Origin of the sequence: Pseudomonas iranensis, from assembly GCF_014268585.2 — a bacterium.
In the GTDB taxonomy this organism is placed as follows: Bacteria; Pseudomonadota; Gammaproteobacteria; order Pseudomonadales; family Pseudomonadaceae; genus Aquipseudomonas; species Aquipseudomonas iranensis.
The window spans coordinates 799005-856675 of record NZ_CP077092.1; the positions used below are offsets into that span (position 1 = coordinate 799005).

Consider the following 57671-nt stretch of genomic DNA (forward strand, 5'->3'; position numbering starts at 1 on the left):
CAGCAAAAGCGTGTGGAAACCACCGTTACCGAGTTTGATCAGGAAGGCAACTTGCTTAAGCAGGTTGAGCCAAGTGGGGTCACGACTTCGACGGAATTTTATCCGGCCAGTGGTGGAGATAATTGCCCGGAAGATCCGTTGGGTTTCTCCAGGTTCCCGAAAAAAAGGACGGTATCTGCTGCCGCGTCGGAGGGTACTTCGACTGTCACGTACTATGACTATGCGCTGCATACTGCGCTGGAAGGAGCGGAACTGGCCTCCGTGTTACCGGTCGAGGAGCGATTCTTCGAAGTTGTGGAAGGTGTTGAGGTATTGCGTTCGATAACCGCACGCAGTTATCTGAACTTGCCCAAGGACCCACTCAAACACGGGGCCACGAAAGAGCAAAGTGTCATCCTGAATGATAAAAAGACCGTTACTGAATTCTCCTATGAACTTGAGGATGACAGGCTGCGGGTCAAGTCGAGTACACGCGGATTTGACGGCGCATTGCAGACCAGTGAAAAAGTGCTTTCGACGCTTACCGGTTTACTGGTGTCGGAAACAGGTGTCGATGGCGAGCGCATCGAACATCAATATGACGCCATCGGCCGCGCACTGAGCAAAACGGTCGCTTCCGGCACCCCGTATGCGGCCGCTACCCAGTGGGCGTATCTGGCCGCCAGTGAGCAGCAGCCGGCGACGGTGGTGACCACGGATCCCGCCGGCGGCGAGCAAAGAGTGGCCTACGATGGCCTGGAGCGGGTGATCACCGTTCAGGAAAAGGATTGCGACCATCCCGACAAGGACGGGTTCATCCTGACTCGCGCGCTTTATTCTGCCCTGCATGATTCAGTCGGTCACAAGGTGGAAGTGATCCTGACCGATTGGCATGATGGCAAGCCTTGTCCGGTCAGTACCCGCTACGAATTCGATTCCTGGGGCCAGGTCAGCAAGACGCTGCATGCCGATGGGCGTATCGAACACAGCGAGGCGGATCCGGTTCTTCGCCAGCAAACCAACTGGCTCCAGGGGATGGGCAAGACACTTGCCCTCGTCAATGACTTCGGCAAGCCGCTGAGTGTCGAGAGCTTCAATCTGAAGAACAAGAGCCTCGGCAAAACCGTTTACACCTATGACGGTTACGGGCGCACAACCAGCCAGACAGATCCTGTCGGCAATATCACGCGATATGAGTACGACGTGTTTGACCGGCTGATCCGCAGTGTCCTGCCCGACGGCAGTGAGGTTGTGACCGACTACGCCGAGCATAGTGATGAAGGGCTGCCGGTGGCCATTCAGGTCGGTGACAAACTGTTGGGGCAGCAAACTTACGACGGTTTGGGCCGTTTGATCCAGAGCACCGTGGGCGGACGTCAGTCCGAGGCTGCTTATGAAGCGGGCTTCACTCAGCCACAGTGGTACAAGAGTGCTGATGGCAAAAAGACCGAATTCACTTATTTGCGGGAACTGGGCGGTTTGCTGACTGAGCGCAAGGCAGAGGACCTGGTCACAACCATGACCTATGACCCCGTCATTGGCAAACCCTTGACCTGTACCGAAAGCGGCAGGAGCCGCAGCTTTGCCTATCACCCTTCCGGGCGCCTGAAATCCGAAACGACGACCTTCGGCGCTGTCACGAAAGCAACGTCCAGTACCTGGTCCCTGCAGGGGCGACCGATCAGCCACGTTGATGTGCTCGGTACCGACAACAGATCTGAATACGATGAGTTCGGCCGCCTTCTATCCGCCTCGCAAGGCTTGCTGACAACCGAGTTCCACTACAACGCCCGGACGGGGATGCTGGAGTGGACGAAAACCGAAGACACCTCGATCAAGCGTCAGATGATTACCCGGTTCGCCTGTGACGATATCGGCCGTGAAACCCGGCGTACATTCGAGATTCAGGGTCAGCCTGACCAGACCCTCGAATCGACTTACACGCTGGCTGGCAAACTGGCGCAGAAAGTGTCCAGACGTGGCGCTCAACTCTTACGTGATGAACAGTTCACCTACGACGTGCGCGGGCGCTTGATTCAGTACGACTGCGCTGGCACCCAAAAGCCCCGTGACCCGTATGGCAAGGAAATTATCCAGCAGACGTTCACCTTCGATGCGCTGGACAACATTCTTACCGTGCAGACGAAGTTCCCGCTGGGCGTGAATCTGACCACCTTCAGTTATGACAATCCCGATCCGGTACAGCTCAGCGCAGTCAAACATTCCCATGTCGACTATCCACCGGCAGTGACGCTGGAATACGACGCCAACGGCAGGATGATCAAGGACGACCAGGCGCGAACGCTGGCCTATGACGCGTTCGGACGTCTCGAACAACTGTCCGGCGCAGGCGGTTCAGTCATTCGTGGCTACCATTACGACGGTTTCGACGATCTGGTTGAGCTGTCGCAACTCGACGAGGTTACTACGCAGCGTTACTACTACGCAGGCCGGGTCGCCAATGAGGTGAGTGGTGAAAACTCATCCAGTATCGTGCGTCACGGTGGCGCGCTTGTGGGGCAACAGCAACTCGGTTTGAACGCCGGCGCGCAACTGTTTGGCACCGATCAACAGCAAAGCGTGCTGGCAACACTGGGCAAGGAACAGCTCGCCGATTGCGCCTACAGCCCTTATGGGCATCGTTCTGCCGAAGGCGGATTGTTCAGCCTGGCGGGGTTCAACGGCGAGCAACTGGATCCGGTTACCGGGTTGTATCTGCTGGGCAATGGTTATAGGGCCTATAGCCCGACACTGATGCGTTTTCTTGCCCCTGATAGCATGAGTCCGTTCGGCGCGGGCGGAGTCAATGCCTACAGTTATTGCCTGGGCGACCCGGTCAATCGGGTTGACCCTACCGGGCATGTCTCCTGGCAATCGATCCTCGGCGTCGGTCTCAGTATTCTCGGGATTGTTGCCAGCGTGGTGACGATGGGCGCGGCGACTCCATGGGCAGTGGCGGCGTTGGGGCTGGCGGTTGCTTCAGGCTTGGCGGGTATTGCCAGCGAGGTGGTCAATGAGCTGTCACCGGGTTCTCAAACAGGCGAGATATTGGGCTGGATCAGTTTTGGTCTCGGGCTGGCTTCGCTCGGTGCAGGTATGGCAGCGGGTGCAAAAGCTGCTGTGAATGCTGGCAGGAAGATGGCTTCAGCGTTTAGCAAGGGGCTCAGTGGCAGGGGGGTGGGCAAAGCGGGAAAACACTTCAAGAAGGGCGGAAAAGGCGCCAAGGCTGATGCCAAAAAAGCCAACGCGCCAGTGGAAGAAGTGGCAGATCATCCTTGGCAATTAATCAGGCCCGATGCAGAAGACTACCTCTATCCCACCCACAAGACGATGGCCGACGAATTCTTCGGGCTCGTCGAAAGCGATATGTCCCCCCTCCAGGCAGCCAGGAGGTCCAGGATGTATTACGAGGAGTTCGGCCCAGCCGGTGATGGAAGAAAAGTAACGCATGTTTTTTTCGCGGCCTCGAAAGGACGTGGGGAGCGTATTTATCTTCTGGAGGACAGTAAACAGAGAGTTTGCAAAGTCCTGCAGGCGGGTGGCCATTGGTCCGACGGGGAGACCAACGCAATAATGAAATCGGCCAAAAATATTGTTACAACGCGCATATGAGCACTCTGAATACTTTGCTTGCCCTTTTATCGGTGTGAAAGTCTGGAGTGCTGTTCAAGCGCCCACTCCACATGTTCTTTAACCAACTCCGACGGATAATCCCGTCGCGCCTTCAACGCTTCCAGCACCGGAATCGTTGAAGGCGCATTGCCCAGGCCCACCGCCAGATTACGTAACCAGCGCTCATACCCGGCACGTCGCAACGGCGAGCCTTCGGTGCTGCTCAAGAACTTTTCCTCATCCCACATGAACAGCTCTGCCAATTCAGCATTGTCGAGGTTGTGCCGGGGCGTGAAATCACTTTCTCCGGTCGGTCGGGCGAAACGGTTCCACGGGCAAACGATCTGGCAGTCATCGCAGCCGAATACCCGATTGCCAATCAACGGTCGCAACTCTTCCGGGATCGCGGTTTTCAGTTCGATGGTCAGGTAGGAAATGCAGCGTCGGGCGTCCAGCACGTACGGGCCGACAAAAGCGTTGGTCGGGCAGATATCCAGACACGCGGTGCAGCGCCCGCAATGTTCGGTGCTGTGCGGCTCGTCCACCGGCAGCGGCAGATCGACGAATAGCTCGCTGAGGAAGAAATAACTGCCGGCCTTGCGATTCAGTACAAGGGTGTTTTTGCCGATCCAGCCCAGCCCGGCTTGCTCGGCGATGGCTTTTTCCAGCACTGGCGCACTGTCGACAAAGGCACGAAAACCGAACGGGCCGATCTCTGCCTGGATCCTGTCGGCCAATTGTTGAACACGTTTACGGATCAATTTGTGGTAATCGCGGCCCAAGGCATAACGCGACACGTAAGCTTTCTCCGGCTCAGCCAGGCGTTTGGCCATTTCGGTATCGCCCGGCAAGTAGTCCATGCGCAGGGAAACCACGCGCAACGTGCCCGGCACCAGCTCGTCGGGGTGCGAGCGTTTGCTGCCATGGGCGCCCATGTAGTCCATTTCGCCGTGATAGCCGGCGTCGAGCCAGCGTTGCAGATGCTGCTCGTGTTCGGCCAGGTCCAGACCGCTGATGCCGACTTGCTGGAAGCCCAGCTCGCGGCCCCAATCCTTGATCGATTGGGCGAGGGCGGGCAGGTCTGTGGTGATGGCGGACATGAGGCGAGAGAAACCGGAGCTGAGGTGCGTATAATTCTGCCAGACATCGGAGCCCGAAGACGCATGCCGCAGACGAAAGATGAATTACCCGACGCGCTGTACCGCGCCGCGCAGGTGCGCGAACTCGACGCGCGGCTGATCGCCGCCGGCACGCCGGGCTTCGAATTGATGCAGCGCGCCGCCCGCGCGACGTGGCGCGCACTGGTGCGCAAGTGGCCGGCAGCGAACGAACTGACGGTGCTCGCCGGGCACGGCAACAACGCCGGCGACGGTTATCTGGTGGCCGGGTTGGCGCTGCGGGCCGGTTGGACGGTGCGCGTTCTCGCCGTCGGCGATCCGCAACGTTTGCAGGGCGACGCCGCACTGGCCCATGCCGAATCGGTGGCTGCTGGTGTTGTGGTGCAAGGCTGGCAGGCGCAGAGCGAGCTGCGCGGTTTCGTCCTCGATGCCTTGCTCGGCACAGGCCTGAGCGGCGAAGTGCGTGAGCCCTATGCATCGGCGATCAAGGCGATCAACGCCTGCGGCTTGCCGGTAGCGGCGGTCGATATTCCGTCAGGGCTATGTGCCGATACCGGGCGTGAACTGGGCGTCGCGGTCCGCGCCGATCTAACGGTGACATTCATTGCTATGAAGATCGGGTTGTTGACCGGCGACGCGGCGGATCATATCGGCGAACTGGTGTTCAACGACTTGCAAGCCACCGACGAAATTTTCAGTGACATTCCCGTCTGCGCTCAGCGCCTGAGCGCCGCTAATCTCCCAGCACTTGCGCCGCGAGCGCCGACCTCGCACAAGGGGCGCTTTGGTCATGTGTTGCTGATCGGCGGCGATCACGGGTTCGGTGGAGCGATTCTGCTCAGCACGGAAATGGCCTTGCGCGGCGGCGCGGGCATGGTTTCGCTGGCGACTCGCCCAGAGCATGTGCCGGCGGCGCTGACTCGGGTGCCGGAGGCGATGGCGCTCGGCACCTCGTCAGCCAATCAACTGATGGGGCTGCTGGAAAAGGTTTCGGTATTGGTGGTCGGGCCGGGCCTCGGTCAGGCCAGTTGGGGCCGTGCCCTGTTGTCGGCTGCCGCCAATGCTGCATTGCCGCAAGTGTGGGACGCTGACGCGTTGAACCTGCTGGCCAGCGATTTTGTCCAGTTGCCCAAGGATTGCGTGATCACCCCGCATCCGGGTGAAGCGGCGCGCTTGCTTGGCATCAGTACCGCCGAAGTGCAGGCCGATCGCCCGGCCGCTGCTCTGGCGTTGAGCAAGAAGTATTCAGCGGTTGTGGTTCTGAAAGGTGCCGGCAGTCTGATCGCCCATCCAGACGGGCGTCTGGCCCTCTGTCATCAGGGCCATCCGGCGATGGCCACGGGCGGGCTCGGCGATGTGCTGGCCGGTCTGACCGGCGCCTTGCTGGCCCAAGGCATGGGCGCGATCGATGCGGCATGCCTGGCCGTCTGGCTGCACGCCAACGCCGGCATGCTACAAGGCAAATTCGGCCGTGGGCTGGCGGCCAGTGATCTGATTCCAGCCATTCGTCAGTTGTTGGAGGAGCAAGCACCGTGTCTGAAGTAACCCTGTACCTGGCCGATGAACAGGCGATGAGCGACTTTGGCGCACGAATCGCTCGCGTCACCCAGGGCCACGGCCTGATTTTTCTCGAAGGCAACCTGGGCATGGGCAAAACCACTCTGTCGCGGGGCATCATTCGCGGTTTGGGGCATGTTGGCGCGGTAAAAAGTCCGACCTTCACTTTGGTCGAGCCCTACGAGATCGGTGACATTCGTGCCTTCCACTTCGACCTGTATCGCCTGGTCGATCCCGAGGAGCTGGAGTTTCTCGGCATCCGTGACTACTTCGAAGACGATGCCCTGTGCCTGATCGAGTGGCCCGATAAAGGTGCAGGCTTTTTGCCAAAGCCCGACCTGACCATTACCATTGGCCCGCAAGACAGCGGGCGTTCGCTGAAAATTTTAGCCCAGGGCTCGCGTGGCGAGGCCTGGTGTGCCGCTTTGGCATTGGAATCCAATTAAATGATGGGGTTTGGTATGCGCTTTCGCGCGTTGGTGGCTGCCGCTGGACTGATGTTGATGGCAGTAACCGTCAACGCTGTGGCCGATTCAAAGGTCAACAGCGTGCGCCTGTGGCGGGCGCCGGACAACACGCGACTGGTCTTTGACCTCAGCGGCCCGGTGCAGCACAGCGTTTTCACCCTGACGGCCCCGGACCGGCTGGTGATCGACATCAACGGCGCCACCCTCGGCGCGCCGTTGAACGTGCAGACCGCGAACACGCCGATCACTGCGATGCGCTCGGCCCAGCGCACACCGACCGACCTGCGCGTGGTCATCGACCTGAAAAAAGCCGTCACTCCGAAAAGCTTCTCGCTGGCGCCGAACGCGCAATATGGCAACCGTCTGGTGGTCGATCTGTTCGACAACCCGGCCGATGCCGCGCCGCCGCCAGCCCCGACGCCATCGGTGGCAACCGTGCCGGCAGTGCCGGTGACCCCGACCGAACCGGCGATCAAGCTGCCGCCAGCCCCGGCCGGCAAACGCGACATTATCGTGGTTATCGACGCCGGCCACGGTGGCGAAGACCCGGGCGCGTCCGGCTCGCGCGGCCAGCGTGAAAAAGACGTGGTACTGCAGATCGCTCGCGAGCTGCAGCGTCAGGTCAACGGCATGAAAGGCTTCCGCGCCGAGCTGACCCGTACCGGCGACTACTTCATTCCATTGCGCGGGCGTACCGAAATCGCGCGCAAGAAGGGCGCCGACCTGTTCGTCTCGATCCACGCCGACGCCGCGCCGTCCGCAGCCGCGTTCGGTGCTTCGGTGTTCGCCCTCTCTGATCGTGGCGCTACGTCCGAGACCGCCCGTTGGCTGGCCGACAGTGAAAACCGTTCCGACCTGATCGGCGGTGCCGGCAACGTCAGTCTCGATGACAAGGACCGCATGCTCGCCGGGGTGTTGCTCGACCTGTCGATGACCGCGTCGCTGACCTCCAGCCTCAACGTCGGCCAGAAGGTCTTGACCAACATTGGCCGCGTTACGCCGCTGCACAAACAACGTGTAGAACAAGCCGGGTTCATGGTGCTGAAGTCGCCGGACATTCCGTCGATCCTGGTCGAAACCGGCTTCATCTCCAACGCCAACGAAGCGAACAAACTGTCCGCATCCAGCCACCAGCAAGCGTTGGCCCGTTCGATCAGCAGCGGCGTGCGCCAGTTCTTCCAGCAGAATCCGCCACCGGGCACCTACATCGCCTGGCTGCGTGATTCCGGCAAGATCGTCCAAGGCCCGCGTGACCACCGTGTCGGCCCGGGGGAAACCCTGGCGATGATCGGCGTGCGCTATCAGGTTTCGCCGGCCACCCTGCGCGCCGCCAACAACCTGAAAAGCGATGAGCTGAAAGTCGGTCAGCATCTGACCATTCCCGGCACCGAACTGGCGTCGAAAGAATGAACCACGTACTGAACACGGCGCGCATCGAGCTGCTCAGCCCACGGCTGGCGAACCAGATTGCCGCCGGTGAGGTGGTTGAGCGCCCGGCTTCGGTGATCAAGGAGCTGCTGGAAAACAGCCTCGACTCCGGCGCCAAGCGTATCGACGTCGATGTCGAGCAGGGCGGCGTCAAGCTGCTGCGCGTGCGCGATGACGGCAGCGGTATTTCCGCCGATGACCTGCCGCTGGCCCTGGCCCGTCACGCCACCAGCAAGATTCGCAACCTCGAAGATCTCGAGCAGGTGATGAGCCTGGGTTTCCGTGGCGAGGCGCTGGCGTCGATCAGCTCCGTGGCGCGTCTGACCCTGACCTCGCGCACCCGCGATGCCGATCAGGCCTGGCAGGTCGAGACCGAAGGCCGGGACATGGCGCCGCGCGTGCAGCCGGCGGCGCATCCGGTCGGCACTTCGGTGGAAGTCCGCGACCTGTTCTTCAACACCCCGGCCCGGCGCAAATTCCTCAAGACCGAAAAAACCGAGTTCGATCACCTGCAAGAAGTGATCAAGCGTCTGGCGCTGGCGCGCTTCGACGTGGCTTTTCATCTGCGCCACAACGGCAAGACCATCCTCAGCCTGCACGAGGCCCACGATGATGCAGCCCGCGCTCGGCGTGTGGCGGCGATCTGCGGTTCAGGTTTCCTTGAGCAGGCGCTGCCGATCGAGATCGAACGCAACGGCTTGCACCTGTGGGGCTGGGTCGGTTTGCCGACCTTCAACCGCAGTCAGGCGGACTTGCAGTATTTTTTCGTAAACGGCCGAGCAGTGCGCGACAAACTGGTGGCCCACGCCGTGCGCCAGGCTTATCGCGACGTGCTGTTCAATGGCCGGCACCCGACCTTCGCGCTGTTTTTCGAGGTCGATCCCGCAGCGGTAGACGTCAACGTGCACCCGACCAAACACGAAGTGCGTTTCCGTGACGGGCGCATGGTCCACGATTTCCTGTATGGCACGCTGCACCGTGCGCTGGGCGATGTGCGTCCGGAAGATCAACTGGCCGGTTCGGTCACCACGGCGATCGTTCGGCCGAGCGGGATCGAGGCGGGCGAATTCGGCCCACAAGGCGAGATGCGTCTGGCCGCCAATGCGCTGCTGGAGCAGCCGCAGGCGCAGCCGGTGTTCAATACTTCGTCCGGGGCCAGCGCTGGCGGCGCTTATCAGTATCAATACACGCCGCGTCCGCAATCGGCGCTGCCCGCTGCCGAGGCTCAAGCCGCTTACAAAGAGTTTTTCGCGCCGCTGCCTGAAGCCAATGCCAGCGCGCTGCCAACCGGTCAGGAAGATATCCCGCCGCTCGGCTATGCACTGGCGCAGCTCAAGGGCATCTATATTTTGTCCGAGAACGCCCATGGCCTGGTGCTGGTGGACATGCATGCCGCCCACGAGCGGATCATGTACGAGCGCCTGAAAATCGCCATGGCCAGCGAAGGTCTAAGTGGCCAGCCGTTGCTGGTGCCGGAGTCGCTGGCCGTGAGTCAGCGCGAGGCCGATTGTGCTGAAGAACACGCCGCTTGGTTTCAGCGCCTTGGTTTTGAATTGCAGCGCCTGGGGCCGGAAACCTTGGCGATCCGGCAGATTCCCGCATTGCTCAAGCAGGCCGAAGCCAATCGACTGGTCGGCGACGTGCTTTCGGATTTGATGGAGTACGGCACCAGCGACCGTATCCAGGCGCACCTCAACGAATTGCTCGGCACCATGGCCTGCCACGGCGCGATCCGCGCCAACCGGCGTCTGGCCCTGCCGGAAATGAACGGCCTGCTGCGTGATATGGAAAACACCGAACGCAGCGGTCAATGCAACCATGGCCGACCGACCTGGACCCAGCTGGGTCTGGACGATCTGGACAAACTGTTCCTGCGCGGTCGTTGATGAGCCAGCTTCCTCCAGCGATTTTCCTGATGGGCCCGACCGCTGCGGGCAAGACCGATCTGGCCATCGAGCTGACCAAAGTGCTGCCGTGCGAGTTGATCAGTGTCGATTCGGCGCTGGTCTACCGCGGCATGGACATCGGCACGGCCAAACCTTCGAAAGAACTGCTCGCCGAATATCCGCACCGGCTGATCGACATTCTCGATCCTGCTGAAGCGTATTCCGCTGCCGATTTTCGTCGCGACGCGTTGCAGGCCATGGCCGAGATCACTGGGCGAGGAAAGATCCCGCTGCTGGTCGGCGGCACCATGCTCTATTACAAGGCTTTGGTTGAAGGACTGGCGGACATGCCGGCGGCCGATCCTGAGGTCCGTGCGCAGATCGAGGAAGAAGCTGCACGCCTCGGCTGGCAAGCCCTGCACGATCAACTGGCGCAAATCGATCCGGTGTCGGCGGCGCGCATTCATCCCAATGATCCGCAGCGCTTGAGTCGGGCACTGGAAGTCTATCGAGTCAGCGGGCAGAGCATGACCGCCCTGCGCGAGCAACAATCTGCGCAAAGTACTGAAGCAGCCGCTTCGGGACGCCAACAATTGCCCTATACTGTCGCGAACCTGGCCATTGCTCCGGCGAATCGTCAGGTTCTGCACCAGCGAATTGAACAAAGATTCACAAATATGTTGGAACAGGGATTCATCGACGAGGTCGTAGCCCTGCGTAAAAGAAGTGACCTGCATTCCGGGTTGCCGTCTATACGTGCGGTAGGCTACCGCCAAGTCTGGGATTACCTGGACGGCAAGCTGACATTGGCCCAGATGCAGGAGCGGGGCATCATCGCCACGCGCCAATTGGCCAAACGCCAGTTTACCTGGCTGCGCAGCTGGGACGATTTGCACTGGCTGGACAGTCTTGATTGCGACAATCTGCCACGCGCCTTGAAATACCTTGGGACCATCTCCATATTGAGCTGAGTCCTTGCAATTGCCGTCTATCCTTGGGGGTGTGACGGCCGAAGCCATCTGAATTCACCTGTTTTTCATTATTGAATCCTTAAAGGAGTGCGGCACATGTCAAAAGGGCATTCGCTACAAGACCCTTACCTGAACACTTTACGTAAAGAGAAAGTCGGGGTTTCCATCTACCTGGTCAACGGTATCAAGCTGCAAGGGACGATCGAGTCGTTCGACCAGTTCGTGATCCTGCTGAAAAACACCGTAAGCCAGATGGTCTACAAACACGCTATCTCGACCGTCGTGCCGGTTCGTCCAATTCGTCTGCCTAGCGCAACCGAAAACGAACAGGGCGATGCCGATGCAGCGCCGGGTAACGCCTGATAGGAGTCTCCTTTGTTCTTTGAGCGCCACGGTGGTGGTGAACGAGTCATCCTCGTTCACTTGGATGGACAGGACCCTGAGGCGCGCGAAGATCCGCAGGAGTTTCAGGAGTTGGCAAATTCGGCTGGCGCCGAGACCGTCGCGTTTTTTAACGTGCCGCGTCATCGGCCAACCGCCAAATATCTGATCGGCAGCGGCAAGGTCGAAGAACTGCGCGACCTGGTTAAGGCTGAAGAAGCCGATCTGGTGATTTTCAATCACATCCTCACGCCCAGTCAGGAACGCAACCTCGAACGTGTTTTCGAGTGCCGCGTGATCGACCGTACCGGGCTGATTCTCGATATTTTCGCCCAACGCGCACGCACCCATGAGGGCAAGCTGCAGGTCGAACTGGCCCAGCTTGACCACATGAGCACGCGGCTGGTTCGCGGCTGGACTCACCTTGAACGTCAGGGTGGCGGTATCGGTATGCGCGGCCCGGGTGAAACCCAGCTGGAAACCGACCGCCGTCTGCTGCGGGTTCGCCTGCGTCAGATCAAGGGGCGGCTGGAGAAGGTGCGCAGTCAGCGCGAGCAGTCGCGCCGTGGCCGATCCCGTGCGGACATTCCTACCGTTTCGCTGGTGGGCTACACCAACGCGGGCAAATCGACACTCTTCAACAACGTGACGAAGTCCGAGGTGTACGCGGCCGATCAACTGTTCGCCACGCTCGACCCGACCCTGCGCCGGCTGGAGCTTGACGACCTCGGTCCGATCGTCCTCGCCGATACCGTGGGCTTCATTCGTCACCTGCCACACAAGCTGGTCGAGGCATTTCGGTCTACGCTCGAAGAGTCGAGCAATTCCGACCTGCTGCTGCACGTGATCGATGCGGCCGAACCGGATCGCATGTTGCAGATCGAGCAGGTGATGGTGGTGCTGGGCGAGATTGGTGCCCAGGACTTGCCGATCCTCGAGGTCTATAACAAACTCGATTTGCTCGAAGGCGTCGAGCCGCAGATCCAGCGCGATGCCGATGGCAAGCCGCAACGGGTCTGGCTCTCGGCGCGGGATGGCAGCGGTCTGGAATTGCTTGAACAGGCCATCGCCGAGTTGCTCGGCAGTGATCTGTTCGTCGGTACCTTGCGCTTGCCGCAACGATTCGCTCGGCTGCGTGCGCAGTTCTTCGAACTCGGTGCGGTGCAGAAAGAAGAATACGATGAAGAAGGTGTCAGCCTGCTGGCCGTTCGTTTGCCCCGGATCGAGCTTAATCGATTGGTAAGCCGCGAAGGATTGCAGCCGATGGAATTCATCGAGCAACACACTTTGCAATAAAAGCCTGACAAAGCGGTTGTGCCGCAACGGCAGGCATTCTGTAGCATTGGTCGGCGCGCCGTGGGTGCGTCTTTGCTTTATCAGATGGAGAGCGCTATGGCTTGGAATGAGCCGGGTGGCAACTCGAATAATCAGGATCCCTGGGGTGGCAAGCGCCGCAATAACGGCGACCGCAAGGGGCCACCGGATCTCGACGAGGCCTTCCGAAAGCTGCAGGAAAGCCTGAACGGGTTGTTCGGTGGTGGTAAGAAACGCGGTGATGACGGCGGCGGGTCGGGGCGCAGCAGTGGCGGCTTCGGCGGTCTGCTCGGCATCGGCCTGGTCGTGCTGGCGGCTGTCTGGCTGTACAGCGCGGTCTACGTGGTGGACGAGCAGGAGCAAGCCGTGGTGCTGCGCTTCGGCAAGTACTACGAGACTGTCGGCCCGGGTCTGAACATCTACTTCCCGCCGATCGACAAGAAGTACATGGAGAACGTGACGCGCGAGCGTGCGTATTCCAAGCAGGGCCAGATGCTGACTGAAGACGAGAACATCGTCGAAGTGCCGCTGACCGTGCAGTACAAGATCAGCAACCTGCAGGACTTCGTGCTGAACGTCGATCAGCCGGAAATCAGCCTGCAACACGCGACTGAAAGTGCACTGCGTCACGTGGTCGGTTCCACCGCCATGGACCAGGTGCTGACCGAAGGTCGTGAATTGATGGCCAGCGAAATCAAGGAGCGTCTGCAACGTTTCCTCGATACCTATCGCACCGGTATCACCGTCACCCAGGTCAACGTACAGAGCGCAGCGGCACCGCGTGAAGTACAGGAAGCCTTCGATGACGTGATCCGCGCCCGTGAAGACGAGCAGCGTTCGCGCAACCAGGCCGAAACCTACGCCAACGGCGTTGTGCCGGAAGCCCGTGGTCAGGCCCAGCGCATCATCGAAGATGCCAACGGTTATCGCGACGAGACTATCTCGCGCGCCAAGGGTGAGGCCGATCGCTTTACCAAACTGGTCGCCGAGTATCGCAAGGCACCTGAAGTCACCCGCGAGCGTCTGTACCTGGACACCATGCAGGAAGTCTTCAGCAACACCAGCAAGGTCCTCGTGACCGGCAACAAGAACGGCCAGAGCAATCTGCTCTACCTGCCGCTGGACAAGATGATCCAGAACAGTTCGGGTAATGCACCGGTGACCGGTTCGGCCGCCAGCAACAACACGGACGTCACGCCACATGTCACTGACGTGCCGCAGACGCGTACAAGGGAGACCCGCTGATGAGCAATAAATCGCTGATCGCCCTGATCGTTGGCGTCGTTGTGGTACTGGTCGGCTGGAATTGCTTCTACATCGTCGCTCAGACCGAGCGCGCGGTGCTGCTGCAATTCGGTCGCGTGGTTCAGGCCGATGTCCAGCCGGGTCTGCATGTGAAAGTGCCTTACGTCAACCAGGTGCGCAAATTCGACGCGCGTCTGCTGACGCTGGATGCACCGACGCAACGCTTCCTGACCCTGGAAAAGAAAGCCGTGATGGTCGATGCCTACGCCAAATGGCGGGTGAAAGATGCCGAGCGCTTCTACACCGCGACTTCAGGTCTGAAGCAGATCGCCGACGAGCGTTTGTCCCGTCGTCTCGAATCGGGCCTGCGTGACCAGTTCGGCAAGCGCACCCTGCACGAAGTGGTGTCGGGTGAACGTGATGCGCTGATGGCTGACATCACTGCGTCGCTGAACAAGATGGCGGAAAAAGAGCTGGGTATCGAAGTGGTCGATGTCCGGGTCAAGGCCATCGATCTGCCGAAGGAAGTGAACCGCAGCGTGTTCGAACGCATGAGCACCGAGCGTGAGCGTGAAGCTCGCGAGCACCGCGCCAAGGGTAACGAGCTGGCCGAAGGCATCCGTGCCGACGCCGATCGTCAACGCCGCGTGCTGCTGGCCGAAGCCTATCGTGAATCCGAAGAGGTTCGCGGTGACGGTGACGCCCAGGCTGCTGCGATCTACTCCAAGGCCTACGGTCAGGATCAGGAGTTCTACGGTTTCTATCGTAGCCTGCGTGCCTACCGTGAAAGCTTCGCGAACAAATCCGACGTCTTGGTCCTCGACCCAAGCAGCGACTTCTTCCGTTATCTGGAAAAAGCCAAACCTTGACACGACGTTGACCTGAATCAGCCCGCCCGGCGGCTAAAACCTCGGGCGGGGTGATCCTTTCGGAAAACGTGTGTATGATGCGGCAGCCGGGAAATTCCCGGCTTTTTTGCGTCTGCACGTTTGATTGCTGTTTTTGTTGCAGACATCGGGTTTGAATAGCCCGAGCGTTTTTCGAGGAAAGTGATGGGCGAAGCCGCCAGCCGGCCTTTCGCTGCGTCGTTCATGCGCGTGCGTTTTGAACGCCCCGATCATTTTCTGCTTCACTCAAGGCTCGCCTAGTGCTGGCCGCCCGGATCAAAGGGGAATGGCGTAATGGCAACGGTAGACCGCTGGCTGCTGCCAGATGGCATCGAAGAAGTACTGCCACCGGAGGCGGCGCGCATTGAAGTCGCGCGTCGTCAGGTGTTGGATCTGTTCCAGAGCTGGGGTTACGAGTTCGTCGTGACTCCCCATATCGAGTACCTGGAATCCCTGCTGACCGGCGCGGGCCAGGACCTGGATCTGCGTACCTTCAAGGTCATCGACCCGCAATCGGGCCGGCAGATGGGTTTCCGTGCCGACATCACGCCGCAAGTGGCGCGCATCGATGCGCACACCCTGCGTCGCGAAGGCCCCAGCCGTCTGTGCTACGCCGGCAGCGTCCTGCATGCCCAGCCGCGTGCATTGTCGTCCTCGCGCAGCCCGATCCAGCTGGGCGCCGAGCTGTACGGCGACGCCAGCCCGAGCAGCGATGTCGAAGTCATCAGTCTGATGCTGGCCATGCTGCAACTGGCCGATGTGCCGGACGTGCACATGGACCTCGGCCATGTCGGCATCTACCGTGGTCTGGCGCGTGCCGCCGGTCTGTCCGGTGAAGTCGAGCAGCAGTTGTTCGATGCCCTGCAGCGCAAGGCCATCGATGAAGTGATTACCCTGACCGAAGGCCTGCCGGCCGATCTGTCGGGCATGCTGCGCGCACTGGTTGATCTGTGTGGCGGCCGTGAAGTGTTGAGCGCTGCCCGCGAGCGTCTGGCCAATGCGCCGGCGCCGGTGCTGGCGGCGCTGGAAGATCTGCTGGCGATCGCCGAACGTCTTTCCGTGCGCTTCCCTCAGCTGCCGCTGTATTTCGACCTGGGCGAGTTGCGCGGCTACCACTACCACACCGGTGTGGTGTTCGCGGTGTTCGTGCCGGGCGTTGGCCAGTCCATCGCTCAGGGCGGTCGTTACGATGACATCGGTGCCGACTTCGGTCGCGCCCGTCCGGCGACTGGTTTCTCTACCGATTTGAAAACCCTGGTGACCCTGGGGCGTGCTGAGATCGAGCTACCGTCTGGCGGTATCTGGATGCCTGACAGTACGGATGCGGCACTCTGGCAGCAGGTTTGCCAGTTGCGCAGTGAGGGTCAGCGTGTCGTTCAGGCCTTGCCTGGACAACCTTTGGCCGCCGCCCGTGATGCGGACTGCGACCGGCAATTGATTCAGCAGAACGGGCTTTGGCAAGTATCGCCATTGGCTTCTTGAGTTTTCCTGCCGGCCATCGCCGGCACCAAGTTTGCGCGAATGAGGACAAGTGTTATGGGTAAGAATGTCGTAGTCCTGGGCACCCAGTGGGGTGATGAGGGCAAAGGCAAGATCGTTGATCTGCTGACCGAACATGCTGCCGCCGTAGTGCGCTACCAGGGTGGCCACAACGCGGGTCACACGCTGGTGATCGACGGCGAGAAAACCGTCTTGCACCTGATTCCTTCGGGCGTGCTGCGCGAAGGCGTGCAATGCCTGATCGGCAACGGCGTGGTGGTTGCACCTGACGCCCTGCTGCGCGAGATCACCAAGCTGGAAGAGAAAGGCGTACCAGTGCGCGAGCGCCTGCGTATCAGCCCGTCCTGCCCGCTGATCCTGTCCTTCCACGTCGCGCTGGACCAGGCCCGTGAAAAGGCCCGTGGCGAGCTGAAGATCGGTACCACCGGTCGCGGCATCGGCCCGGCTTACGAAGACAAGGTTGCCCGTCGTGGCCTGCGTGTCGGCGACCTGCTGAACATGCCGCGCTTCGAAGACAAGCTGCGTGAACTGGTGGATTACCACAACTTCATGCTGGTCGGTTACTACAAAGAACCAGCCATCGAATTCGAAAAGACCCTGGCCGAGTGCAAGGAATACGCTGAGCTGCTCAAGCCGCTGATGCTCGACGTGACTGCCGAGCTGCACGATCTGCGTCGTGCCGGCAAGGACATCATGTTCGAAGGCGCGCAAGGTTCGTTGCTCGACATCGACCACGGCACCTACCCGTACGTGACCAGCTCCAACACCACCGCTGGTGGCGTGGCGACCGGTTCGGGCGTGGGTCCGATGTTCCTCGACTACATCCTGGGCATCACCAAGGCCTACACCACGCGCGTCGGTTCCGGTCCGTTCCCGACCGAGCTGTTTGACGAAGTCGGTGCGCACCTGGCCAAGCAGGGTCACGAGTTCGGCGCTACCACCGGCCGTGCCCGTCGTTGCGGCTGGTTCGACGCCGTCATCCTGCGTCGCGCTATCGATGTGAACAGCATCTCGGGCATCTGCCTGACCAAGCTGGACGTACTCGACGGTCTGGAAACCATCAACATCTGCGTCGGCTACAAAGACGCGCAGGGCAATGCCGTTGCGCCGACCGATGCTGACAGCTACGTAGGCCTGCAGCCGGTGTACGAAGAAGTACCGGGCTGGAGCGAATCGACCGTGGGCGCCAAGACCCTGGAAGAGCTGCCGGCCAATGCTCGTGCCTACATCAAACGCGTTGAAGAGTTGATCGGCGCGCCGATCGACATTATTTCGACGGGCCCGGACCGCAACGAAACCATCGTTCTGCGTCATCCGTTTGCTTGATAAGTCGTTGATGTAAAAAACAAAGGCCCCTTAATCGGGGCCTTTGTCGTTTATGCCTGTTGGACGGCATGACCTTTGCTGTGAATCTGTCTACAAGAGTGCCATCAAATTAATGGCGTCAGAAGTAGAGGGATTTAAAGTGTCAGCCGTTCTCTCACTGTTACAAAGCCGTTTGTTGCGGCCGGTGTTCGTTACCCTTGGTATCGCCCTTTTGGTGCAGGTGTTGGTGGCGGTTGCCCTGACGCGGAGCACGGTGACCGCGCTGGAAGCCGATCTGGCCGTGCGCCTGGGTGCCGACAGCCAGAAACTCTCCGGTGAGCTGGAGCAGGCCGGGCGTGAAGTCACTTCAAGTCTTGATGCGTTATCGGCCAGCACTCGTCAGCGCCTCACGGCTGGCCTGTCGGCGCGCCTCAAAGAAGAGCAGGCGCAACTGCGAACGACGCTGGAAAAGGACCTGAAGGATTCGGCCAACGACATGGCGCAGTTGCTTGCATCCGTAGCGCCGCGTGCCATGTGGGACAGCGACGTGCCGACGCTCTCGGAGTTCGCCCGCCGCGCCCAGCGCAATCCCAACGTGTTGTTCGTGGTGTATGACGACGCCACCGGCCAGCATCTGACCCGTTATCTCAACCGTGAAAACCCGATCAACAAGGCCTTGCTGGAAAAAGGTCAGGGCGAGCGTGCGCTGGATAAAGTGCTGGATGCGGCGAAAAACGATCCTTCGGTTTACTACCTCGAAGCCTCGATCAATCCCAACGGCGTGGAAATCGGCAAAGTGCTGATGGGCGTGTCCACGGCCTCGGTGGAAAGCGATCTGGCCGAGCTCGACAAGCGCTTCCTGGCGCTGATTGCCAGCAGCGATCAATTGGTCGGCGACAGCCTCAAAGGCGCAGCCGCGGACAGCGCCAAGGCAATGCAGGCGCGTCTGCAATCGGCGCAGGGCACCGCTGGCGAAATGAAAGCCAACACCGCGCAAACCGTTCAAGAGGCGGCCGCAACATTGCGCTGGCGCATCGGTGTCGGTCTGGCGCTGGTCGGTTGCGGCGTGCTGCTGTTGCTGGCCGTGGTGCTCGGTCATCGCGTGGTCAATCGCCTGAAAATGCTCAATGCGGCAATGGACGATCTGGCAGCAGGCGAGGGCGACCTGACCAAGCGTGTGCAGATCAACAGCAAGGATGAAATCGGCGACATGGCCTCAGCGGTCAATCGCTTTGTGGATAAATTGCAGCCGATCGTGCGCGAGGCGGGCGATGTCGCGCAGCGCACTGGCGTGGAAATCGGCGCGATGACTTTGCGCAACGCTGGCGCCGATGCCGCTGCCGGAATGCAGCGCGATGAAGTGGCGGAAAGCCTGCGCGCGCTGTCGCAAATGGCGGACGAGGCGCAGTCGGAAAGTCAGGCGATGCAGGCGGCGCTGAAGCAGGTTGTCGATATTCGTCAGGCCACCGATGAGAACACCCGGACTTCGGCGAAGGTTGGCAGCCTGATCGAAGCGCTGGCCGGGCAGGTCGATACCGGGGCGAAAGTCATTGAGCGACTGGCGCAGCAGAGCGAGCAGATCGAAGTGGTATTGACGGTAATCCACGGAATCGCCGAACAGACCAACCTGCTGGCATTGAACGCTGCGATCGAGGCGGCGCGGGCCGGTGAGACTGGGCGTGGATTCGCTGTGGTCGCGGATGAAGTGCGCGCCCTGGCGAGCAAAACGCAGAGCTCCACCGGCGATATTCAAGCGCACATCGTCGCTCTGCAACAGGGCGCACGTGAGGCAGTCGAGGCGATTGGTCAGGCCGGACGACAGGCCAGCGAAGGTTTGCTGGTCTTGCGCGACAGTGCGCGCTTGCAGCAATCGGTGCAGGCTTCGGTCGAGCAGGTGCATGCGGCGATCGGTCTGGCGACGCAAGCAGCAGCGCATCAGGCGCAGGGTGCACAGGCAGTGCGTGGGCGGGTCGAGACGATTCATGCCCAAGCCGAGAAAGCGGCGCAAGCGGTAGTGGAGACCACGGCCAGTGGCAAGGTGCTGGATGGTCTGGCGGCGCAGTTGAAGGCTAGCCTGGGACAGTTCCGCGCTTAGTGTTATCAGGGCTGGCCTCTTCGCGAGCAGGCGCGCTCCCACAGGGAAACTCAATCCATTGTGGGAGCGAGCCTGCTCGCGAAAGCGGTATCAGCGGCTCAGATACATCCGCGTCGTCAGCAGATAAACCGGCAACCCCGAGACCACAATCAACAACGCCGCATAAGGCGCCGCCGCCGCAAACTCGACATTCGCCGTGTGCGCCCAGACTTCGGTCGCCAATGTATTGAGTCCAGTAGGGCTGAGCAGCAACGTTGCCGTCAATTCCTTCATCGCATCAAGAAACACCAGCGCAAACGCTGCGCCCAGTGCCGGGAAAATGATCGGCAAGGTCACCCGGCAAAACGCCGTGAACGACGATGCGCCTAATGTCCGCGCCGCTTCTTCCAGCTGCGGTGCAGCCTTGTTCAGCGCGGTACGGATCGGCGCCTGCGCCAATGGCAGGAACAGCAGCGCGTAGGCGATCAGCAGCAAGCCTGACGTCTGATACAGCACCGGCACGTAATGCAGGGCGAAATACACCAGCGTCAACGCAATCACCAGGCCCGGCAGCGCGTGCAGCAGATAAGGCAGGCGTTCGGCCCAGATTGCCAATCTGCCTTTATAGCGCACCACCAGCAGTCCGACCGGTACTGCCAATACCAGGCACAGCGCCGCGCCGCCCAATGACAATGCCAGCGATGACAACAGCGCCTCGGTGATCGCTGCTACCGGGAACGCCGCCGACGAACCGACCGCCAGCCAGTAGGCCAACATCCCCAGCGGAACGCCGCTGCCGATAATCGCCAGCAACAGGCAATACAACTGACCTGCCGCCGCCCATGGCCCAAGCTTCACTTGCTCAGCCTGTCGCGCCGCGCCCTGGCCGGTGCGCACATGCCGGCCCTTGCCACGCACCCGCAGTTCCAGCCACAACAGCAGCAGACACAGCGCCAGCAACACCGCCGAAAGCATCGCAGCATTGGCGTTGCTGAATTCCAGTTCGAATTGCTGGTAGATCGCCGTGGTAAAGGTTTGCAGGCCAATGATCGACAGCGCGCCGAATTCCACCAGCATGTGCAGGGCAATCAGCAGCGAACCGGCCAGCAGCGATGGCCACAGCAGCGGCAGGGTGACGCGGAAAAACACGCCCCAGCGATTCTGTCCCAGCGTGCGGGCGGATTCTTCCAGGGAGGGATCGAGATTGCGCAGGGTGGCGGCAACCGGCAGAAAGATCAGCGGATACTTCGACAGGCTCATCACCAGAATCGCCCCGCCGAGGCCTTCGAATTGCGCGCTGAGCGAGACCCAGGTGAAGCTGCTGACAAACGCCGGCACCGCAAACGGCAGGCACAGGATCACGCCCCACAGGCGTCGACCCGGCAGGTTGCTGCGTTCCAGCAGCCACGCCAGCGACAGACCGATCACTGCGCAGGTGACCGTCACGCCGACCATCAATGCCAAGGTGTTGCGCAGCAGGCCAAACACATACGGGCGCCACAGCAGGTGCAGCGCCTCGGCCCATCCGGCTTGCCAGGCTTTCAGTCCGACATAGGCCAGTGGCAGCAGGCTCATGACCACCAGCAGCAATACCGGCAGCACCAGCCAGATTGACGGTCTTTTACGTCGTGGCACGTAACCCCCGCGCGCGGCGGGGGCCGATAACGATGCTGCCATCAGTTCAGGCCAACTTCGCGTTCCAGCTCCAGCGCTTCTTCAGCATTGCCCAGATCCGCCGGAGTGACGTTCGGCGCTTCCAGTTCGCTGAACGGCTTGAGGCCGCGATCCGATTCCATGCCTTTGTGCAGCGGGTATTCGGCGGTGGTCTGAGTGATCACGCGCTGACCTTCTTCGCTGGCCATGAAGGCGAGGAATTGCTGGGCTTCTTTTGGATGTTTGCTGGATTTCAGCACGGCAGCACTGGACACGGTGATCAAGCCGCCAGCGTCGCCGCCGGTGAAATAATGCAGCTTGGAGTCGAGCTTGCCTTTCTCGCGTTGCAGGGCGAACCAGTAGTAGTTGTTCACCAGTACGGTAGCGACTTCGCCGTTTTCCACAGCTTTGAGTGCGACCATGTTGTTGCTGTAGGTCTTGCCGAACGCGCGCAGACCGGTCAGCCATTCTTCGGCAGCGTCACGACCGTGCAGTTTGATGATTGCTACGGCCTGCTCCTGGAAGGCGCCACTGGTCGGAACGAAGCCGACCTTGCCTTGCCACTGCGGCTCGGAGAATTCCATCACCGATTTCGGCAGGTCTTTTTCATCGATCAGTTTCGGATTGAACGCGACCACGCGCACGCGCGCGGTAACGCCAATCCAGGTACCGTTTGCTGCTACATATTTTTCCGGCAGAACCGCCAGTGTCGCGTCATCGGCCTTGGCCAGCAGGCCCTGTTCACCAAGGTTATTCAGCGGTGGCGACTCTTCGGTGTAGATCACATCGGCGGGCGAGCGGTCGCCTTCTTCGATGATCTGGCTCGCGAGCTGGTTGCTGCTGCCTTTGCGCACGTTGACGTGGATGCCGGTCTTGGCTTCGAAAGCCTTGGCAATCGCGTCGCCGACTTCCTTGTGCTGGCCGTTGTAGAGAGTCAGGGAGACCGCATCGGCAGCCTGGGTGAGGGGAGTGGCGAGCGCCAGGCCGAGGAGGGTGAAGGTCAGGCCTCGGCGCAGGGTATTTCGAAACGTCATTCGCAGGGTTCCTCACTGTCGCATTGCAAAAACTTGCAACAATGATAAACGATATTGTTTCTCAAGTGCGCCTTGTGGGGCGACTGGCGATCCTGTAGGGATGGCGAAATTCAGGAAGCCAGAAACGCAAAAACCCGCTTTCGCGGGTTTTTGTGAAATCCAAGGCCTGAACCTTGAATTTGAATTGGTGCCCAGAAGAAGACTCGAACTTCCACGACCGTAAGGTCACCAGCACCTGAAGCTGGCGTGTCTACCAATTTCACCATCTGGGCAATCATCGCAAGCGTTGCCGCTGTTGATGTGGCGCACTATACGGAGGCCTTTTTGATCTGTAAACCCCTGATTTGGTTTTAATAAATCAGTGTGAGCAAAAGCTTTCCCGCAAATGCACAAAACCCGCTTTCGCGGGTTTTGTGTGAGTGTTGAAACTGATCTAGTCTCAAACTCGAAATTGGTGCCCAGGAGAAGACTCGAACTTCCACGACCGTAAGGTCACCAGCACCTGAAGCTGGCGTGTCTACCAATTTCACCACCTGGGCATCATCGAAAGCGCTAGTGCGTCGTCGATGGCGCGCACTATACGGAGCGCCTTTTTAACTGTAAACCCCTGCCGCAGAAAAAACTGAATTTTTTTACCAGCGGCGTTCAAAACGGTGTCGGAGCGTCGATACAAGGCCTTGCACAGCCTTATAGAAGCGGAAATTTCCCGTTTCCCGGCGCCTATGCCAAACTAACCCGCATATAGACAAGGTGAAAACTCTCTAATGGCCGATTGGCAGTCCCTCGATCCCGAGGCCGCTCGTGAAGCGGAAAAATACGAAAACCCTATTCCCAGCCGCGAACTGATCCTGGCGCACCTCGCCGATCGGGGTTCGCCTGCTGCCCGCGAGCAACTGGTCGAAGAGTTTGGTCTGACCACGGAAGACCAGATCGAGGCCCTGCGCCGCCGCTTGCGCGCCATGGAGCGCGACGCTCAACTGATCTACACCCGCCGCGGCACCTACGCGCCGGTGGACAAGCTCGACCTGATTCTCGGCCGCATCAGCGGTCACCGTGACGGTTTCGGCTTCCTGGTGCCGGACGACGGCAGCGACGATCTGTTCATGAGCCCGGCGCAAATGCGTCTGGTGTTCGATGGTGACCGTGCGCTGGCCCGGGTTTCCGGTCTCGACCGTCGTGGTCGCCGTGAAGGTGTGATCGTCGAAGTGGTGTCCCGCGCTCACGAAACCATCGTTGGTCGCTACTTCGAAGAAGGCGGCATCGGTTTCGTGGTTGCCGACAATCCGAAGATCCAGCAGGAAGTGCTGGTCACTCCGGGCCGCAACGCCAACGCGCAGATCGGTCAGTTCGTCGAAGTGAAAATCACCCACTGGCCAACGCCGCGCTTCCAGCCGCAAGGCGATGTGGTCGAAGTGGTCGGCAACTACATGGCGCCGGGCATGGAAATCGATGTTGCCCTGCGCACTTACGACATTCCGCACGTCTGGCCTGAAGCGGTTGTGAAAGAAGCCGCCAGGCTCAAGCCGGAAGTTGAAGAAAAAGACAAAGAGAAGCGCATCGACTTGCGCCATCTGCCGTTCGTCACCATCGACGGCGAAGATGCCCGCGACTTCGATGACGCGGTCTACTGCGAAGCCAAACCGGGCAAGCTGCGTCTGTTCTCCGGTGGCTGGAAGTTGTACGTGGCGATTGCCGACGTCTCCAGCTACGTGAAGATCGGCTCGGCGCTGGACAACGAAGCTCAGGTTCGCGGTAACTCGGTGTATTTCCCCGAGCGCGTGATTCCGATGCTGCCCGAGCAACTGTCCAACGGCCTGTGCTCGCTGAACCCGCAAGTCGATCGTCTGGCCATGGTTTGCGAGATGACCATCTCCAAGTCCGGCGAAATGACCGACTACTGCTTCTATGAAGCGGTGATCCATTCCCACGCTCGTCTGACCTATAACAAGGTCAGCGCGATGCTGGAAACGCCGAAGGCGACCGAAGCGCGCAAATTGCGCGGCGAGTACACCGACGTCGTGCCGCACCTCAAACAGCTCTATGCCTTGTACAAGGTATTGCTGGCCGCCCGTCACGTGCGTGGCGCGATCGATTTCGAAACCCAGGAAACCCGGATCATCTTCGGCTCCGAGCGCAAGATCGCCGAAATCCGTCCGACGGTGCGCAACGATGCGCACAAGCTGATCGAAGAGTGCATGCTGGCGGCCAACGTGGCCACTGCCGAATTCCTCAAGAAGCACGAAATTCCTGCGCTGTATCGTGTTCACGCTGGTCCGCCGCCAGAGCGTCTGGAAAAGCTGCGCGCGTTTCTTGGTGAGCTCGGCCTGTCCCTGCACAAAGGCAAGGACGGTCCGTCGCCGAAGGATTATCAGGCCCTGCTGGCGAGCATCAAGGATCGTCCGGATTTCCACCTGATCCAGACCGTCATGCTGCGTTCGTTGAGTCAGGCGGTGTACAGCGCTGAAAACGACGGCCACTTCGGCCTGAATTACGAAGCCTATACCCACTTCACTTCGCCGATCCGTCGTTACCCGGACCTGCTCACGCACCGCGCGATTCGCAGCGTGATCCATTCGAAACAGGACACCCCGCACGTTCGTCGTGCCGGTGCGATGACCATTCCGAAAGCGCGCATCTATCCGTACGACGAAGCGGCGCTGGAGCAGCTTGGCGAGCAGTGCTCGATGAGCGAGCGCCGTGCCGACGAAGCGACCCGTGACGTGGTGAACTGGCTCAAGTGCGAGTTCATGAAGGATCGCGTCGGCGAATCGTTCCCGGGCGTGATTACCGCCGTTACCGGCTTTGGTCTGTTCGTCGAACTGACCGATATCTACGTCGAAGGCCTGGTGCATGTCACCGCGCTGCCGGGCGATTACTATCACTTCGATCCTGTGCATCACCGCTTGGCGGGCGAGCGCACCGGTCGCAGTTTCCGTCTTGGCGACACCGTTGAAGTGCGGGTCATGCGCGTCGACCTCGATGAGCGCAAGATCGACTTCGAGATGGCCGAGAAAACCATCAGCGCGCCGATCGGTCGCAAGAAACGTGGCGCCGAACCCGCTGCGCCTGCTGCCAAAGCTGCGGAAGAAAAGGCTCCAGCGAAAACCGCCAGCCGTCGTCCGGCCAAGGAAAAGGTCGCCGAAGCCTATCGCCCGAGCGATGCCGTGGCGAAAAACGCCGAGCTGCGCAAAAGCCGTGAATTGAAGAAGGCCTTGCTGGCCGATGCGAAAAACGGTGGTAAAGCGGCGTCCGGGGGAAAGACCGGACGGTCGGCGCCTGACAGGGCGACCGACGGCAAGCCAGCCAAGCCGAGCAAACACCGTAAGGGCCCGCCAAAAGCGGGTTCCGCTCCAGCCAAAAGTGGCGGGGCGCGTAAACCGAAGGCGAAGTCATGAGTCAGTTGGAAAAGATCTACGGCGTTCACGCGGTAGAAGCGTTGCTGCGTCACCACCCCAAGCGCGTCAAACAGATCTGGCTGGCGGAAAGCCGCAACGATCCGCGCGTGCAGACGCTGGTCGAGCTGGCCAACGAAAACCGTGTTCAGGTCGGCCAGGCCGAGCGTCGCGAAATGGACGCCTGGGTTGAAGGCGTGCATCAGGGCGTTGTCGCTGAAGTCAGCCCAAGTCAGGTGTGGGGCGAGGCGATGCTCGACGAGCTGCTCGATCGCACCGAAGGCGCGCCGCTGTTGCTGGTGCTCGACGGCGTGACCGATCCGCACAACCTCGGCGCCTGCCTGCGTTCGGCCGATGCGGCCGGTGCGCTGGCGGTGATCGTGCCGAAGGACAAGTCGGCCACGCTGACGCCGGTGGTGCGTAAAGTCGCCTGCGGCGCCGCGGAAGTTATTCCGTTGGTGGCCGTGACCAACCTGGCGCGCACTCTGGAAAAGCTTCAGCAGCGCGGTTTGTGGGTGGTCGGCACGGCCGGTGAAGCCGAGGTCAGCATTTACGACCAGGACCTGACCGGTCCGACCATCCTGATCATGGGCGCCGAAGGCAAAGGCATGCGCCGCCTGACCCGCGAGCATTGCGACTATCTGGTGAACCTGCCGATGGCCGGCAGCGTCAGCAGCCTCAACGTCTCGGTCGCCACCGGCGTGTGCCTGTTCGAAGCCCAGCGCCAGCGCGGTGCGAAGGCCAAGGCTGCCGCGAAGAAATAAGCTTCACGCAATCAACTGTGGGAGCGAGCCTGCTCGCGAAAAGGGAGTGTCAGTCGACGTCATTGTTGCCTGGCAGGCCGCATTCGCGAGCAGGCTCGCTCCCACATTCGTTTACGGTGTCTGGAAGATCGGTGATTGTTCAAATATTCACCAATTGCCTTGCGCGCCCGCAGTCCCTTCTCTACAATTGCGCCCCTTGCTGTGACGGCAGGCACGCATGTGCCCCGCGCCAGCAAGTCCATAAGTGTCATTCACTCCTTGTCTGACCGTTTTTGAGCGGCAGGCTACAACCCGTAAGGAGCATTCATGCGTCATTACGAAATCATCTTTCTGGTCCACCCGGATCAGAGCGAGCAAGTCGGCGGCATGGTTGAGCGTTACACCAAGCTGATCGAAGAAGACGGCGGCAAAATCCACCGTCTGGAAGACTGGGGCCGTCGTCAACTGGCCTACGCAATCAACAATGTTCACAAGGCTCACTACGTGATGCTGAACGTTGAGTGCACTGGCAAGGCCCTGGCCGAGCTGGAAGACAACTTCCGCTACAACGATGCAGTGATCCGTAACCTGGTCATCCGTCGCGACGAAGCCGTTACCGGCCAGTCCGAGATGCTCAAGGCTGAAGAAAACCGCAGTGAGCGCCGTGAGCGTCGCGACCGTCCTGAGCACGAAGGCGCCGAAGGCACCGACAGTGATGACAGCGACAACAGCGATAACGCTGACGAGTAATCCACGGACCTTATTAAGGAGCCTATCAAATGGCACGTTTCTTCCGTCGTCGTAAATTCTGCCGCTTCACCGCTGAAGACGTGAAAGAGATCGATTACAAAGATCTCAACACTCTGAAAGCCTACGTATCCGAGACCGGCAAAATCGTTCCAAGCCGCATCACCGGTACCAAAGCTCGTTATCAGCGTCAGCTGGCCACCGCTATCAAGCGCGCCCGCTTCCTGGCCCTGCTGGCCTACACCGACAGCCACGGCCGCTGAGACCGGGCAGTCGACAAGTAGCAAAGGATTGAATGCATGCGCGCCTTAGCTGAGTTCATCATGCGAGGCCGAATGCAGGCCACTCTCGTGGTGGCCGGATGTGCAACATTGCCGTTGTTGTATTGGTTGGGTGCTGCCGCCGGGAGCCTTGTGCTGCTGCGGCGCGGATTGACGGACGCCCTTGGCGTTCTGTCACTGGGACTGCTGCCGGCATTGATCTGGTGGCTGTATGCCGACGACCCACGGGCACTTCTGGTGCTGCTGGGGTCTTCGGGGCTGGCGTTGGTTTTGCGCGCAAGCGAATCCTGGGTCCGCACGCTGCTGGTCAGCGTAGTGATCGGAGTGGTGTTTTCAGTGGTGCTCGGGGTCGCGTTTGCGGCCCAGATCGAGATGCTTGCACAGGCCCTCATAAAGGTCATGCCGGCGCTTCTTGGTGAGACTTACAAGCAATTGTCGGTCGATGAGCAAGCGCGTTTCGCGTCCCTGATTGCACCGGTCCTGACCGGACTGATTGCGGCCTTGTTGCAGATCGTCAGCGTGCTGAGCCTGATTGTCGGGCGGCATTGGCAGGCGTTGTTGTACAACCCGGGTGGTTTCGGTCGCGAGTTTCGCGCCATCCGCATCCCGCTGGGGCCGGCGATGTTACTGCTGGCGTTGATGCTTCTGGGCCCGAATCTCGGTGCACAGATGGCCATGTTGACGCCGTTGTGCAGTGTACCGCTGGTGTTCGCCGGGCTGGCCCTGATTCACGGGCTGGTCGGGCAGAAGCGACTGGCCGGTTTCTGGCTGGTGGGGTTGTACGTCACGCTGCTGTTGTTCATGCAGCTGATCTATCCGTTGCTCGTGGTTCTGGCCATTGTCGACAGCCTGATTGATTTTCGCGGTCGTCACGTGTCGAAAGACACCGACAGCGCGAACGGTGAAGGTTAAAAGTTAGAGGATTTTCACATGCAACTGATCCTTCTGGAAAAAATCGCCAACCTGGGCAACCTGGGCGACAAAGTAAACGTTAAGGCCGGTTACGGCCGTAACTACCTGCTGCCTTTCGGCAAGGCTACCGCTGCGACCGCTGCCAACCTGGCTGCGTTCGAAGAGCGTCGCGCCGAGCTGGAAAAAGCTGCCGCAGACCGTAAGGCATCGGCTGAAAGCCGTGCTGCCCAACTGGCCGAGCTGGAAGTGACCATCACTGCCACCGCTGGCGACGAAGGCAAGCTGTTCGGTTCGATCGGTACTCACGACATCGCTGATGCACTGACCGCTTCGGGCGTTGAAGTGCAGAAGAGCGAAGTTCGTCTGCCGAACGGCACCATCCGCAACGTGGGTGAATTCGACGTGGCCGTGCACCTGCACGCCGAAGTTGAAGCCACCGTACGCGTTGTCGTGGTAGCAGCTTAAGCAACACGGATCGGCTGGCGGCTTGTCCGCCAGGCGGTTAACATCGGGCACGATCCTGTTTACAGGTCGTGCCCTTTGTCTTTCTGAATTCCCTGCTTTTCACTAATACTCAAGTGGCCATGAACGATATCTCCGCTCCCGAGCAATACGATCTGCAAACCGCTGCCCTGAAGGTGCCGCCGCATTCCATCGAGGCCGAACAGGCCGTACTCGGTGGTCTGATGCTGGACAACAACGCCTGGGAACGCGTGCTTGATCAAGTCTCCGACGGCGATTTCTACCGACATGACCACCGCCTGATTTTCCGCGCGATCGCCAAACTGGCCGATCAGAACTCGCCGATCGACGTCGTGACCCTTGCCGAGCAATTGGACAAGGAAGGCCAGACGTCGCAAGTTGGCGGCCTCGGTTATCTTGGCGAACTGGCGAAAAACACGCCTTCCGTCGCCAACATCAAGGCCTATGCGCAGATCGTCCGCCAGCGCGCGACGTTGCGCCAATTGATCGGCATCAGCACCGAGATTGCCGACAGCGCCTTCAACCCGGAAGGTCGCACCGCTGAAGAAATCCTCGATGAAGCCGAACGGCAGATCTTCCAGATCGCCGAAGCGCGGCCCAAGACCGGCGGCCCGGTCGGCGTCAATGAGCTGCTGACCAAGGCCATCGACCGCATCGACACGTTGTTCAACACCGCCGACGCGATTACCGGTCTGTCTACGGGTTACACCGACCTCGACGAGAAGACCAGCGGCTTGCAGCCGTCCGACCTGATCATTGTCGCCGGCCGACCTTCGATGGGTAAAACCACCTTCGCGATGAACCTGGTGGAAAACGCCGTGTTGCGCAGCGAGAAGGCTGTCCTGGTTTACTCCCTCGAGATGCCGGGCGAATCGCTGATCATGCGTATGTTGTCCTCGCTCGGCCGTATCGACCAGACCAAGGTCCGTTCCGGCCAACTCGAAGACGACGACTGGCCGCGCCTGACGTCGGCGGTCAATCTGCTCAACGACCGCAAACTGTTCATCGATGACACCGCCGGTATCAGCCCTTCGGAGATGCGCGCGCGCACCCGGCGTCTGGTGCGTGAGCACGGCGATGTCGGCCTGATCATGATCGACTACCTGCAACTGATGCAGATTCCCGGATCCAGCGGTGACAACCGTACCAACGAGATTTCCGAGATCTCGCGATCCCTGAAAGCCCTGGCCAAGGAATTCAACTGCCCAGTAGTCGCCTTGTCGCAGCTCAACCGTTCCCTCGAACAGCGCCCGAACAAACGCCCGGTGAACTCCGACTTGCGGGAATCCGGAGCGATCGAGCAGGACGCCGACGTGATCATGTTCGTTTACCGCGACGAGGTGTATCACCCGGAAACCGAGCACAAGGGCATCGCCGAAATCATCATCGGCAAGCAGCGTAACGGCCCGATCGGGTTCATCCGGCTGGCGTTCATCGGTAAATACACGCGCTTCGAAAACCTCGCACCGGGCAGTTACAACTTCGACGACGACGAATGACAGCAGGCCGGTTCAACCGGTCTGCTGGAGCGCTCAATCTCAGTCGGCCTGAACTGGCGCCTCGACGGGCTCGCCTGGTTGCAGTTCTTGTCGAGTCAGTGTCTGAATCAGCGTCGCTTCGCTGATTGCCAATTGTGCGGTGACATCATTGGTTTGAGTATCGTAGTCAGTCTGCGGCAGTACTTTTTTTGCAAACTGCTCGTCCAGTGCGGCCTGTTTCTGCTGATAAGGCTGACGAGCCGCGTCGAACTGCGTTGAATGTTTATGTGTGATGAAGTCCTGCCAGAAGTCTGTTGCCAACAACGCCTGGACCTCTTCAGGCGAGTTGTCCTGCGTGACAACTTTTCGATACGCCACATCGAGCATCGCCGGCGTGACGCCAGCCATGCCGATGAACGACAGCGTCTGCGGTTGAAACGGCAGTTGCAGCCGATCCTTGAGACCGAAGCGGTACGCCATGGTCATCTCGTGCGGGTCGCGTATGCGCAGGCGATGGATGTTTCGCTCGCTCGCTGATGCCAACGGATCGTTGGCGACAGCCCTGCTGGTCGTTACCTGTGCCGCCGCAATGTCATCGACTTGCTTGAGTCGAAACAAACCTTTGGACAATTCCACCAATGGAGCGCCATTGCCATCCACACGGGCTTGCACGCGCGCCTTATGAGTCATGGCCAGCACTTGCAAGTCGGTGAAAGTGGCAGCCGCCAGGTCAGTGCAGCCCGCCTCGCAGGCGCGGTCGAAGATTTCTCGGCGCAAAGCTCGGGATGACCGATTGTTGGCGCTGATGACGTCGACGACTTCCCAGGCCTGTCGCCTGAAGTCCGCGTGGTGAGCGAGACCATTGAGAATGTTGAAAAAACCGTCCGAGCCGTCCTGTGCCCTTAAACCGTTCAGTTGCGCGAGTCGAGTCGATGCCTGATCTGACGACATACCGGCGAACCATTGTGGGTGAAATGCTTCGGGGGCTATGACGGGCAGCTGTATGCGAACATCGGGGCGTGCAGTCGTCAGCAGGTTCCAGCGACGCTGGAGCGGGGTGCCGGCGGCGTTCAGTCGCTCGCGATAGAGGCGTAGCCGATCGTGAGTGGCCTCCGTCAGCGGGTTATTGTTGATCTGTGTGCCGCTATTGACCTGTACAGAGTGCGCCAGCCGGTCGGCTGGCGGATTGATGAGAAAGTCCGGAAGTGTAGTGAGCTGGTTGTTGCTCAACGTGATCTTGCCCAGTCGCGGTTGATCGAAAAGTCCTGTGGGCCAACTTTCTATTCCCGTGTTCGACAGATCGACTTCGCGAATGTCCGGAATCCGACTGAAATCCGGGACCACGCCCAGTCGCGGATTGTCTTGCAGCCACAAAGCTCTGAGTGTCGTGCGCCCGGCCAGTATCTGCGCCGTTTCGGCGGTCAGTTCGAGTTGGTTGCCCTGCAGGAACAACCGCGTCATGCCGTGCATTTCTCCCACGGCGGGCGGCAATTCCCTGAGCCGGTTTTTCGCCATGTTCAGCCAGCGCACATGGCGGAAGCGCGTGAGAAAGCCCTCCGGCGATTCGGTGAGGTTCATGTTATCCAGTTTGAGCGAACCGACATGGCTGAAGTCGATGCTCAGGTCCGGCAGAGTCGGCAACGTCAGGCCGCTCAGGTCTAGTTCCTGACCAATCTCGCTGCCGTCGTTCGCGTGTTTCTGAGGCGTGTCCTGGCGCCAGCAACGGATTATTCGTTCGCGTGCTTCGTTGCGGTCATTGCGGGTCTGCTGGTTGATTTGCAACTGGTTGGCGCGAATGTAGCGCTGGCGGTTATTGCCACCCGAAAACACCCAGTCATCCAGTTGGCTCTTCAGTAAGGCAAACTCTTGCTCCAGTGCCAGAAGCCGGGGCGCAACAGTGGCCTTGTCGTGGTTCCAGATGAATTCCCGGCAGGCCTTGATGCTTTTGCCAGGAAAAAGTCTGCGATAGCGTTGTGCGCGCGAGTTATCGCTGTCGAATGCGTCAGGAGGGGCCAGAGCCATCAACTCACCGTGCCGTTCGTTGAGTTTTCGCCAGTAGCGGTCGAACTTCCTCCAGTAAGCGGAAGGGAAGTCGTTGCCCTCAAGAAAAATGCAGTTATTGATGCGCGCGACCACGGCCAATTGATCGTCTGTCGGGAAGATGTGGGCGTCGGGGACCTTGCGCAATTTATTGTTGCGCAGGTCGAGGCTGGTCAAGGTGGTCTTGTCAGTCAGGCCGGAGGGCCATTCACTGATACCGGTGTTTTCCAACGAAAGTCTCCGCAACCCGGACATCGCGCTGAAATCCGGCAGTACCCCGAGCGGGTTGTTCGACAGGTTGATGGTGGTCAGCTGATGCAATGCACTCAGTGCACCTGCGCTGTTCTCATCAAGTTTTATCCGGTTTGAATTCAGGTCGAGAAAGGAGAGCCGGCTCATCTCGCTGATGCTTGTGGGCACTTTCTCCAGACCGGAGCCGGTAATGACGAGCATTTCCAGGTTGGGCAAATGCGACAGGAACGTGTCGGCGTTGTCGGACCAGACGGCATCACCGAGACTGAGAAATTTCAATTGACTGAAGTCAGCTGTCAGCGGCGGTAGCGGTCCGTTCATGGAGGGCAGCGTGAGCAAGGTCGACTCCTGGAGCCAGCAGTCCTTGATGATCCTGGCGACGCGTTCTGCCTGGAGCTTTTCCGGTCCGGCGACGCTCGATGTGCCCGGTTGGCTGTCGGCGACGTAGGCTTGCAGTTGTGCTTCCAGCACTTCGAACTCCTCGAAACGCCGGCGCACTAAGGCTTCCGCGCCATCCCCCAGACCGATCAGGTATTCCCGTGCCGTCTGCCGGTTTTTATCCGGATACATCCGCAACACCATGGCTATTTCGGGGATGTCGCCATCAATCCGGAACGCACCGCTGCGTCCGTCGGTGAGGGCCGGATACTCGGCAGTGACTCGCTGCCAGTAGGCTTCCAGCAATCGCCAGGAGCCGCTGGCAAATGGGTTGCCTTCGATGAGGGTGACGCGGTTGATGTTGGCGATGGCAAGCAACTGATCATTCGCCGGGTTAATGATTGTCTGCGGAATTTCGCTCAATCGGTTGTCACGCAGATCGACCAGTTCCATTGTCAGCTGATGCTGCAACCCGGTCGGCCACTGATCCAGCTGTGTATTGCGCAGACCCACGGTCTTGAGCCGCAACATGCCACTGAAATCCGGAGTCCGGCCCAGCGGGTTGTCCGACAGATCGAGGTGTTCGAGTTGGCTGAGCGACGCCAGATGGCTGGAGGTTTGATCGTCGAGTTCGATGCGGTTCGCTCGCAGGTCAAGATGCGTGAGGTCCGGCATCTGCCCGAGGCTCACAGGCAGTTTGGCGAGCGTCGAGGCGTCGATTCTCAGGCTCTCGATGCGGGTGAAATTATTGAGGAAGATTTCGGCGCCATCCGACCAGCCGACCGCCTGCAAGTGCAGCGTGCGCACATGGCTGAAATCTGCCGTGAGCGCAGCCATGCTGGCGTCGCCAAGATTCAGTTTCAGGGTTGGTCCGGTTTGCCGTTTCCAGCATCGCTTCAGTTCCTGTGCAGCAAGCTCCACCCAGGGATGAATGGCCCCGTTTGAGAGTTCGGTATTTTTCAGCCAGGCCGCGAGCTCAAGCTTGAGGGTCTTGTACTCGGTTTCCAGGCGAGTCAGAAAACTTTGTACATCGTCGCCCTGGGTACTCAGCAAGGTGCGGATTTCTTCAATGTCGAGAGAGGGATAAAGTTTGCGCAGTCGCGATTGTGGCGTGCGCATTCGGTTGATCGCGGCATTCAGCCGTTCGCGCAAGCCAGGCGAAACAGGTTGGGCGGGACTGCCGCGCTGCATTCCGCCGGCCCCACCGACCACAATGCCCAGCCAGCCCTTTTGGGCATCGAAGACAACGGGCTCCGAGCGACCCGGACGCGTAGCACTGTAGAGATTGTCTATGTCAGCGGCGACCGGATCGCCAGGGCGGACGATGCGCATTACCTCGGCCAGAGGCGTCGAGGCGTCGGGATCGTGCAATACCTGATAGCTCTGATCGTCGACCACCGCATAGAGCTTGCCGTCATGGCGATGCAGACCGTCGCTTTCGCGTATGGAGGTGCTGAAGTTCAGCGGGGTGCGAAAGGCTTCCAGGCGCATCGTCGAGAGCGCGAACGTGTCTGGCTGCGAATGCTCCACTGCGTGCCACAGTTCGCCCTCGGGGTCGCGCAGCATCAGCGGACCGGAGGGCATCGATTCGCTCGCCAGCCGGGCCCGCCAGAGGCCGCTCTGTGAATCCTTGCCGACTTGCACGAAGCCACCATCGGCCATTTCCACGTACTCGCGACCCTTGAAAATTCTTAGTCCTTCGACGTCAGCAGTAGGCAGACTGATCGTCGTGGTCAATCGATAATCGTCCAGAGGCCGGGTGACAGCATCGCTGGTATCGAGCATCGAAGAAGTGGAATGCACCGTGACGGTGGGGGCCGGGGTGATCGCATCGGGATCGGTACTGCCCGTGGGGCTGCCCGGTCGCAGTTGTGGTCCGATCAACAAAGTGGTTTCGAAGCCCGGACGCAACGTCAAGTCGGGACGCAAGCGTGGCAGATCCACTGACGGATCCGGCCGCAGATGGACGTTGACGGTAGTGGTCCCTTTAGGGGGTGTTTTGATTGGCATGTCTTACGTTCCTTGTAGAGATTGCCTGGCATCATTGCCTGAGGGTGTCACTGAGGGGCAGATGTCGCATTGCCCGCCAGGTCAAACAGTCATGCATGGCCTGATAGGCATGGTTGTGGATGGACAGGTACAGCCGACCATCGTGGCGAAACAGTCCCTCAGCGTCGGTTTTCGCGTCGGTGAAGTCCAGATCTGTCCGCAAGGCCTGAAGACTGGGGTCGAACGAGGCGACGGCGTCACCGTCGTTGAGCGAGTGCCACAGCCCGCTGTCAGTGTCGCGCAGCATTAACGGGCCTGAGGCATGGCGCTCGGCGGCGAGTCGCGCGCGGTAGAGGCCGGACTGTGAATCCACGCTGACCATCACAATGCCGCCTTGCGCCGTATCGACGTATTCGCGCCCTCTGTGAATTAGCAGACCGTCGTCATTGGCCGGCGGCAAATGACCAGAGCGTGGCAGCAGATAGCGATCCAGCGTTGATCCTGCGGCACCGATGTCTGCGAGGGTCGAGGCCCCTTGCGTTATGACGACGGTTGAAGGTCTTGGCGTTTTCCGAGCGGTCGCACCGGCGATGCTGACCGGCCGTAGCCGAGAATCGGCAGCATCAGGCGCCTGACGTGCTGCGTTTCCGGTATTGCCCGGATGCGATGAATCACGGCTGGTGGAAGTGTTCGCTCTAGTGGTGCCCTTGACGGGCTTTTTGGGTGACATGGCTTCTTCCTTGAAGGTTTATCACATCTGCCGGCACAGGCGCCGGACTGGTAAATATCGAATTGGGACGATGCTGGTCCGCCTGTTGGGGGGCATCGGGCATGCGTAATGCGGGCCGCAAGAGAAACCGACCATTGCCGTCGGAATTGGTTAAATTTTGTGCTATATTCCGCGCCCGCGATTTTTCACTTCAACACCGGTCGTCGACATGCAAGCAGCCAAGCCGTTATTTGACTATCCAAAATATTGGGCCGAATGTTTCGGGCCAGCGCCATTCCTGCCGATGAGCAGGGAGGAGATGGATCAGCTTGGCTGGGATTCGTGCGACATCATCATTGTTACCGGTGATGCCTACGTCGATCACCCGTCGTTCGGCATGGCGATCATCGGCCGGCTGCTGGAGTCGCAAGGCTTCCGCGTCGGGATCATCGCGCAGCCGAACTGGCAGTCCAAAGACGACTTCATGAAGCTCGGCGAGCCGAACCTGTTCTTCGGCGTCGCGGCGGGCAACATGGACTCGATGATCAACCGCTACACCGCGGACAAGAAAATCCGTTCCGATGACGCATACACCCCCGGCGGCATGGCCGGCAAGCGCCCGGATCGCGCCAGTCTGGTCTACAGCCAGCGCTGCAAGGAAGCCTACAAGCACGTGCCGATCGTGCTCGGCGGCATCGAAGCCTCGCTGCGCCGCATCGCCCACTACGACTATTGGCAGGATCGCGTGCGCAACTCGATCCTGATCGACGCCAGCGCCGACATTCTGCTGTACGGCAACGCCGAGCGCGCGATTGTCGAAGTTGCCCAGCGCCTGTCGTGGGGCCACAAGATCGAAGACATCACCGATGTGCGCGGCACCGCGTTCATCCGTCGCGATACGCCGCAGGGCTGGTACGAAGTCGACTCGACGCGCATCGACCGTCCGGGCAAGGTCGACAAGATCATCAACCCGTACGTGAATACCCAGGACACTCAGGCCTGCGCCATCGAGCAGGAAAAAGGCCCGGTCGAAGACCCGCAGGAAGCCAAGGTGGTGCAGATCCTCGCCAGCCCGCGCATGACCCGCGACAAGACCGTGATCCGCCTGCCGTCGATGGAGAAGGTGCGTAACGATCCCGTTCTGTACGCCCACGCCAACCGCGTGTTGCACCTGGAAACCAACCCGGGCAACGCCCGTGCGCTGGTGCAGAAGCATGGCGAGCTCGATGTCTGGTTCAACCCGCCGCCGATTCCGATGACCACCGAAGAAATGGACTACGTGTTCGGCATGCCTTACGCCCGTGTGCCGCACCCGGCGTACGGCAAGGAGAAGATCCCGGCGTACGACATGATCCGTTTCTCGGTGAACATCATGCGTGGCTGCTTTGGTGGCTGCACCTTCTGCTCGATCACCGAGCACGAAGGCCGCATCATCCAGAACCGTTCCGAAGAGTCGATCATTCGCGAAATCGAAGAGATCCGCGATAAGGTCCCAGGCTTCACCGGGGTCATTTCCGACCTCGGCGGCCCGACTGCAAACATGTACCGCATCGCCTGCAAGAGCCCGGAAATCGAATCCGCCTGCCGCAAGCCGTCGTGCGTGTTCCCCGGTATCTGCCCGAACCTGAACACCGACCACTCGTCGCTGATTCAGCTGTATCGCAGCGCCCGTGCCCTGCCGGGTGTGAAGAAGATTCTGATCGCCTCCGGTTTGCGTTACGACCTCGCCGTGGAGTCGCCGGAGTACGTCAAGGAGCTGGTGACACACCACGTCGGCGGTTACCTGAAGATCGCCCCGGAACACACCGAGGAAGGTCCGCTCAACCAGATGATGAAACCGGGCATCGGCAGCTATGACAAGTTCAAGCGCATGTTCGAGAAGTACACCAAGGAAGCGGGCAAGGAGCAGTACCTGATTCCTTACTTCATCGCCGCCCACCCGGGCACTACCGACGAAGACATGATGAACCTTGCTCTGTGGCTCAAGGGCAATGGCTTCCGCGCCGACCAGGTACAGGCGTTCTACCCGTCGCCGATGGCCACCGCTACGGCGATGTACCACTCGGGCAAGAACCCGCTGCGCAAGGTGACGTACAAGAGCGACGGCGTGACCATCGTCAAGAGCGAAGATCAGCGTCGTCTGCACAAGGCGTTCCTGCGTTATCACGACCCGAAAGGCTGGCCGATGCTGCGTGAAGCGCTGATCCGCATGGGCCGCGCCGATCTGATCGGGCCGGGCAAGGATCAGTTGATCCCGGCGCATCAGCCGGCCACCGACAGCTACCAGAGCGCCCGTCGCAAGAACTCGACGCCGGCCGGCAGCCACAAGGTTGCAAAAGAAGGCAAAGAGAAGACCACCAAAATCCTCACCCAGCACACCGGTTTGCCGCCGCGTGCCAGTGATGGCGGTAATCCGTGGGACAAGCGTGAACAGGCCAAGGCTGCGGCATTCGCCCGCAACCAGCAGGCGGCCAAGGAGCGCAAGGATGCGGCCAAAGGCAAAGGGCCGAAGCCGACGCGCAAGCCGGTCGTGCCGCGTTAAACACTGCTTGAGCTGAACAGAACGCCAACCTTCGGGTTGGCGTTTTGCTGATCGTTCCCACGCTCCGCGTGGGAATGCCTCTCGGACGCTCCGCGTTCCAGCCGTTGCTCGCAGTATTGTCGAACATGGTTGTGACGCGGAGCGTCACGGGCTGCATTCCCACGCAGAGCGTGGGAACGATCAAGTTGTTGCCGCTGGCCTCTTCGCGAGCAGGCTCGCTCCCACAGAGGAACGCATTGCACATGTGGGAGCGAGCCTGCTCGCGAAAGCATCCGATCAAACACAGCAAGAATCAGCGTCCGCAACATTTGCGTGCAACTGAGCCAAACCATTTCCTCGCATCGCCCGGTTTTGGTGCTGTACTGCCTTGAGCATTTCGCGAAAGCGCGCAAGCCTGTGCATGGCATAAGTCTTGCGCGCTTTCCCATACGCCCAAGGCTCGCAGGAGGCACGCCGTGTCGATTCATGTCGCATTGCATCACGTCACGCATTATCGCTACGACCGCGCTGTCGAACTCGGCCCGCAGATCGTCCGCCTGCGCCCGGCGCCCCACAGCCGCACGCGGATTCTGTCCTATGCGCTGAAAGTCTCGCCCGAGCAGCATTTCATCAACTGGCAGCAAGACCCCCAGGGCAATTACCTGGCACGTCTGGTGTTCCCGGAAAAAACCGCAGAGCTGCGCATCGAAGTCGATCTGGTCGCGGAAATGGCGGTGTTCAATCCGTTCGATTTCTTTCTCGAACCGTACGCCGAGCGAATCCCCTTCAGCTACGCCGCCGATGAACGCAAGGAGCTGGCGCCGTACCTCGAAACCCTGCCGCTGACGCCAACGTTCAAGGCTTACCTGGACAGCATCGACCGCACGCCGCTGCCTGCGGTGGATTTTCTGGTGGCGCTCAACCAGCGCCTCAGCGAAGACATCGGCTACCTGATCCGCATGGAGCCCGGCGTGCAGACTCCGGAGCACACACTGCAACACGCCTCCGGTTCTTGCCGTGATTCGGCATGGTTGCTGGTGCAGCTGTTGCGCAATCTCGGTCTGGCGGCGCGGTTTGTTTCCGGTTACCTGATTCAACTGACCGCCGACGTGAAAAGCCTCGACGGCCCGTCCGGCACCGAAGTCGACTTCACCGACCTGCATGCCTGGTGCGAGGTGTATTTGCCGGGTGCCGGCTGGATCGGCCTCGATGCCACGTCCGGGTTGTTCGCCGGGGAAGGGCATATTCCGTTGGCGTGCAGTCCCGATCCGTCCTCGGCGGCGCCGATCAGTGGTCTGGTCGAACCTTGCGAGACACAGTTCAGCCACGAAATGTCGGTCGAGCGAATCTGGGAAGCGCCACGTGTCACCAAGCCCTACACCGATGAACAGTGGCGGGCGATCCAGGCACTGGGCCGGCAGATCGATGCCGACCTGCTCGAAGGCGATGTGCGCCTGACCATGGGCGGCGAGCCGACCTTCGTCTCCATCGACGACCCGGACGGCGCCGAATGGAACACTGCCGCGCTGGGGCCGGACAAGCGTCGGCTGTCCGCCGAACTGTTTCAACGCATGCGCAAGCAATATGCACCGCAGGGGCTGGTGCATTTCGGTCAGGGCAAGTGGTATCCAGGCGAGCAGTTGCCGCGCTGGTCGCTCAATTGTTACTGGCGCCGCGACGGTCAGGCGATCTGGCACAACGACGCGTTGATCGCCGACGAGCAGCAGGACTATGGCGCCGACGGCGAACTGGCCGGACGCTTTCTCGCCAGCGTCGCCGAGCGCCTGAAGTTGCCTGCACGCTTCGTCTTCCCGGCTTACGAGGATCATCTCTATTACCTCTGGCGTGAGGGCGCGTTGCCCGGCAACGTCAGCGCCGAAGATTCGCGTCTGGAGGAACCGCTGGAGCGCGCGCGGTTGCGCAAGGTCTTCAGTCAGGGCCTGAACAAGGTGATCGGTCAGGTGCTGCCACTGGCGCGCACGGCCAAGGGCGATCAATGGCAGAGCGGGCGATGGTATCTGCGCGATGAGCACTGTCGCTTGGTGCCCGGGGATTCGCCGCTGGGTTATCGCTTGCCGCTGGCGTCGCAGCCGTGGGTGAAAGCGGCGGAATATCCGTTCATCCATCCCAACGATCCGAATCAGGACTTCTCTGAACTGCCGGATGCCGCGCAGCTCGGTGTGCACGGCGAACCTGCTGCGCTGGATGAGCGGGTGCCGAAAATCGATGAGTCCGCTGACTGGCTGACCCGTACCGCATTCTGCGCCGAGGCCCGCGAAGGCCGGCTGTATCTGTTCATGCCGCCGCTGGAGCGGGTCGAGGATTATCTGGAACTGGTCTCGGCCATTGAGGCCACCGCTGAAGAACTGCATTGCCCGGTACTGCTGGAAGGCTATGAACCGCCGAGTGATCCGCGCCTGAGCAATTTCCGTGTCACTCCAGATCCGGGTGTGATCGAGGTCAACGTGCAGCCATCGGCGACCTGGGACGAGTTGGTCGAGCGCACCGAGTTTCTCTATGAACAGGCACGGCAAACCCGGCTGACCACCGAAAAGTTCATGATCGACGGGCGCCACACCGGCACCGGTGGCGGCAACCATTTCGTCCTCGGCGGCGCGACACCGGCGGACTCACCGTTTCTGCGGCGACCGGATCTGTTGCGCAGCCTGATCAGTTACTGGCACAACCATCCTTCGCTGTCGTACCTGTTTTCCGGCCTCTTCATCGGCCCGACGTCCCAGGCGCCACGGGTCGACGAGGCGCGTAATGACGCCTTGTACGAACTGGAAATCGCTTTCGCGCAGATGCCGGAACCGGGCGAGGAATGTGCGCCGTGGCTGGTCGATCGACTGTTGCGCAATCTACTGATCGACGTCACCGGCAATACCCATCGCGCCGAATTCTGCATCGACAAACTGTATTCACCGGACGGCGCCACCGGGCGTCTCGGCTTGCTGGAACTGCGCGCTTTTGAAATGCCGCCCCATGCGCGCATGAGTCTGGCTCAGCAGTTGTTGCTGCGGGCACTGGTCGCGCGGTTCTGGCGCGAGCCTTATGCGCCGGCGAAACTGGCACGCTGGGGCACCGAGCTGCACGATCGCTTTTTGCTGCCGCACTTTATCGAAGAGGATTTCGCCGACGTCATCGTCGAACTCAACAACGCCGGCTATCCGTTGCGTGCGGAGTGGTTCGCGGCGCATCTGGAGTTTCGTTTTCCCAAGGTCGGTGACTACGCCGTCAATGGCATCGAGCTGGAGCTGCGTCAGGCGCTTGAACCCTGGCACGTGCTGGGCGAGGAGGGCTCGGCGGGCGGCACGGTGCGCTACGTCGATTCATCGCTGGAGCGCTTGCAGGTCAAGCTCAACGGCTTGCCGCCACAGCGCTATCTGCTGACTTGCAATGGCGTCGCGGTGCCGTTGCACCCGACCGGACGGGTGGGTGAGTTTGTCGCCGGGGTGCGCTTTCGAGCCTGGCAACCAGTCAACTGTCTGCATCCGACCATACCGGTGCACGCGCCGTTGGTGTTCGACCTGCTCGATACCTGGATGGGGCGTTCGCTGGGGGGTTGCCAGTACCACGTCGCCCATCCCGGTGGGCGCAATTACGAGACCTTGCCGGTCAATGCCAATGAAGCGGAGAGCCGGCGCATGGTGCGGTTTTTCCGCCTCGGACACACGCCGGGGAAACTTCCCGTACCCAAGGTAGAAATCAATGACGAGCTACCGCTGACCATCGACCTGCGCCGTTACTAGAGCCTACGCAACACGCGGATTTTTCGTATATCCGCGTGTCATGTGCCTGCGTTAGTCTGACCGTTTCCTGCTGTCTGCCGAGTTTTCCATGCCTGACCTGTTAGACCGCTACCCGCTGACTGCGGGCACCTATCACGAACTGCTCGACGGCAGCGGCGCAGTGCGTGCGCATTGGCAGCGCCTGTTCGATCAGTTGCAGCGCAGCAGCCCGGCGCAACTGGTGCAGCGTCAGGCCTTGCTGGCGCGGCAGATTCAGGAAAACGGCGTCACATATAACGTCTATGCCGATCCCAAGGGCGCTGATCGGCCGTGGGAGCTTGATCTGCTGCCCCATGTCATTGCGGCAGATGAGTGGCAGCAATTGTCCGCCGGCATCGCTCAGCGTGCGCGCTTGCTCAATGCAGTGCTGGCGGATCTGTACGGTCCGCAACGGTTGATCAGTGAAGGCCTGCTGCCGGCAGAGCTGGTGTTCGGGCACAACAATTTTCTTTGGCCCTGTCAGGGCATTGCCCCGCCCGAGTCAGCTTTTTTGCACTTGTATGCCGTGGATCTGGCGCGCACGCCGGATGGTCGCTGGTGGGTCACTGCCGATCGCACGCAGGCGCCGTCCGGGGCCGGCTATGCGCTGGAAAACCGCACCATCGTCTCCCGCGCCTTTCCCGATATGTACCGGGATCTTAAGGTCCAGCATCTGGCCGGTTTCTTCCGCACCTTGCAGGAAACTTTGGCCCGTCAGGCACCGGAGGGCGATGACGCACCGCTGGTGGTGCTGCTGACACCGGGGCGGTTCAATGAAAGTTATTTCGAACATCTGTATCTGGCGCGCCAGCTCGGCTATCCGCTGGTCGAGGGTGGCGATCTGACGGTGCGCAATGCCACCGTTTACCTGAAAACCCTCAGTGGCCTGCGCCGGGTGCACGCGATCATGCGCCGCCTCGACGATGATTTCTGCGACCCGCTGGAACTGCGTACCGACTCGGCGCTTGGCGTCCCCGGTCTGCTTGAGGCGGTGCGTCAGGGGCGGGTGCTGGTGGCCAATGCGCTAGGCAGCGGGGTGCTGGAATCGCCGGGGCTGCTGGGGTTTTTGCCGAAGATCAACCAGTTCCTGTTCGGCGAAGAACTGATCCTGCCGTCGATCGCCACCTGGTGGTGCGGTGAAGCGCCGGTGCTGGCACAAGCGCTGGAAAAGCTTCCGGAGCTGTTGATCAAACCGGCGTTCCCGTCGCAGAGCTTCGCCCCGGTGTTCGGCCGTGATTTGAGTGACAGCCAGCGCCTGGAACTGGCGCAGCGTATGCAGGCACGGCCTTATGCCTACGTCGCGCAAGAACTCGCACAACTGTCGCAGGCTCCGGTCTGGCAAGCCGAAGACGGTCATCTGCAACCCCGCGCGATCGGCATGCGCATGTATGCGGTGGCCAGCCACGACGGCTATCGCGTGTTGCCGGGTGGTCTGACCCGAGTGGCGGCCGACGCCGATGCCGAGGTGGTGTCGATGCAGCGCGGCGGGGCGAGCAAGGACACCTGGGTGCTCAGCGATCGTGCGCCGAGTGGCGAGCAATGGAAGGCGCAGCGCAGTGTCGGCGTGCACGATCTGGTGCGGCGCGATCCTTACCTGCCATCGCGGGTAGTGGAAAATCTGTTCTGGTTCGGCCGCTACTGCGAGCGCTGCGACGACAGCGCGCGGCTGCTGCGCATCATGCTCACGCGTTACGTCGATGGCGATGATCCGCAGGCGCTGCAAGCAGCGGTCGATCTCGGCGAGCGGCTGGCGCTGTTGCCGGATGAGGGCGAACTGCCGGAGCGCCTGCTCGCTGCGCTGCTGGGCGAGGACTGGTCGTTCAGCCTGCGCTCCAACCTGCAACGCCTGCAATGGGCCGCCTCGCAAGTGCGCGGCAAGCTGTCCCGGGAAAACTGGCAGGCGCTGGTCGAATTGCAGCGCGAGGCGCTGGAGCTGGAAGTCGATGAACCGGACTTCGGCGAACTGCTGGATTTCCTCAACCGTCTGGTGATGTCGCTGGCAGCGCTGTCGGGGTTTGCGCTGGATGACATGACCCGCGACGAAGGCTGGCGTTTTCTGATGATTGGCCGGCGCATCGAACGCCTGCAATTTCTCAGCAGCAGCCTCGCCGCATTTCTGCGCGGTGCGGGTGCTTTCGATCAGGCCGGGCTTGAGTGGTTGCTGGAGTTGGGTAACAGCAGCATCACCTATCGGTCGCGCTATCTGGCGGTAGCGCAATTGATTCCGGTGCTTGATTTGCTGTTGCTGGATGAGCAGAACCCCCACGCGGTGCTGTTTCAGCTGAAACTGGTCACCCGCACGCTGAAACGCCTGAACGACGATTTCGCCGCGCCTCGGGAAACCGCGCTGCCGCAACTGGTCGAGCGCCTGTCGCGGTTTGATCTCGGTTGCCTGGAGAATCCGCTGTTCGGCAAATCCAGCGTACGTGCCGCGCTGGATGGTCTGGCCGATCTGTTGCAGGAAATCGCCGAAGCCAGCGGCCAGGTATCGGATCGTCTGGCGCTGCGCCATTTCGCCCATGTCGATGATGTTAGTCAGCGTACGGTGTCCGTGTGATGAGCGCTCAGTACCAGATCTTTCACGACACCTGTTATCACTACGACAGCCCGGTCTCCCTCGCGCAGCAACTGGCGCACTTGTGGCCGCGCAAATGCAGCTGGCAGCGCAGCACCGAGCAGCAGTTGTTGATCAGTCCCGAGCCGACCATGCGCCGTGACGAACTGGACGTGTTTGGCAATCCGTTGACGCGTCTGGCATTTGAACGGCCCCATGACCAATTGCAGGTCAACGCCCGGCTGACGGTGGAGGTGCTGGCGCGGCCGGCGCTGGATTTCAACCAGTCGCCAGCGTGGGAGCAGACCCGCGATGCGCTGACCTACAGCAGTCAGCCGTTGTCCGCCGACTTGCTCGAAGCCTGTCGCTACCGGTTCCAGTCACCTTATGTGCATTTGAAGCGCAGCTTCGTCGAGTTCTCGCAAAGCTGTTTTCCGCCAGGGCGACCGTTGCTGCTCGGGGTGCAGGCGCTGATGCAGAAGATCTTCAGCGAATTCACCTTCGATGCCGAAGCCACCCAGGTGGCGACGCCGCTGGTGGAAGTGCTGGAGCGTCGACGCGGCGTGTGTCAGGACTTCGCTCATCTGATGCTGGCCTGTGTGCGCTCGCGCGGTCTGGCGGCGCGTTATGTCAGCGGCTACCTGCTGACCCAGCCGCCGCCGGGGCAGACACGCCTGATCGGCGCCGACGCCTCGCATGCGTGGGTATCGGTGTTCTGTCCGGTATCGGGCTGGGTGGATTTCGATCCGACCAACAATGTGCAGCCGGCGCTGGAGCACATCACGCTGGCGTGGGGAAGGGATTTCTCCGATGTTTCGCCGCTGCGTGGGGTGATTCTCGGTGGGGGTAATCACGACCCGGAGGTGCGGGTTACGGTGATGCCGCAGAATTGATGAGTTTTCAAATGTGGGAGCGAGCCTGCTCGCGAAAGCGTCAGGTCAGCCAATAGATTTGTAACAGATACACCGCTTTCGCGAGCAGGCTCGCTCCCACAGGGATTTTGGTGTGTCAGGGAAAGCAGGGCTGTGAGGGCCGGCAGCAGAACTGCCAGCCCCGTCACAAATCCGCAGGGTCTGATTCGATCATCAAACCCGGTGGGGCTCAGGCGTCGGGCGTCTGATCTTTCGGTGCATCGGATGCATCAACATCATCATCGGTCGCCACTTCACCGTCAGGGTTCAGTGCCGCTTCTTCAGCGGTTTGCTTCTTGCGCTGAAGCTTTTCCTCTTTCTTCTGTTCCTTTGCCAGGTCTCGTTGACGTTTGGCGAAGGAGTAATTGGGTTTGGCCATGGGCGATCCTCTTGGGTCGAAGGTGAGGTTGAGCGGCGCGTATTCTGCCCTGTATCGGTGTCCGGGGGTTAACCGGGTTTTTGGTCGACCCACTTGGGCGTGACGGTCGGCTGCCACTGATCGAGGGCGTCGAGCAGGGAATCTGGCGATTCGCTCACTTGCAGCATGTCACGGTGTGGCGCGCGAACGAAGCCCTCACCGACGATATGATCGAGAAAAGCCGTGAGCTTGCTGTAGAAACCGTTCACTTCCAGCAGCCCCAGCGGCTTGCCGTGGTAGCCGAGCTGGCCCCAGGTCCAGACTTCGAACAGCTCTTCCAGCGTGCCGAGGCCGCCGGGCAGGGCGATGAATGCATCGCTGAGTTCGGCCATCCGCGCCTTGCGCGCATGCATGCCCTCGACCACTTCCAGGCGCGTCAGGCTCTTGTGGCCGATCTCCTTGTCCATCAGGCTTTGCGGAATGATGCCGATCACTTCGCCGCCAGCCGCCAGCGCGGCATCAGCGACAATGCCCATCAAACCGACGGCACCACCGCCGTAGACCAGCGTCAGATTATGCTCGGCCAATGCCCGGCCGAGGGCCACGGCAGCTTCAGTGTAGGCCGGCACGGTACCGGCATTGGCACCGCAAAACACACAAACGGATTTCAGCGACATGCGTTACTCCTGAGTCGATCAGTCGCACAGGGTAACGGCTGGCACGCTGCGCTCCAAGGACTAGACTTCGCGTTCGGGTGATTCAAAAGAACCGCTGGCGCCACAAGCGTAGGCGGCGAGCAAGCTGCACAACAGACCGTTAAAGAACATGACAGGCACTCCGTTTCAGTAGGTGGGCCGATCATAGGGCTGGCCCCACGAAATGGCCGTTAGATTGTGTCGATGAGTGTCATAGCCTGAAAGTTGTATACAATTTTTGACTCAAGTCATATGAACTTGCGATGATTTCAGGCAGTCTTTCCACCACTAGTGTTTTTGTTAACCCTGCCTTGGAGATTCACCATGTTTTCCAAAGTTGTTGCGGTATCCCTGCTGGCGCTGGCCAGCAGCCAATTGATGGCTGCCGAGTGCAAAACCACCGTTGATTCCACCGATCAGATGACCTTCAACACCAAGGAAATCGTGATCGACAAGAGCTGCAAGACCTTCACCGTCGAACTGACCCACTCCGGCAACCTGCCGAAGAACGTCATGGGCCATAACCTCGTGATCAGCAAAGAAGCTGACATGCAGCCGATCGCTACCGACGGCCTGGCAGCCGGTATCGACAAGAACTACCTGAAAGATGGCGACGCACGCATCATCGCCCACACCAAGATCATCGGCGCCAAGGAAACCGATTCGGTTACCTTCGATGTGGCCAAGGTAGCTGACGGTGGCTACGGCTTCTTCTGCTCGTTCCCTGGCCACATCTCGATGATGAAAGGCACCATCGTCGTCAAGTAATCAGGGCCAATGTGGGAGCGAGCCTGCTCGCGAAGAGGCCATCCGCTTCACCGAAAGACTGATGGCCAAAAAAAAAGCCCGCAGAGGATCACTCCTCAGCGGGCTTTTTCATGCCTTTGAAAAATCAAGGCGCAAACGGCATGACCCGCTTGTGATGAGTCTTGTTGTACGTATCGACGATGATCTTCGCCGCCTCGTCCCGCACCGTTTCCCCGTGCAGAAACGCATCGATCTCGGCATAGGTCACGCCGTGCGCCGCTTCGTCCGGTTTGCCCGGCGACAAGTCTTCCAGGTCAGCAGTCGGCACTTTCTCGACCAGCGTCTCCGGCGCGCCAAAGCTGCGGGCAATCGCACGCACCTGATTTTTTACCAGGCCGCTGAGCGGGGCGAGGTCGCAGGCGCCATCGCCGAATTTGGTGAAGAAACCCATCACCGCTTCCGCCGCGTGGTCGGTGCCAATCACCAGACCGCCCGCCACCCCGGCAATCGTGTACTGCGCGACCATACGCATGCGCGCCTTGGTATTGCCCAGCACGAAATCCACCGACGCCGCCGGTTTGCCTTCGAACGCCGACACCTGAGCTGCCAGCGCCTTGACCGCCGGGCCGATGTTCACGGTGTGGATTTCGTCAGGGGCGATGCAGTCGAGCGAGGCCTTGGCGTCGTGCTCGTCGAACTGGGTTTCGTAGGGCAGGCGCACGGCGATGAATTTGTAGCGGTCGTCGCCGGTTTTTTCGCGCAGTTCACGTATCGCGCGCTGGGCCAGGAGGCCGGCGGTCAGTGAGTCGACGCCGCCGCTGATGCCCAGCACCAGGGTCTTGAGCCCGGAATTGACCAGACAATCCTGAATGAACGTCAGGCGCCGGGCGACTTCGGCCTGCAGGGCCTGATCGTCGGCGAACGGTGGTTGCACCTTGAGCTGCTCAGCAATCTCACGCTGTACGGCTTGCATGAATTCACTCCTTGCTAGATAGACTGGATTCGGCAGGAACCTGAAACACATGTCGCAAATAGGCGACGAAATTCGGGTCTTTGCAGTGGGTCTTGCCAGGCTCGTCGGAGATCTTCGCCACCGGCTGGCCGTTGCAGGCGGTCATTTTAAGCACGATGCTCATCGGTTCGACACCCGGGATGTCACAGGTGAGGTTGGTACCGATGCCGAAGCTCACATTGATGCGACCGTGCAGCGCGCGGAAAATCTCCAACGATTTCGGCAGGGTCAGACTATCGGAGAACACCAGGGTCTTGCTCATCGGGTCGATGCCGAGCTTGTGGTAGTGCGCGATACACTTTTCCCCCCACGCCACCGGGTCCCCGGAGTCATGGCGCAGACCGTCGAAGAGCTTGGCGAAGAACAGATCGAAATCGCCAAGAAACGCATCGGTGGTGATGCAGTCGGTGAGGGCGATACCGAGCAGACCGCGGTATTCGCGAACCCAGCAGTCGAGCGCGGCGATCTGGCTGTCGATCAGGCGCGGGCCGAGTTGCTGATGGGCCATGATCCACTCGTGAGCCATGGTGCCCAGCGGTTTCATGTCCAGTTCGCGGGACAGATGCACGTTGCTGGTACCGACGAAACGCCCGGGGAAATCGTGCTTGAGCACGTTGACCACTTCGGCCTGCACGCCAAAGGAAAAGCGCCGGCGCGTGCCGAAATCGGCAACCTGCAGTTGCGACAGCTCATCGGCCGAAGCATTGGCGGTCAGCCAGTCGAACTTGCGATACAGCTGTTCGCGTGCCTGCTCCAACGAGGTTTCCCGGTAGCGATAGCGATTGCGCACTTCGCTGACGATCGCCAGCAGCGGTACCTCGTAGAGGATCACATGCAGCCACGGCCCGCGCAGGCGGATGAACAACTCGCCGTTTTCGATGCCGGTGTGCAGGTAGCGCAGGTTGAAGCGAAACAGGCCGAGGAAGCGCAGAAAATCCGGTTTCAGAAAGCTGATGCGCTCGAGAAAACTCAACTGATCAGCACTCAGGCTCAGCTCGGCCAGACGCTCGATCTGATGGCGGATCTCGGCCAGATACGGGCGCAGATCCTCGGCGTTGCGGCAACGGAACTCCCATTCGACTTCGACGTTGGGGTAGTTGTGCAGCACCGCCTGCATCATCGTCAGCTTGTAGAAGTCGGTGTCGAGCAGGTTCTGCACGATGCGATCGGCAAACACACTCTCGCTCATAAACGGGTCTCCAGTTGCGCCGCGCCTGGCGCGGTCTATATCGATGGCGCTAGTGGCGCATATCGGCGGTGGGGATTGCCAGCATTTTTTCAGAGCGCCGCAGATCCACTGTGGGAGCGAGCCTGCTCGCGAATGCGGTGTGTCAGTTAAGATGATGTGGCTGACCCGACGCTTTCGCGAGCAGGCTCGCTCCCACCGGGATCCCGGTTGACCTCACACCGGGCTATCGATTTGTTCAAGCATCCACTTCACAAAATCCCGCACCTTCGGCACTTCCGCCGCGTGCTCCGGGTAGGCCAGGTAATAGGCATCGCTGCTGGGCATCGCATGCTGCCAGGGTATGACCAGTTTGCCTTCGGCCAATTCCTCTTCCACCAGAAACCGCGGCAGCAGCGCCACGCCACAACCGACCTGGGCGGCGCGGATGCACATATAAAAAGTTTCGAAACGCGGCCCGTGGTAGCTGTGTTCGGTGTGGTAGCCCTGACTGTCGAACCAGTCGTGCCAGGCCTGCGGTCGCGAGGCATTTTGCAGCAGCACCAGATCAGTGAGTTGCGTCGGGTCAGTGAATGGCGCGTCCGGCAGGCTGCCCGGGGCGCAGACCGGTACCAGTTGTTCGCCGAACAATTTCAGGCATTCGGTGCCCGGACGCGAAGCCTGGCCGAAATAGAAAGCCAGATCGCTGCGCCCCTGCAACAGATCGTCGGCCTCCTGCTCGTTGCATAGATCCAGATGAATCGACGGATGGCGCAGGCGCCAGCCTTTCAGGCGCGGCACCAGCCAACGGGCGCCGAAGGTTGACGGGGTGGAGACACGCAAGACTTCGGTTTCGCCGCCGTAGGAACGCAGGTAATGCGTCGACATCTCCACTTGGCTGAGGATTTTTCTGACCTCGACCAGATACAAATCCCCGGCCGGCGTCATCTGCAAACGCCGACGCACGCGGCGGAACAGCAAGTGCTGCAACAGTTCTTCAAGCTGTGCAACCTGTTTGCTCACCGCACTCTGGGTCAGGTTCAGCTCTTCGGCGGCGCGGGTAAAACTCAGGTGCCGGGTCACGGCCTCGAAGCATTGAAGCGCGGTGATCGAGGGCAAGTGGCGTTTGTTCAGCATGGCCAGTCCTTTTTCTTGTCTTTCGCCAGGCAGCATGAATAAACGGAATGATATCTGGCGTAAAGGTCGTTTGTTGCATCGCCGCAGTGAGGCTACAACTAAAGGCCTGCCCGGCCATGCGAAGGATGGCCGCACACATTCTGTTTTTGCTTGAGGAGAGACCGATGGTAGCTGCATTGCTTGATCGTCTGGGAGTCAACCCGGCCCTGTACCAGAACGGCAAAGTGCCGGTGCATTCGCCCATCGACGGCAGCGAAATTGCCTCGGTGAACTGGGAAGGCGCTGCCGAAGTCGAGCAGCACATCAGTCGCGCAGATCATGCATTCGAGCACTGGCGCAAGGTGCCGGCGCCGCGTCGCGGTGAGCTGGTGCGCCAGTTCGGCGAAGTGTTGCGCGAGTACAAGGCCGACCTCGGCGAGCTGGTGTCGTGGGAGGCCGGCAAGATTACTCAGGAAGGTCTGGGTGAAGTGCAGGAGATGATCGACATCTGTGACTTCGCCGTCGGCCTGTCGCGCCAGCTGTACGGTCTGACCATCGCCTCCGAGCGCCCGGGCCACCACATGCGCGAAACCTGGCATCCGCTTGGCGTGGTCGGGGTGATCAGCGCGTTCAACTTCCCGGTCGCGGTGTGGGCGTGGAATACCACCCTGGCGCTGGTCTGCGGCAACCCGGTGGTGTGGAAGCCATCAGAGAAAACTCCGCTGACCGCGCTGGCCTGTCAGGCGCTGTTTGATCGCGTAGTGAAGAATTTCAGCGATGCTCCGGCGAGTCTGTGCCAAGTGGTGATCGGCGGTCGTGATGCCGGCGAAGCGCTGGTCGATGATCCGCGTGTTGCGCTGATCAGCGCCACCGGCAGCACGCGCATGGGCCGCGAAGTGGCGCCGAAAGTCGCCGCGCGTTTCGCCCGCAGCATCCTTGAACTGGGCGGCAACAACGCGATGATCCTCGGCCCGAGCGCCGATCTGGACATGGCGGTGCGGGCGATTCTGTTCAGCGCCGTCGGCACCGCCGGGCAACGCTGCACGACTTTGCGCCGTCTGATCGCCCACGAATCGGTCAAGGAAGAAATCGTCACCCGCCTCAAGGCTGCCTATTCGAAAGTACGCATCGGCCATCCGCTGCAAGGCAATCTGGTCGGCCCGCTGATCGACAGGCACAGCTTCGAAAACATGCAGGATGCGCTGGAACAGGCACTGAGCGAAGGCGGCCGGGTGTTCGGTGGCAAGCGTCAACTGGAAGAGCAATTCCCCAACGCCTACTACGTGTCGCCGGCCATCGTGGAAATGCCTGAGCAGAGCGACGTGGTCTGCAGCGAAACCTTCGCGCCGATTCTCTACGTGGTCGGCTACAGCGATTTCGAGGAAGCGCTGCGCCTGAACAACGCCGTGCCGCAAGGCCTGTCATCGTGCATCTTCACCACCGATGTGCGCGAGGCCGAGCGGTTCATGTCGGCGGTCGGCAGCGACTGCGGCATCGCCAACGTCAACATCGGCCCGAGCGGCGCGGAAATCGGCGGCGCCTTTGGTGGCGAGAAAGAAACCGGCGGCGGCCGTGAGTCCGGCTCCGATGCCTGGCGCGCGTACATGCGCCGGCAGACCAACACCGTCAACTACTCGCTGGAATTGCCGCTGGCGCAGGGCATTACATTCGATTAAGCAGCTACAAGCTTCAAGCTACAAGCGTCAAGCAGACCGGCTTGCAGCTTGTAGCTTGTGGCTTGCGGCTGCTCCGACAGGAGCTTGGCAATGCCGTTACGCGAAGAATGTCTGTGGGAAACGCTCACGCCACAACGCCCGGATCACGCCGCGCTCAGTGGCGAGGTCAAGGTCGATGTCTGCGTGATCGGCGCCGGGTTCACCGGGTTGTCAGCGGCGCTGCATCTGCTGGAAAAAGGCAAAAGCGTCTGCGTGCTGGAAGCGCATCGCGCAGGGCACGGTGGCTCCGGGCGCAATGTCGGGCTGGTCAACGCCGGCCTGTGGATTCCTCCGGACGAGATCGAAGCCGGGTTCGGCGAGGCGGTCGGCAGTCAGCTCAACCGCATGCTCGGTGCGGCGCCGGCGCTGGTGTTCAGCCTTGTGGATAAGTACAACATCGATTGCCAGTTGCGCCGCGAAGGCACTTTGCACATGGCGCATAACGCCAAGGGCGAGGCGGATCTGCGCAGTCGCGAGCAGCAGTGGAAGCGCCGTGGCGCGCCGGTCGAACTGCTCACCGGCAAGGCCTGCGAGCAAGCCACCGGCACGCAGAAAATCGCCGCCGCGTTGCTTGATCGCCGCGCCGGCACGCTCAATCCGATGGCCTATGTCACCGGGCTGGCCAATGCCGTGCGCGGGCTCGGCGGGCAGATCTTCGATCATTCGCCGGTGACTCGCCTAGAGCGCATCGGGCAGAAGTGGTCGGTACAGACCGCCCAGGGTTCGGTGCTCGCTGAACAAGTGGTCATCGCCTCCAACGCCTATACCGAAGGCGACTGGACCGAACTCAAGCGCAATTTCTTTCCCGGTTATTACTACCAGGTCGCCTCGGTGCCGCTCAGCGAAGACGCCGCGCAGGAAATTCTTCCCGGCGGGCAGGGCTCGTGGGACACCCGTCAGGTATTGAGCAGCATCCGTCGCGACAAGGACGGGCGCCTGTTGCTCGGCAGCCTCGGCAACGGCAACCAGAAACCGGCGTGGTTTCTCAAGGCCTGGGCTGATCGGGTGCAGCAGCATTACTTCCCCAATCTGAAGCCGGTTGAGTGGGAATGCACCTGGACCGGGCGCATTGCGTTTACCCCTGATCACCTGATGCGCCTGTTCGAACCGGCGCCGGGGCTGGTGGCCGTCACCGGTTATAACGGTCGCGGCGTCACCACTGGCACGGTGGTCGGCAAAGCTTTCGCCGATTACCTGTGCAACGGCAATCCGCAGGCACTGCCTATTCCCTTCGCACCGATGCAGCCCCTGGCCGGTGTGGGTTTGCGCAGTTGCCTGTACGAGGCCGGGTTTTCCCTGTATCACGCGGGCCAGTGCCTGCGCATCGTTATTTGAGTGTTGAAATTTGTTGCCGCAAGCGGCGCTTTTGCATCCAGCGACTAGCCTGTAATGGTGCGGGTTGTAGCAGTCCCGCACCAGCAGTGTGCAGTTCGGTGACGCGGGCTGTTACAGGCTGGTTGCACGTCGTTTGCCGCTGCGGTTGCAATGATGGCGCGTGCGGGTTGCGCCTGAAAAAACAAATGGTTTCACCTTCCGCGGTTTAGACGGTTGCACGCCCAATGAAAATGGGACCGAAACAGTCGAAATAACAACAACGCAGCGACTTTTTGAAGAATAAAAAACCGATGGCACGGGCCTTGCTCTGAGCTTTGAGTGAAGTGAAGTCGCAGTGCCAACTAAAAAAAACCTTGGAGCACCACCTCATGTCCCAGACGTTTTACAAGAAAGGCTTTCTGGCCCTCGCAGTCGCTACTGCGCTGGGTGTTTCTGCGTTTGCTCAAGCTGATATCAAGATCGGTGTAGCGGGTCCTATGACCGGTGCCAACGCGGCATTCGGCGAGCAGTACATGAAGGGTGCACAGGCGGCGGCCGATGCGGTCAACGCGGCGGGTGGCGTCAATGGGGAAAAAATCGTCCTGGTCAAAGGCGATGACGCCTGCGAACCGAAGCAGGCGGTGACGGTCGCCAAGGACCTTACCAATCAGAAAGTCGCCGGCGTGGTCGGGCACTTCTGCTCCTCCTCGACCATTCCAGCGTCGGAAATCTACGACGAAGCCGGGATCATCGCGATCACCCCGGGCTCGACCAACCCGCAAGTTACCGAACGCGGTCTCAGCGCCATGTTCCGTATGTGCGGACGTGACGACCAGCAAGGCATCGTTGCCGGCGACTACATCGTCGATATGCTCAAGGGCAAGAAAGTCGTCGTGCTGCACGACAAGGACACCTACGGCCAAGGCCTGGCGGACGCCACCAAGGCTCAGCTGGAAAAACGCGGCGTCAAGCCTGTGCTGTACGAAGGCCTGACCCGTGGCGAGAAAGACTTCAGCACCATCGTCACCAAGATCCGTGGCGCCGGTGCCGATGTCGTCTACTTCGGCGGCCTGCATCCGGAAGCCGGTCCACTGGTTCGCCAACTGCGTGAACAAGGCCTGAAAGACGTCAAGTTCATGTCCGACGACGGCATCGTGACCGACGAACTGGTGACCACCGCTGGCGGCCCACAATTCACTGACGGCGTGCTGATGACCTTCGGCGCCGACCCGCGCCTGTTGCCTGAAAGCAAGACCGTAGTGGACGCGTTCCGCAAGGCCGGCACCGAGCCTGAAGGCTACACCCTGTACGCCTACGCCTCGGTTCAGACCCTGGCGGCAGCTTTCAATGGCGCGAAGAAAAACGACGGCGAAGCCGCTGCCAAGTGGCTGAAGGCCAACCCGGTGAAAACCGTGATGGGCGAGAAGACCTGGGACTCCAAGGGCGACCTGAAAGTCTCCGACTACGTTGTTTACCAGTGGGACAAGGACGGCAAATACCACCAGCTGGAAAAGCAGAAGTAAGGGCTGAAGCGATCACTCGGCTCACTTGAAACCCTGTGGGAGCGGGCTTGCCCGCGATGGCGTCAGGTCAATCGACACACAAGTTGGCTGATCCACCGCTATCGCTGGCAAGCCAGCTCCCACAGGATTCAGTGGCGATCGGGCTGATCACGCTCCGACATTGCTCCGACGTACATCTGTATTTTTCCTAGAAGAACCGCGCGCCCTTGGCGCGCAGGTTCTCACTGCGTGAGATTGCGTTATGGATGGTATTTTCCTGCAGCAACTGGTCAATGGCCTGACCCTCGGGTCGGTCTATGGCCTGATCGCCATCGGCTACACAATGGTCTACGGCATCATCGGCATGATCAACTTCGCCCACGGCGAGGTTTACATGATTTCCGCTTACCTGGCGGCAATCAGTCTGGCTCTGCTGGCTTACTTCGGTATCGAATCCTTCCCGCTGCTGATGCTCGGCACGCTGATCTTCACCATCGTCGTCACGGCGGTGTATGGCTGGGTCATCGAGCGTGTTGCCTACAAACCCCTGCGTAACTCGACCCGCCTGGCGCCGCTGATCAGCGCCATCGGTATTTCGCTGATTCTGCAGAACTACGCACAGATCGCTCAGGGCGCCAAACAACAGGGCGTGCCTACGCTGCTGACCGGTGCCTGGCGTGTTGAAGTCGGTACCGGCTTCGTACAACTGACCTACACCAAAGTCTTCATCCTGATCGCCGCGTTTGTCGGCATGGGGCTGCTGACCTACGTCATCAAATACACCAAGCTCGGCCGTATGTGCCGTGCGACGCAGCAAGACCGCAAGATGGCCTCGATTTTGGGGATCAACACCGACCGGGTGATTTCCTATGTGTTCATCATCGGTGCAGCCATGGCGGCACTGGCCGGTGTGCTGATCACCATGAACTACGGCACGTTCGACTTCTATGCCGGCTTCATCATCGGCATCAAGGCGTTCACCGCAGCGGTTCTGGGCGGCATCGGTTCACTGCCCGGCGCGATGCTCGGCGGGATCATCCTCGGCATCTCCGAGTCGCTGTTCTCCGGTCTGGTCAACTCCGACTACAAAGACGTGTTCAGTTTCTCGCTGCTCGTCCTCGTACTGGTCTTCCGGCCGCAGGGCCTGTTGGGCCGTCCTCTTGTGTCGAAGGTGTAAGCGATGTCTGCAACCACTGAAAAATCCATCGATATCAAAAAAAGTCTGGTCGAGGCGATTCTTGCCGGCCTGATTGCGCTGATCGTGTTCGGGCCGATTGTCGGCGTGGTCCTCGACGGCTACAGCTTCAACCTCGAAGCGACTCGCGTGGCGTGGATCATTGCCATTGTCATGGCCGGTCGCTTTGCCCTCAGCCTGTTCCTGCAAACACCCAAAGGCCTGAAAATCCTCGACGGATTCGAAAGCAGCGGTTCCGGTGTGCACGTGCTGCCGCCGGATTACAAATCGCGGCTGCGCTGGATCATCCCGCTGATTATCCTGCTGGCGATCATCGTGCCGTTTGTTTCCAACTCCTACCTGCTCGGCGTGGTCATCCTCGGTTTGATCTACGTGCTGCTGGGGCTGGGGCTGAACATCGTGGTCGGTCTGGCCGGGCTGCTCGACCTTGGTTACGTGGCGTTCTACGCCATCGGTGCCTACGGTCTGGCTTTGGGTTATCAATATCTGGGTCTGGGTTTCTGGACCGTGCTGCCACTGGCGGCGATCACCGCAGGCCTGGCCGGTTGCATTCTCGGTTTCCCGGTGCTGCGTCTGCACGGTGACTATCTGGCGATCGTGACCCTGGGCTTCGGCGAAATCATTCGTCTGGTGCTGAACAACTGGCTGTCCCTGACCGGCGGCCCGAACGGCATGCCGGCGCCACTGCCGACGTTCTTCGGCCTGGAGTTCGGCAAGCGGGCGAAGGATGGCGGGGTACCGTTCCATGAGTTCTTCGGCCTGACCTACAACCCCGACGTAAAGTATTACTTCATCTACGCGGTGCTGTTCCTGGTGGTGCTGGCGGTGCTGTACGTCAAGCATCGGCTGGTGAAAATGCCGGTGGGTCGCGCCTGGGAAGCCCTGCGTGAAGATGAAATCGCCTGCCGTTCGATGGGTCTCAACCACGTGCTGGTCAAACTCTCGGCGTTCACCATCGGTGCGTCGACGGCGGGTCTGGCCGGGGTGTTCTTCGCCACTTATCAAGGCTTCGTCAACCCGACCTCGTTCACCTTCTTCGAATCGGCGCTGATCCTCGCCATCGTCGTGCTCGGCGGCATGGGCTCGACCATTGGCGTGGTCATCGCCGCATTCGTGCTCACCGTCGCTCCGGAACTGCTGCGCGGCTTCGCTGAATACCGCGTGCTGCTGTTCGGCATCCTGATGGTGTTGATGATGATCTGGCGACCACGCGGGCTGATCCGCATCAGCCGCACCGGGGTCAAACCACGCAAAGGTGCCATTCACTACGAGAGGACTGCG

Annotated in this window: 41 protein-coding genes and 2 tRNA genes (2 of these 43 cut by a window edge); 30 read left to right on the plus strand and 13 right to left on the minus strand. The window is 60.5% G+C overall.

All coding sequences use genetic code 11. The annotated features are described in order from the left end of the window. On the plus strand, positions 1–3591 hold the 3' portion of the coding sequence (locus HU724_RS03505) for an RHS repeat domain-containing protein (RefSeq protein WP_186567390.1). It extends 1176 nt beyond the left edge of the window; 3591 of the gene's 4767 nt are visible here — the last part of the coding sequence; its start codon lies off the left edge, out of view; the stop codon is at positions 3589–3591. Between the two features lie 26 nt (positions 3592–3617). Here the strand turns inward: HU724_RS03505 and queG are convergent, their stop codons facing one another. Beyond that, the gene (queG, locus tag HU724_RS03510; RefSeq protein WP_186567388.1) at positions 3618–4691 is read right to left on the minus strand and encodes a tRNA epoxyqueuosine(34) reductase QueG; all 1074 of its coding nucleotides are present in this window, start codon (positions 4689–4691) and stop codon (positions 3618–3620) included. 63 nt (positions 4692–4754) lie between these two features. Here queG and HU724_RS03515 point away from each other — a divergent pair, with 63 nt between their 5' ends. The 9 genes from HU724_RS03515 to hflC all read left to right on the plus strand — a co-directional run bounded on the left by HU724_RS03515 (position 4755) and on the right by hflC (position 14827). Next, on the plus strand, positions 4755–6254 hold the full coding sequence (locus HU724_RS03515) for an NAD(P)H-hydrate dehydratase (protein WP_186567385.1): 1500 nt from the start codon (positions 4755–4757) through the stop codon (positions 6252–6254). Continuing rightward, a complete protein-coding gene (gene tsaE, locus HU724_RS03520; RefSeq protein WP_130910048.1) occupies positions 6242–6712 on the plus strand; it encodes a tRNA (adenosine(37)-N6)-threonylcarbamoyltransferase complex ATPase subunit type 1 TsaE in 471 nt (156 codons plus the stop codon). The genes HU724_RS03515 and tsaE overlap by 13 nt, the downstream gene beginning before the upstream one ends. Before the next feature lie 51 nt (positions 6713–6763). Then, positions 6764–8143: an N-acetylmuramoyl-L-alanine amidase gene (locus HU724_RS03525; RefSeq protein ID WP_437180354.1), complete on the plus strand. Its 1380-nt coding sequence runs from the start codon at positions 6764–6766 to the stop codon at positions 8141–8143. After that, positions 8140–10047 carry a DNA mismatch repair endonuclease MutL gene (gene mutL, locus HU724_RS03530; RefSeq protein ID WP_186567382.1) on the plus strand — a complete coding sequence of 636 codons (1908 nt, stop codon included), beginning with the start codon at positions 8140–8142 and terminating at the stop codon, positions 10045–10047. The genes HU724_RS03525 and mutL overlap by 4 nt, the downstream gene beginning before the upstream one ends. Next, a complete protein-coding gene (gene miaA, locus HU724_RS03535) occupies positions 10047–11018 on the plus strand; it encodes a tRNA (adenosine(37)-N6)-dimethylallyltransferase MiaA (RefSeq protein WP_122601477.1) in 972 nt (323 codons plus the stop codon). The genes mutL and miaA overlap by 1 nt, the downstream gene beginning before the upstream one ends. A gap of 96 nt (positions 11019–11114) precedes the next feature. Continuing rightward, positions 11115–11381, plus strand: coding sequence for an RNA chaperone Hfq (hfq, locus tag HU724_RS03540; protein WP_016771947.1), 267 nt, complete (start codon positions 11115–11117; stop codon positions 11379–11381). 12 nt (positions 11382–11393) lie between these two features. Next, on the plus strand, positions 11394–12695 hold the full coding sequence (gene hflX, locus HU724_RS03545) for a ribosome rescue GTPase HflX (RefSeq protein ID WP_016771946.1): 1302 nt from the start codon (positions 11394–11396) through the stop codon (positions 12693–12695). A gap of 96 nt (positions 12696–12791) precedes the next feature. Further along, positions 12792–13958 carry an FtsH protease activity modulator HflK gene (hflK, locus tag HU724_RS03550; protein WP_076565403.1) on the plus strand — a complete coding sequence of 389 codons (1167 nt, stop codon included), beginning with the start codon at positions 12792–12794 and terminating at the stop codon, positions 13956–13958. Next, positions 13958–14827: a protease modulator HflC gene (gene hflC / locus HU724_RS03555; RefSeq protein ID WP_016771945.1), complete on the plus strand. Its 870-nt coding sequence runs from the start codon at positions 13958–13960 to the stop codon at positions 14825–14827. Before hflK ends, hflC begins: the two co-directional genes overlap by 1 nt. Before the next feature lie 17 nt (positions 14828–14844). On the opposite strand, the gene HU724_RS03560 is transcribed toward hflC, so the two are convergent. Next, entirely contained in the window at positions 14845–15051 is a 207-nt protein-coding gene (locus HU724_RS03560) for a hypothetical protein (RefSeq protein WP_186567380.1), read from the minus strand. 88 nt (positions 15052–15139) lie between these two features. On the opposite strand from HU724_RS03560, the gene HU724_RS03565 reads away from it, so the two are divergent. From HU724_RS03565 to HU724_RS03575, 3 genes are all read left to right on the plus strand, one after another. After that, the gene (locus HU724_RS03565) at positions 15140–16327 is read left to right on the plus strand and encodes an ATP phosphoribosyltransferase regulatory subunit (RefSeq protein ID WP_016771944.1); all 1188 of its coding nucleotides are present in this window, start codon (positions 15140–15142) and stop codon (positions 16325–16327) included. Between the two features lie 54 nt (positions 16328–16381). Next, on the plus strand, positions 16382–17671 hold the full coding sequence (locus HU724_RS03570) for an adenylosuccinate synthase (protein WP_016771943.1): 1290 nt from the start codon (positions 16382–16384) through the stop codon (positions 17669–17671). Positions 17672–17810: 139 nt separating this feature from the next. Beyond that, positions 17811–19745: a methyl-accepting chemotaxis protein gene (locus HU724_RS03575; protein ID WP_186567378.1), complete on the plus strand. Its 1935-nt coding sequence runs from the start codon at positions 17811–17813 to the stop codon at positions 19743–19745. 90 nt (positions 19746–19835) lie between these two features. On the opposite strand, the gene HU724_RS03580 is transcribed toward HU724_RS03575, so the two are convergent. The 4 genes from HU724_RS03580 to HU724_RS03595 all read right to left on the minus strand — a co-directional run bounded on the left by HU724_RS03580 (position 19836) and on the right by HU724_RS03595 (position 22950). Next, positions 19836–21401 carry an ABC transporter permease gene (locus HU724_RS03580; RefSeq protein WP_186567376.1) on the minus strand — a complete coding sequence of 522 codons (1566 nt, stop codon included), beginning with the start codon at positions 21399–21401 and terminating at the stop codon, positions 19836–19838. Next, positions 21401–22411 (minus strand): extracellular solute-binding protein, encoded by a 1011-nt coding sequence (locus tag HU724_RS03585; protein ID WP_016771941.1) that lies wholly within the window; start codon positions 22409–22411, stop codon positions 21401–21403. The genes HU724_RS03580 and HU724_RS03585 overlap by 1 nt, the downstream gene beginning before the upstream one ends. 185 nt (positions 22412–22596) lie before the next feature. Further along, positions 22597–22683 (minus strand) — tRNA-Leu (locus HU724_RS03590). Positions 22684–22863: 180 nt separating this feature from the next. Further along, a tRNA-Leu gene (locus HU724_RS03595) sits at positions 22864–22950 on the minus strand. Between the two features lie 225 nt (positions 22951–23175). Here HU724_RS03595 and rnr point away from each other — a divergent pair. The 7 genes from rnr to dnaB all read left to right on the plus strand — a co-directional run bounded on the left by rnr (position 23176) and on the right by dnaB (position 30468). Beyond that, positions 23176–25806 carry a ribonuclease R gene (gene rnr, locus HU724_RS03600; RefSeq protein ID WP_186567374.1) on the plus strand — a complete coding sequence of 877 codons (2631 nt, stop codon included), beginning with the start codon at positions 23176–23178 and terminating at the stop codon, positions 25804–25806. Then, positions 25803–26567 carry a 23S rRNA (guanosine(2251)-2'-O)-methyltransferase RlmB gene (rlmB, locus tag HU724_RS03605; RefSeq protein WP_024011372.1) on the plus strand — a complete coding sequence of 255 codons (765 nt, stop codon included), beginning with the start codon at positions 25803–25805 and terminating at the stop codon, positions 26565–26567. The genes rnr and rlmB overlap by 4 nt, the downstream gene beginning before the upstream one ends. 306 nt (positions 26568–26873) lie before the next feature. Further along, positions 26874–27296: a 30S ribosomal protein S6 gene (gene rpsF / locus HU724_RS03610; protein WP_016771938.1), complete on the plus strand. Its 423-nt coding sequence runs from the start codon at positions 26874–26876 to the stop codon at positions 27294–27296. Between the two features lie 29 nt (positions 27297–27325). Then, a complete protein-coding gene (rpsR, locus tag HU724_RS03615; protein WP_002551829.1) occupies positions 27326–27556 on the plus strand; it encodes a 30S ribosomal protein S18 in 231 nt (76 codons plus the stop codon). 36 nt (positions 27557–27592) lie between these two features. Beyond that, entirely contained in the window at positions 27593–28486 is an 894-nt protein-coding gene (locus tag HU724_RS03620; RefSeq protein WP_016771937.1) for a hypothetical protein, read from the plus strand. Positions 28487–28504: 18 nt separating this feature from the next. Then, positions 28505–28951 (plus strand): 50S ribosomal protein L9, encoded by a 447-nt coding sequence (gene rplI / locus HU724_RS03625; protein WP_003221136.1) that lies wholly within the window; start codon positions 28505–28507, stop codon positions 28949–28951. A gap of 119 nt (positions 28952–29070) precedes the next feature. Further along, positions 29071–30468, plus strand: a complete 1398-nt coding sequence (dnaB, locus tag HU724_RS03630) for a replicative DNA helicase (protein WP_016771936.1) — start codon at positions 29071–29073, stop codon at positions 30466–30468. 39 nt (positions 30469–30507) lie between these two features. Here the strand turns inward: dnaB and HU724_RS03635 are convergent, their stop codons facing one another. Next, positions 30508–35127, minus strand: a complete 4620-nt coding sequence (locus tag HU724_RS03635) for an NEL-type E3 ubiquitin ligase domain-containing protein (RefSeq protein ID WP_225927663.1) — start codon at positions 35125–35127, stop codon at positions 30508–30510. Positions 35128–35158: 31 nt separating this feature from the next. Then, a complete protein-coding gene (locus HU724_RS03640; RefSeq protein WP_186567372.1) occupies positions 35159–35836 on the minus strand; it encodes a hypothetical protein in 678 nt (225 codons plus the stop codon). A 208-nt stretch (positions 35837–36044) separates the two neighbouring features. On the opposite strand from HU724_RS03640, the gene HU724_RS03645 reads away from it, so the two are divergent. The 4 genes from HU724_RS03645 to HU724_RS03660 all read left to right on the plus strand — a co-directional run bounded on the left by HU724_RS03645 (position 36045) and on the right by HU724_RS03660 (position 45553). Beyond that, positions 36045–38357, plus strand: coding sequence for a YgiQ family radical SAM protein (locus HU724_RS03645; protein ID WP_186567370.1), 2313 nt, complete (start codon positions 36045–36047; stop codon positions 38355–38357). Positions 38358–38812: 455 nt separating this feature from the next. Next, complete coding sequence (locus HU724_RS03650; protein WP_186567368.1) at positions 38813–42088, plus strand: transglutaminase family protein; 3276 nt, start codon at positions 38813–38815, stop codon at positions 42086–42088. Positions 42089–42176: 88 nt separating this feature from the next. Continuing rightward, positions 42177–44663 (plus strand): circularly permuted type 2 ATP-grasp protein, encoded by a 2487-nt coding sequence (locus HU724_RS03655; RefSeq protein WP_186567366.1) that lies wholly within the window; start codon positions 42177–42179, stop codon positions 44661–44663. Further along, complete coding sequence (locus HU724_RS03660; protein ID WP_186567364.1) at positions 44663–45553, plus strand: transglutaminase family protein; 891 nt, start codon at positions 44663–44665, stop codon at positions 45551–45553. Before HU724_RS03655 ends, HU724_RS03660 begins: the two co-directional genes overlap by 1 nt. 208 nt (positions 45554–45761) lie before the next feature. Here the strand turns inward: HU724_RS03660 and HU724_RS03665 are convergent, their stop codons facing one another. Then, positions 45762–45950: a hypothetical protein gene (locus HU724_RS03665; protein WP_016771927.1), complete on the minus strand. Its 189-nt coding sequence runs from the start codon at positions 45948–45950 to the stop codon at positions 45762–45764. A gap of 68 nt (positions 45951–46018) precedes the next feature. Further along, the gene (locus HU724_RS03670) at positions 46019–46606 is read right to left on the minus strand and encodes a cytokinin riboside 5'-monophosphate phosphoribohydrolase (RefSeq protein ID WP_186567361.1); all 588 of its coding nucleotides are present in this window, start codon (positions 46604–46606) and stop codon (positions 46019–46021) included. Positions 46607–46948: 342 nt separating this feature from the next. On the opposite strand from HU724_RS03670, the gene azu reads away from it, so the two are divergent. Further along, the gene (azu, locus tag HU724_RS03675; RefSeq protein WP_122610370.1) at positions 46949–47392 is read left to right on the plus strand and encodes an azurin; all 444 of its coding nucleotides are present in this window, start codon (positions 46949–46951) and stop codon (positions 47390–47392) included. A gap of 124 nt (positions 47393–47516) precedes the next feature. Here the strand turns inward: azu and nadE are convergent, their stop codons facing one another. From nadE to HU724_RS03690, 3 genes are all read right to left on the minus strand, one after another. Further along, positions 47517–48344 carry an NAD(+) synthase gene (gene nadE, locus HU724_RS03680; protein WP_186567359.1) on the minus strand — a complete coding sequence of 276 codons (828 nt, stop codon included), beginning with the start codon at positions 48342–48344 and terminating at the stop codon, positions 47517–47519. Positions 48345–48348: 4 nt separating this feature from the next. After that, complete coding sequence (gene pncB / locus HU724_RS03685) at positions 48349–49572, minus strand: nicotinate phosphoribosyltransferase (RefSeq protein WP_024011382.1); 1224 nt, start codon at positions 49570–49572, stop codon at positions 48349–48351. 213 nt (positions 49573–49785) lie between these two features. Beyond that, a complete protein-coding gene (locus HU724_RS03690) occupies positions 49786–50685 on the minus strand; it encodes a LysR family transcriptional regulator (protein ID WP_122707749.1) in 900 nt (299 codons plus the stop codon). 164 nt (positions 50686–50849) lie between these two features. Between HU724_RS03690 and amaB the strand changes: the two genes are divergently transcribed. The 5 genes from amaB to livM all read left to right on the plus strand — a co-directional run. Next, positions 50850–52340: an L-piperidine-6-carboxylate dehydrogenase gene (gene amaB / locus HU724_RS03695; RefSeq protein WP_122610372.1), complete on the plus strand. Its 1491-nt coding sequence runs from the start codon at positions 50850–50852 to the stop codon at positions 52338–52340. A 90-nt stretch (positions 52341–52430) separates the two neighbouring features. Next, a complete protein-coding gene (amaA, locus tag HU724_RS03700) occupies positions 52431–53714 on the plus strand; it encodes an L-pipecolate oxidase (RefSeq protein ID WP_186567357.1) in 1284 nt (427 codons plus the stop codon). Positions 53715–54082: 368 nt separating this feature from the next. Next, positions 54083–55216: an ABC transporter substrate-binding protein gene (locus tag HU724_RS03705; RefSeq protein WP_186567355.1), complete on the plus strand. Its 1134-nt coding sequence runs from the start codon at positions 54083–54085 to the stop codon at positions 55214–55216. A 241-nt stretch (positions 55217–55457) separates the two neighbouring features. Then, positions 55458–56372 carry an ABC transporter permease subunit gene (locus HU724_RS03710; protein ID WP_016771918.1) on the plus strand — a complete coding sequence of 305 codons (915 nt, stop codon included), beginning with the start codon at positions 55458–55460 and terminating at the stop codon, positions 56370–56372. A 3-nt stretch (positions 56373–56375) separates the two neighbouring features. Then, on the plus strand, positions 56376–57671 hold the 5' portion of the coding sequence (gene livM, locus HU724_RS03715) for a high-affinity branched-chain amino acid ABC transporter permease LivM (protein ID WP_186567353.1). It continues 6 nt past the right edge of the window; 1296 of the gene's 1302 nt are visible here — the first part of the coding sequence; its start codon is at positions 56376–56378; its stop codon lies beyond the right edge, outside the window.

Bases quoted from the DNA above. Each gene is read 5' to 3' on its own strand.
- queG (WP_186567388.1), bottom strand. From the start codon at position 4,691: ATGTCCGCCATCACCACAGACCTGCCCGCCCTCGCCCAATCGATCAAG.
- HU724_RS03515 (WP_186567385.1), top strand. From the start codon at position 4,755: ATGCCGCAGACGAAAGATGAATTACCCGACGCGCTGTACCGCGCCGCG.
- HU724_RS03525 (WP_437180354.1), top strand. From the start codon at position 6,764: ATGTTGATGGCAGTAACCGTCAACGCTGTGGCCGATTCAAAGGTCAAC.
- mutL (WP_186567382.1), top strand. From the start codon at position 8,140: ATGAACCACGTACTGAACACGGCGCGCATCGAGCTGCTCAGCCCACGG.
- miaA (WP_122601477.1), top strand. From the start codon at position 10,047: ATGAGCCAGCTTCCTCCAGCGATTTTCCTGATGGGCCCGACCGCTGCG.
- hfq (WP_016771947.1), top strand. From the start codon at position 11,115: ATGTCAAAAGGGCATTCGCTACAAGACCCTTACCTGAACACTTTACGT.
- hflK (WP_076565403.1), top strand. From the start codon at position 12,792: ATGGCTTGGAATGAGCCGGGTGGCAACTCGAATAATCAGGATCCCTGG.
- hflC (WP_016771945.1), top strand. From the start codon at position 13,958: ATGAGCAATAAATCGCTGATCGCCCTGATCGTTGGCGTCGTTGTGGTA.
- HU724_RS03560 (WP_186567380.1), bottom strand. From the start codon at position 15,051: ATGAACGACGCAGCGAAAGGCCGGCTGGCGGCTTCGCCCATCACTTTC.
- HU724_RS03565 (WP_016771944.1), top strand. From the start codon at position 15,140: ATGGCAACGGTAGACCGCTGGCTGCTGCCAGATGGCATCGAAGAAGTA.
- HU724_RS03570 (WP_016771943.1), top strand. From the start codon at position 16,382: ATGGGTAAGAATGTCGTAGTCCTGGGCACCCAGTGGGGTGATGAGGGC.
- HU724_RS03580 (WP_186567376.1), bottom strand. From the start codon at position 21,401: ATGGCAGCATCGTTATCGGCCCCCGCCGCGCGCGGGGGTTACGTGCCA.
- HU724_RS03585 (WP_016771941.1), bottom strand. From the start codon at position 22,411: ATGACGTTTCGAAATACCCTGCGCCGAGGCCTGACCTTCACCCTCCTC.
- rnr (WP_186567374.1), top strand. From the start codon at position 23,176: ATGGCCGATTGGCAGTCCCTCGATCCCGAGGCCGCTCGTGAAGCGGAA.
- rlmB (WP_024011372.1), top strand. From the start codon at position 25,803: ATGAGTCAGTTGGAAAAGATCTACGGCGTTCACGCGGTAGAAGCGTTG.
- rpsF (WP_016771938.1), top strand. From the start codon at position 26,874: ATGCGTCATTACGAAATCATCTTTCTGGTCCACCCGGATCAGAGCGAG.
- rpsR (WP_002551829.1), top strand. From the start codon at position 27,326: ATGGCACGTTTCTTCCGTCGTCGTAAATTCTGCCGCTTCACCGCTGAA.
- HU724_RS03620 (WP_016771937.1), top strand. From the start codon at position 27,593: ATGCGCGCCTTAGCTGAGTTCATCATGCGAGGCCGAATGCAGGCCACT.
- rplI (WP_003221136.1), top strand. From the start codon at position 28,505: ATGCAACTGATCCTTCTGGAAAAAATCGCCAACCTGGGCAACCTGGGC.
- dnaB (WP_016771936.1), top strand. From the start codon at position 29,071: ATGAACGATATCTCCGCTCCCGAGCAATACGATCTGCAAACCGCTGCC.
- HU724_RS03635 (WP_225927663.1), bottom strand. From the start codon at position 35,127: ATGCCAATCAAAACACCCCCTAAAGGGACCACTACCGTCAACGTCCAT.
- HU724_RS03640 (WP_186567372.1), bottom strand. From the start codon at position 35,836: ATGTCACCCAAAAAGCCCGTCAAGGGCACCACTAGAGCGAACACTTCC.
- HU724_RS03645 (WP_186567370.1), top strand. From the start codon at position 36,045: ATGCAAGCAGCCAAGCCGTTATTTGACTATCCAAAATATTGGGCCGAA.
- HU724_RS03655 (WP_186567366.1), top strand. From the start codon at position 42,177: ATGCCTGACCTGTTAGACCGCTACCCGCTGACTGCGGGCACCTATCAC.
- HU724_RS03660 (WP_186567364.1), top strand. From the start codon at position 44,663: ATGAGCGCTCAGTACCAGATCTTTCACGACACCTGTTATCACTACGAC.
- HU724_RS03665 (WP_016771927.1), bottom strand. From the start codon at position 45,950: ATGGCCAAACCCAATTACTCCTTCGCCAAACGTCAACGAGACCTGGCA.
- HU724_RS03670 (WP_186567361.1), bottom strand. From the start codon at position 46,606: ATGTCGCTGAAATCCGTTTGTGTGTTTTGCGGTGCCAATGCCGGTACC.
- azu (WP_122610370.1), top strand. From the start codon at position 46,949: ATGTTTTCCAAAGTTGTTGCGGTATCCCTGCTGGCGCTGGCCAGCAGC.
- nadE (WP_186567359.1), bottom strand. From the start codon at position 48,344: ATGCAAGCCGTACAGCGTGAGATTGCTGAGCAGCTCAAGGTGCAACCA.
- pncB (WP_024011382.1), bottom strand. From the start codon at position 49,572: ATGAGCGAGAGTGTGTTTGCCGATCGCATCGTGCAGAACCTGCTCGAC.
- HU724_RS03690 (WP_122707749.1), bottom strand. From the start codon at position 50,685: ATGCTGAACAAACGCCACTTGCCCTCGATCACCGCGCTTCAATGCTTC.
- amaB (WP_122610372.1), top strand. From the start codon at position 50,850: ATGGTAGCTGCATTGCTTGATCGTCTGGGAGTCAACCCGGCCCTGTAC.
- amaA (WP_186567357.1), top strand. From the start codon at position 52,431: ATGCCGTTACGCGAAGAATGTCTGTGGGAAACGCTCACGCCACAACGC.
- HU724_RS03705 (WP_186567355.1), top strand. From the start codon at position 54,083: ATGTCCCAGACGTTTTACAAGAAAGGCTTTCTGGCCCTCGCAGTCGCT.
- HU724_RS03710 (WP_016771918.1), top strand. From the start codon at position 55,458: ATGGATGGTATTTTCCTGCAGCAACTGGTCAATGGCCTGACCCTCGGG.